The following is a 57,671-nucleotide window of genomic DNA, read 5'->3' as shown; positions in this document are numbered from 1 at the left end:
CGTGTTATTGGATTAATGCAGCTCCGACGAGGACCTAACGTTGTCGGTCCGTTTGGATTACTTCAGCCTATTGCCGATGCGGTTAAGCTCTTATTCAAAGAACCGATAATTCCTACCAATTCCGATAAAATATTATTTATTTTAGCACCGATGATAACTTTTATATTAAGTTTAATCGGCTGGGCAGTTATACCTTTTGCAAAAGGCGTAGTGCTTGCAGACATTAATGTCGGTGTTTTATATATCCTTGCTATATCCTCTTTAAGTATTTACGGCATTATTATTGCCGGTTGGGCTAGTAACTCAAAATATGCATTCCTTGGTGCTATACGCTCATCTGCTCAAATGATTTCTTATGAAGTATCGATGGGGCTGGTTATTATTACCGTGCTACTTACTACCGGTACTCTCAATTTAAGTGGGATCATTGAAGCACAAAGAACAATGCCGTGGTGGATTGATTTGATGCTACTACCTATGGGCGTCGTGTTTTTTATCTCGTTGCTTGCCGAAACAAATAGATTACCTTTTGATTTACCTGAAGCAGAATCAGAACTAGTTGCCGGCTATAATGTTGAATATTCCTCTATGGGATTTGCTTTATTTTTTCTAGGTGAATATGCTAATATGATATTAGTTAGTGCAATGACTACTACTTTCTTTTTAGGAGGTTATTTACCGCCGTTTAATATATCGTGGTTAGATTGTATTCCAGGGTTCTTTTGGTTTGTATTTAAGGTCGGATTCTTATTATTCTGCTTTTTATGGATTAGAGCAACCTTACCAAGATATCGTTATGATCAATTAATGCGACTTGGGTGGAAAGTATTTTTGCCTCTAACTTTATTTTGGGTGGTGTTAGTGTCAAGCGTACTTATATATACCGATAATTTGCCGAGTATTTAGGTATCACCCTAGCTAACTTGATCGGCTTTATTGCATGGATCGGTTTCGCCTCTGTCATCTCCCCCGCGACTTGATCACGGGATCCAGCTTAAACTACTAATATTATTAGTAGTTTAAATTGTTTTTCTGGATACCGTGGTCAAGCTGTGGTATGACACCGAACGTGTTTTTTAATCCGTGTAACAACATCTTTCCGAAGGAATGACATTGATCTTTAATATATAAATTTTATGATAAATTATTTAAAATCGTTTTTTCTATATGAGATAGTAAGGGGGATGGCTTTGACTTTGAGATATTTTTTCAAAGCTAAAGTTACAATCAATTATCCTTATGAAAAAAGTCCTGTTAGTCCACGATTTAAGGGTGAGCATGCACTGCGTCGCTATGAAAACGGTGAAGAACGCTGTATTGCTTGTAAACTCTGTGAAGCGATTTGTCCGGCACAAGCGATAGTGATTGAAGCTGACGAACAAGATGACAGCAGTAGACATACCACACGTTATGATATAGATATGACAAAATGCATTTATTGTGGATTGTGTCAGGAAGCTTGCCCTGTAGACGCAATAGTTGAAGGTCCTAATTTTGAGTTTGCAAGCCTAACTCATACTGCACTTATTTACGATAAAGAAAGATTACTGCAAAATGGCGATAGATGGGAGCAGGCACTTGCTAGTAAACTACACAAAGATTACGAGTATAGGTAATATACTCGTTTAATTACTCTTCATTTATTCGGAATATATACGTATTATGCTATTGTGATTCTGTTAACAGGTTCATTTCAAAAAAGTTAAATTAAAAAAACATACCATGAAATTTCGAATACAAAGTTCGAGATTTCATAAACCTTTGTAATTTAATTATTGCTTTTCTTTTTTTTGACTTCTATTCTCTTAATTGTAAATAATTATAAAAACTAAAAAATTATGTTTATAAAGCAAATTTATAGTATGGTAGTTTGTTTTGTTACTACTATAGTTTTATTGATAACGCTCTCTATTACATTTAATGCATTCATTACATTATATTCCTACCGGAATGTACTAATAAAAAGAGGAACTCATAAAATTATAGTACTAATGAGCAATATTTAAAGCTAAAATCATATGATAAGGATTTATATGAACAATTAAAAAAGGGTTGCCTCCAAAAAGAGCTAGAAGAAAAGAGAATTAGTTATAAGAATGAATATATGGAAGTTACTAAAGTACGTGCTGTAAGTACAATAATTAATTGTTCAATTTGGATTATAGTTAGCCTTGTATTTTTTATTGTACATTGGAAGATCTATAAAAATACGCAAAACAATAATAATTAATCCAGTTGTAATGTCTGTGCAGATTTTATAGAACTTTCTAGATGAGAGGATAGAAGAACAATACCACCGCTATTTGCTTTCATGACAATTAAATTATTTAGTAAATCCCTATTTTCTTTGCTTAAATTAGTTTCAACTTCATCAAGTAACCATAAGTCAGATTGACACGCAATAAGCCTTGATACGGCTACGATTTTCTGCATTCCGCTAGACAAGCTATAGCATTTTTCATCTAATAAGTCATATAATTTGAAGTAATAAATAGCAGCATATAGGGTTTCGGCGGAATTATAAATTTCCGACCAAAATTTTAGATTCTCAAAAACAGTCATTTCGAGTTTTAGCCCTAAATTATGACCGATATAATTGCAGTAAGGTTTAGCGATATTGTTAATATTACTATTTTTATAGTAAATATTACCGCTGCTTGGTTGCATAATTCCTGCTATCATTCGTAGCAGCGAGCTTTTACCGCAACCGTTAGCTCCTTTTATATAGGTGATAGAAGAAGGAAGAAAAGTAATATTTAGATCAAATAAATTTCTTTGTTCTATAGAGACCTTTCCAAATTCTACTTCTAGAGGCAATTTGTACGTCAATCCGGTACTCGCATCCTCACGTACTTTTTTGTATGCTGCAGTGCTGCGTTCCGTGTTTTCTTCAAATTCCTCTCTATAAGCGAATTTGGAAAGGTCTCTAATATTAAATTGTAATTGATGAAGTGATAGCATGTCCTTGTTACTATATCATTCCTGCCTGGATACCTAAGTCGTCATTGCGAAGCCATGAAGTGGCTGCAGCAATCTAGGAAAAATAATAAAAATGCTAAAGATTAGCATTTTTAACTGGATTGCTTCGTCAATTTACTATTATAAATTTCCTCGCAATGACGCTAATTTTTCAAAATCTAACTAGCAAATTCTCTATCGATAAACGAAATACATTTAAAATAGAATTCGGCATTAGACCAAAGTAAATAATTAGTAGTATTAAAGGAGCTATTGAGATTATTTCATATTTATATAAATCTCTGAAATGCATGATTTCTTTATTGGTAATTTCGCCTAGCATAACCTCTTTGTATAATTTCAGCATGTAAACCGCCCCAAGAATTATACCGAGAGCTGCTATAAAGGTTGCTATTACATTTACCTTATAAATCCCAAGCAGGCTTGAAAACTCTCCGATGAATCCGCTAGTACCAGGTAGCCCGACAGAGCCGAGCATTGCAATCATAAAAAATGTGGCAAGCACAGGCATTTTACTTGCTACACCACCATATTTAGCTATTTCTTTTGTATGCAATCTTTCGTACAAAGTACCAACTATTAAGAATAGACATGAAGAAATCACGCCATGGCTAAGCATTTGAAATATTGCTCCACTAACTCCGGCTTCAGTAAAGCTAAAAATGCCTATCGTAACATATCCCATATGTGCAATAGATGAATATGCTATCATCTTCTTCATATCTTTTTGAGCAAGAGCAACGAGTGATGCGTATATTATAGCAATAACGCTAAGGTAAATTATGTAAATTGCAAATTCTTGTGATGCATTAGGGAATAGCAGTAGTAATACTCTTAAAAAACCGTAACCGCCGAGTTTTAATAAAATACCGGCAAGAATAACCGAGCCGCTGGTTGGAGCTTGTACGTGTGCATCGGGTAGCCAAGTATGAAACGGAATCATAGGGATTTTAACGGCAAAAGCAATAAAGATAGCCCACCATAAAATGTGCTGAGCAAATAATGGAATATTATCGGTAAGCTGAAAGATATAGGTTAAATCAAAACTATGAATTTTGCTATAAATATAAATTAATGAAAGTAGGAAAAATACTGAGCCGAAGAAAGTATATAAGAAGAATTTAAGAGCAGCATATATTCTATTTTCGCCTCCCCATACGCCGATAATAATATACATAGGTACTAATATTGCTTCAAAAAAGAGATAGAATAATAATAAATTTACTGAGGTAAATGCTCCTATACAAAAAGATTCCATTAATAAAAAACATACTAAATATTCTTTGATATATTTTTTAACAGTAAATAAGCTTCCGATTATACAAATAAGAGTAAGAAAAGAAGTTAGAGCCACAAAAAATATTGATATACCGTCAACACCTACATGAAATTCAAGCCCGATTTTATCAAGCCAAGCGTAGCGTTCGACAAATTGATAAGCGGGGTTTGAGGAGTCAAACTCTATTAAAATATAAATAGTTGAGATGAATGTTAAAATAGAACTAAGCACCGTAACATACATTACATATATCGGTTTATCTGCTTTTTTACTTTGACTAATAAACAGCAAAATATATAGCACGCTTATTAGCGGCAGAAAAATACTGATAGATATAATAGGTAATTCTAACATTCTTTTAAGATTTTATGAGTTTTTTTCCGTCATTGCGAGGAAAATTACGAAGTAATTGACGAAGCAATCTCAGGAGTTTGTTATTACTTCATGAGATTGTCACGCAGCCTACGGCTCGCAATGACAGTTTTAGTTTTTAACGCAAATAACATCAGTACATTAGCCTTTCCAAACAAAATAACTAATTGTTACAACAATAAACGATACTATATACAAAGCATAATTAAAAACATATCCTGTTTGTGTTTTGCCAGTAAGAACGCTAAAGCAATTAACGACTTGTGAACAACCGTTTGGTCCAAAACGATCGATTATTTTCTGATCACCAAGATAAAATAAATGGGCTAGGCAGTTAATAGGCTTCACAATTAAGCAATTATATATCTCGTCGAAGTAATATTTATTGCGTAATATGTTGGATATGAATGTAATACCGCGAGCTTGTAGCGGTATCCAGTCTTTTTTAATATTTTTACTGGATTCCCGCTTTTGCGGGAATGACATAGAAGAAGGCAGGAATGACATAAAAGTACTTGACTTATATAAGTAAATTCCCGTAATAATCCCTACTATGCCAACTGCCATAGGTAGTAATTTTATATATAAAGGCGGATGGCTAATTAGTAGTTTATAAATATGTAAATTAAATAGGCTTTCATGGAAATAGCCGTTCGGTTTATCCATAGAAAGTAAATAATAACCGATCATACCGCTAAAAAAGCTCCCTGCTACCAGTAATATAAGGGGATTATTCATTACTTTAGCCGGTTCATGGGCATGTTCAAAAACATCTTTTTCTAGCTTAGTTTTGCCATGAAATACCAACATAATAATTTTCATTGAATAAATAGCAGTAAGTATTGCAGCAGCTATTCCAAAAATAAACATAAATGATCCGCTACTATAAGCTGCTTCTAAAATCGAGTCTTTAGAATAAAACCCTGCCAAAGGGTAAATCCCTATTAGTGCAAGTGAGCCGATTAAGAAGTTTCCATAAGTTATCGGCATCTTATTTCTTAAAGCCCCCATTTTAAATATATCCTGCTCGTGAACGGCATGTATTACGCTACCTGCAGATAAGAATAATAATGCTTTGAAAAAAGCATGAGTTACTAAGTGAAATATTCCGCTATTATAGGCAGATACCCCGCAAGCCATAAACATATAACCAAGCTGGCTACAGGTAGAGTAAGCAATAATCTTCTTGATATCGCTTTGCATAATAGCAATGCTTGCTGCAAAAATACAAGTAACACCGCCGATAATCGTAATAAATTGTAGAACTAAAAGGCTATATTCAAACAAATACGAGCAGCGTGCTACTAAGAATACTCCTGCCGTTACCATGGTTGCCGCATGAATAAGTGCGGATACCGGAGTCGGTCCTTCCATCGCATCAGGAAGCCATACATGTAAACCGATCTGTGCAGATTTACCCATGCAACCGATAAATAATAATAAACAAATAATATCTAGAATAGAAAACTGTAATAATATTTTTGTATTAGATAATAATTCTGCAGATGAAAATACATCTTTGTAATTTGCCGAACCACAATAAACAATGATCGTTATTACGCCTAAGATAAAAGCAAAATCGCTGGCTCTATTTGTTATAAAAGCTTTAATCGCTGCTTTATTGGCTGATTCTTTTGAATACCAAAATCCGATTAATAAATATGAGCAAACGCCGACGCCCTCCCAACCGAAAAATAACTGTAAGAAATTATCGCTAGACACTAGCATTAACATAAAGAAAGTAAATAAAGAAAGAAAAGACAAGAAGCGTACAACCCCCTTATCTTCGGCCATATAGCCAAGCGAGTAGATATGCACGACGCTTGACACCCATGTTACGGCTATAAACATTATGCTAGTGAGCTGATCTACATAAATAGACCAATTTACTTTAAAATTTCCAACCTCAATCCACGGGAATAATTTTATATGGATAATATTCCCGTCTAAGCCCGCATCGCAAAATATTATTAATGAGAATAAGGCAGATAAAGATAAAAAACCGGTTGCAATTATTTGAGCTAATTTTTTATCTATTATCCTTACGAATAAGCCGTTGATTATTGCAGAGGCAAGCGGTAACATGATGATCATTATGGCAAGACTTTGATACATCATTACCCCCTCATCTGATTAATGTCGGTAATTTCAATTGAGCCTTTATTACGGAAATATATTAGTAATATCGCAAGCCCGATTGAAGTTTCGGCAGCTGCTACGGTTAAGATTATAATACTAAAAATTTGTCCCGATAATTCTTGCATATATACGGAAAATGCAACAAAATTTATATTGACTGCAAGTAGCATTAGCTCAATGGACATTAATATATTGATAATATTTTTGCGATGCATAAATAATCCAAACATCCCGATAGTAAAAACTAAGCTGCTTAAGATTAAATAATGATTAAGCGAAATATATTCATTCATATTTAATATTCTCAACACCTTTATTTAGAATAGGCTTTGTCATTAATACGGTATTTTCTTTATTGTGCCGCAGTTGTTTTACAATCTCTTGACGTTTTACTCCTTCACGTTTCTTTAGCGTTAAAGTAATACATGCAATCATAGCGACAAATAGGATAAGTCCCGCCATTTGAAACGGTAGCATAAATTCAGTGTAAAGCACGTTACCTATTGCTTTAGTATTTGAGATATTATTTGTTATGACAAACGATACATCCGAACTGAAATTAATATTTTTAGTGCCAAGTAAAATAATTGTTACTAAATCAGCAAACATTATTAGAGCTATAAAAATACTTAAAGCAAGATTTTCTTTTAACTGTGTTATTGTCTTATTAAAATGCATATCTAGCATCATTATCACAAATAGAAATAATACTGCTACAGCTCCAACATAAATCACTATCAGCATCATAGCTAAAAATTCTGCTCCAAGCAAAATCATAAGCCCTGCACCGTTGATAAATGCAAAAATTAACCATAATACCGAATATATGGAATTTTTGCTTAAAACAACGCATAAGCTACTGATAGTTATTAATGTTGCAAATAAATAAAAAAATATGAACATGATATACTCGTTGAACTTGCAAAATTGGCTGCGTCGTCTTTGTAAGTCCTCGGATGCTCACGTATTTAGTATACGCTCTACTCCTCGGCTTACAGACTCCTTGCTCTTTTGCAAGTTGAACTTCATATATCAACTCTTCATTTCAAGGAGTATTATTATATGATACAGCTTTAACTCTATTCTATCCGCGTAAAACTCGTTTTACAACATTAGGTTCTTTCTCAATAATCTTAAGAAGTAATTTTGCGGCTCCGGTAGGTAATCTTCTGCCTTGTTCCCAGTTTCTTAAAGTTGCAACACTAACTCCAAATGTTGTAGCAAATTGTTGTTGTGTTAATTTTAACTTATCTCTTACTTCATGCACGTCTATATTAGATAATTTTATATCATGTTTATTTGCTTTTAATTTTCCTTTAGCGTATAAAACAGCCTCTTGCATTCCAATTAATATACTTTTTTCGGTTTGATTAGTATTTGTATTATTCATTTTTGCCTCTTCCGACATATAATTTTACCAATTCTTCAGTTAGTGTTTTTAATTCATTACAACTATCATGATTAATATTTTCCATCTTACTTTTTATAAAACCGGTTATTAAAAATACCGGCATATTTTCATTGTAGTAAAAATAAATTATTCTTATACCGCCACTTTTACCTTACTTAAAGCAAATCGTAATTTATCTTATACCTCCGGTGCCTTTTATTATATCACCTTAGTCAGGATTAGCAGCAATATAATGTATTATTTCAAAGCATTCTTTTTCGTTTAAATTATTCTTAGCAAATTTTTGAAACTCTGGAAGCTCAACAACTGAAATCAGTTTTTTACTCATAATAATTATACGCTATTGGCGTAGGAGAATCAATAAATAATTTTTGTTTAGTATCATGGATACCGTGGCAAGACCACGGTATGACAGAGTATAAATTGGCTAAACCAACATAGCATTAGAAGAAAATTTCTCGATCATCGGAGTAAATAAGCTTTCTAGTGCTTTGCGTATTTCTTCCTTGTTTTCTACTTTTTGACCTTCTTTACTTAAAGTTAGCTCGCCTTTTTCTACATGACTAAGTACAGCCTCAATGATTGCTTTTTTATCATGTTTACCATCCATATATCTAAGTGCAAACTTCTCAAAGAAATTAACGCCGATCGGTTCATGTTTTAAATTTGTAACCCACATAGAAGGTGTATGGGTTGCTTGATGTATCACCATTTTTGTTGTTTTAGGCTTATCAAGCTCAGGGTTATTTCGATGCTTCTGATTTGTAATACTAATATAACCTTGTAGTACTAGCTTCATTGCATTATTTAAAAGCTCAGCTTTGATTTCGTTTAATTTAGTATTATATAGCTTTTTATTAGCTTCAACAGTTATTTTCTCAAAGCTTAACGGATTATTTAGATTTTCGCTGAAAGTGTATAAAATAGCTTTCATATAAGGCGAACTAGTTGTTAAGTTAGAGTCTTTATTACCGTTTAAGAAGAATTTTAAATTTTCGGAAGCATTATTAAGATCTACTTCTTTGAGTGGTTTTTCAGGCACTATATTAAAGATTATATTAAATTTCGTTATATCATCATTGTTAATATTTCTATTAATTTTCACATCACTATGACATAGTAAAGTAGTTCTAAAACGACGATTCGTAATGAAATCCATATATTGTTCAGTTCTAACTATATCGTTCACCGCTTTTAACTGCTCTACTACTTTTGGTGGCATATTACCGAGGTACATAGTCGAAAGATTACAATCGGCTAAATATTGTAAATTGTGTTTTCTTGCCTCATTCATAAATTCATGGAAGTAGAATTGAGCATTTTCTTCTTCTAAATGATCATGACGTAAATAATGATCGGTTTGTTTAGCGAGTAGCCCTGCTTCGGTTTTTAATACTTCTGCATAAGGAGTTTTAGAGTTTTCTAAGCTATCCTTAACAAATTCTAGTAATAATCTAGATTGCGCTATTTTATCCCGTACATTTGCAAATGAGCTAGAATGATACATCATCATATCTCTAATAGTACGGACCATATTCCATCCGGGTAATGTATTATAGCTAATATATGCTATTCCGTTTGGGCTAAGATTTTTATTACAAACTTCAAAAATTTTATCTCTAACGGTTTTTGGCACCCAAGAAATTACGCCATGGCAAATTATATAATCAAACTTACCGAAAGAATCATCAATATCGGTTATCGAACAATGATGGAACTCTATATTTTTTAATCCTAGTTCTTTAACATTTTTATTTGCTTCGTCAATTTGTACCTTAGACAAATCAACCCCAACAAAATGAGCTTTTGGATAAAGAACTGCGTGTGGTATTAAATTACCGCCTGCTGCACAACCAAGCTCTAATATTTTTGCATTCTCGACTTCAGGAGCATTTACACCGAAAAGAGTTGCAAGTGTACTTAAGTGATAAGGATTTGTAAGAGCATATGGGTAGCTTTCATATGGCACTTCATCATAAGTGTTATGATCTGAAACCGCATCGTTAACAACGGATTGTACGGAATGTGTTTTTTTTGCCATCTTATCATGACCGTTAGGGGTAGAAGAAGAGTTAGTAGCTTTTAGGGACATATTTTTTCCTTATATAGTTGGATTATTCGTGTCATCCTGCGGCTTGACCGTGGGATCTTGTATCATAGGCTGTGTCCTGAGATCCCACGGTCAAGCCGCAGGATGACATTGCAGCTTTCATATAAATATTTCACAGAATTATTAAAATGGCAATCTATAAGTAAATCCTACACCAAATTCTCCAACGGCTATAGTTTTTTTGATAGGATTTGCCGGCACGAATTGCCCCGTTTTCATATCAAGCATATCATAATTAATTCTTACTCTATATGCCATTTGTAATTTTACAGTTGCATCAATACTTAAATTTGAAGTTACATCTTGTGAAATCCCAAGACCTGCTTGCCAAGCAACACAATTTTTATGAGTTCTTCTTACTTTAAAATAATTGCTATTTATAACACTCCACCTAGAAGAGGTAGGCTTAACTTTTACTTGTGCTATTCCACCTCCAAGTATTACAAAAGGTGTGAAAGTTTTTATTTTTTCTAAATCATAAATAAGATTTAGCATATATATATTTGATAATACGGTAGTATTACCTGGAATTTTAGGAATAGTGAGACCATTACTTAAATTTTGCTGAGGTAATACTTAATGCAGACGATATTTAGGTTGATAAGTTGCTGAGAATTCAATAGCTACCTGTGGATATATTATATAGCCTATTTTCCCGCTATACATACTTGATTTTTTTAAAATCATTTCGGTATTTGAGTGTTTATATCGGAATTTACTAACGACTGGTTCAACTATTCCGCCTTCTGCGCCTATATGAAACCCTGTTTCTTTTGCAAAAGCAATGTTATTAAAAATGATGATAGTAATAAAAAATAATTTTAGTAATTTAGTCATTACAATTGCTTAAAAAATAAAAAAATATTATATACTTCCTTTATTAATGGTCAATCATATTTTTTCTAATTATGGAAGCAATTATACCAAATAGTAATAAAGTAATAGTTACAGTGAGCGAAACATATGCCGGAATCGCTATATAATGATGAATAAATATTTTAAAGCCGATAAATATTAAAATTAAAGCCAAAGAATATTTTATATAACTGAAACGTTCTACAATTCCTGCTAAACAAAAGAATAACGCTCTAAGCCCTAAAATAGCGAAAATATTTGAAGTATAAATTATATAAACATCATTAGTAATTGCGAATATTGCCGGTATACTATCTATAGCAAAGACTAAATCTATTGCTTCTATCAGTACTAGAGATATAAAAAGGGGGGTAGAATATAGTTTGTTATTATGTTTAACAACAAATTTATCCCCTTCAAGATTAGAGGTAATATTTAGATTTTTTATTATTGACTTGTAAATATAAGAATTCTGTATATCAAAAGTTTTATGTGATACATAGAAAGTTTTTATACCGGTAGCAATAAGTATTACGGCAAAAATATATAATAACCAGGCAAATTTATTTATAAGAATAATACTGCCGTAAATCATTATGGCTCTGAATATTATTACGCCTATTATACCGAAAAATAAAATACGATGTTGATATTTCCCGGGAATTTTAAAAAATTGGAAGATAATAGAGATCACAAAAATATTATCAAGTGACATAGCTTTCTCAATGAGAAAACAAGTATAATATTCACGAGCATGATCTGCCCCCGTATTATAATAAACATAGATACCGAATAAACAAGCTATTATAAAATAGAAAAGACTAAAAAGTATGCTTTCTTTAAAGCTTATTACGGTATTTTTTTTATGTACGACTCCTAAATCAAGAATTAGTAAAGCAAAAATTACCGTATAAAAAATAATCCAACTCATTTATTTATCTCTTCATTTTATATCGCATGTGGAAATATAGTCCTCCACCAAACATAACTCTTAGCTGGAATCTTATAGTATTTTCTCCTTGTTTTAAATAAGGTTTGATATCAATCGGTAAAGTCCTAGCTTGTAATGCTTGACCTTGATCATTTCCATTGTTGCATTGATTTTTATTATCTAGAGAATCAATGTTAGTAGGGAGGCTAAGTAGCTTTGTGCTATTGACATATATTAATGTGCAATCATCATACCATAAATCTAATACTTTAAAATACTCAATATCGTCTATTATTGCATCTAAAGTTACTTTGAATTCTACAGTATGCAATATTGTATTGCCCGGTTCATTTGTTGCATCTATAAATGCTCCATCCTTTGGAAATGCCATAATGCTCCCCTGTGGTACCGGTTTTTTGTTTAAGATATAGTCACCTATTTTAGTTACCGGATCATAAGGGGTATCAGGTAATTGGCTTGATGGAAAGTCGTTATAATCAACTTTTATAGGCAATCCTGTAGATTCTCTACAGCCGACATTTTGACCTAAAGGTTCAAACTCGACAACCTTTCTATCCAAATATGACAAACAATGGCGTTCTAAAGGTTTATTAGGATCAATAACTATCCAATTCGTTGGGCATTTTCCTTTTGCAAGTTCTCCTATATCGCTTTCAGGCCATTCTGCATTACCGTGATTGTTACCGGAAGGAGCTTTCTCTGTGCTAGGAATTTTAGCACAAGTAGGTACTAATATAGGAGCACAAAGATTTAGCTCTTGCCAAGTTTTATCTCTTACTTCCTCAGTCTCAGCTTTATATGTCGGCTCAGGAGGAGTGTTTTCATCTCCTTTTGTATATGTCACTGTATAATATTTTGAAGGATCTACTGGTACTAATATTGGTCCTATGTTAGGTTCCGGCTTAATTCTATCTGTATAATCCCTACTTAAAACACATATTGGAGTATTAGCCTTATCGTTATTGGTATAGCATTTACTCGGAATATTATTTATATTGCAAGTATAAATTGTAATACCTCTTCTTGGACCTGACACTGTTTCTTCTAGAGTACAGTTCGTTAGATCTGTATCTTTTTTACATAAGCCAAGATTTGGATATTTAACGTTATATTTATTTTTAAAATCCTTACAATTTATAGTATCGTTGTTGTTTAGTTTAGCAAGTACACAATTTATCGAGTCATTATTGTAACCGGGAATAGGTGATCCATCAGGTAAAATAGGACGCGGCATAGGATTACAATGTTGGAAATTTTTCGGCATCAAGCAGGCATGCGTTCCACCTTGGATATATTTACCGTTTATATATTCTAAATATTTTAAATATACCGCACTTAGGTCAGGATTTCCCTTACTATCATAAGGTTCTTTATCGTCTTTATATTTACCGTGAATAGTCAATTGATTTAGAGCATTCTCTCCTGAAAACGGCATAGCAATATATTTATCCTCCGTCGGATCTTTTGGTGGATCTTTAGGTATAAACGCAACGGAAGAACTATACTTATAACCGGCAAGCATTACTATGCTTTCTGTGTCAGTGGGGTTGGGAGGTGGAGGTCCGGCGTATGATAACGGTGTTACAAGAGTGCTTGTTTCATCTATGATATTGTTGCCTTCTCTTACTTGTACTGAAGCAATGAACTGCGGTTTATAATAAGCATCGTTGGAATTGTTATTAGTACAGGTAATTCCGGCATATTGTTTTGCACATTCATAAGCAGCTAAGCTGTAAGAATGATTTACTCTCGGTACGCAATCTATTAAATTACCAGACTCAAATAAGCAAATATTATTAGGATTTTGTTTATCGTCTTCAGTATTACTAATAGAGATATAAAGTTTTCTATCTTTACCGTTATTGTCTTTTAAGGTGACATCTGTCTTTATAGGTATTAAGCTACTTGCATCTTGTCCTTGTACCTCAGGAAATTTTACGCTTACATCCTTAAATTCGCCTATATTAACTCCCCATACTTTTTGGCAGGTAGTTGAATTAGAACTTGGACAGTCCGGTATATCGTCTATGTAATAATCGCTGGGTGTTTCTACATTTCCAATTTTCTGCGAATATACTATTCTAAATCCATCATTACAACCGTTAGCCGTAACACTACATGGCGTAAGGATATCTGTATTAATACATGGGGTGCTGCCTGAAGTGTTCTTACACGATTTAATTAAATCTTTAAAAGCTGTATTAGTATGAGTAATTTTTGCTGAAGAAAAATCTGTATTACGTGGTTCTACACAAGTTTTGAGGTCAGGGGGGGAGCCTGTGCAAAGTGGAACAAGATTGCTAAAGCTAACACGTATGGTATTATTAACTATATTGTTTCTAACATTCGACACCACGCAAGGCGGTAAAGTTGAAGATTGTTTAAATTCGGGTTTTCCTTTATCAATATCCTCTTTAGTGTTTTTTATACTACATACATTATTAGCATTAGCATTAATACTAATATAATCTAAATTTGGACAATATGGTGGTGGAAAAGGTCCTAAAGGTAATTGTACGCAACCAAAAGAATAGCTATCTACAGAACCATTTAATGATCCAAGTGCTTCAATAACTTTTATTATTAAACTAGGGAAAAAATTAAAAACCTCTCCTATCGCATCAAGTATTGATCGAAGCACTTTTATAAATTCTGAATCTTGATCTATCATACCAAGAAGCTGCCCTAATAAACTTGGTAAACTTGCTCCTTTTACCATTTCAACTAAAAATTTTAATACTTTTGCAATAGGGCTAAGTGCATTAGTTTGATGAAGAGGTTGACGATTAGGATTCCAGTCCATCGGATCAAGATGTGCCCCGGAATCTGAAACAAGGTTAACAAGTCCAGGATCGCTATAAGCACAAAGTTTAGGAGATTTTAAAGTAACTATTTTTCCGTCTACACCGATTATCTTATTATCACTTTCCGTGTAACCGACTTTATTGAGATGTACTCCATCGGTATAACCTGGATCTGCAGGGGAAGGTGTAGCATTTATTCCAGGAGGCAGAGGCATATCCGGTACGGCAATTCTAGCACAAACTCTAGTTAGAGGTAGACCGTAACCTGTAGGCCATAATACACATTCTCCATCCCAATTTAAAGTAGAGTTTTGGTGCCAACAAGCTGCGGCATTACAGCTTTGAACTCTAATACGAATTTTTGGAGTAAAGTAACTACTATCAGGGGCTTCTTCCGCACATCTATTGAGTAAAAAACCGATAAATGTACCTGGGTAATCAAATTTTAGTAAACAAGTATCATTATCGCGACCGTCACTTTTATTCCAAGGAGGACACAATGTGCCTGGTTTAAAAGGTCCTCTTTTTACTTCATTGTTGCCGCCCTTATTCCAAATTTCCGTTCTCTCATTTTGACCGCAATTACATGGATCACTAAGACAATCGGCTATACCACCCCAAATAGATGAATATACATTAAATGAGAAAAATGAAAATAAGAAACATAGTAAATATTTTTTTAACACTTTAATATGGTTTTTTTATGTTAATTTTTTGCTGTCGTCCCGTGGCTTTACCCTATGGTTGTGGGAACGTTCAAAATGTCATTCCTGCGAAAGCAGGAATCTAGTTAAATGTCATACCGCGACTTGATCGCGGTATCTCAGAACACAGCCTATGATATGAGATCCCGTGGTCAAGCCACAGGATGACAAAATAAATTCTAGATTCCTGCTTTCGCAGGAATGATATATGAAAACATATTATCTACAAATTTAACTCATTATATAGGTAATTAATCCAATTATCCGGAGGACCTTGGTGTTGTTCAAGTATTTTTTTATAAATATCCATTTCCTCTTGTCTGCTTGATAAAATACGGACAATTCCTATTAAAGCGGCAATACTTAATTCAGAAGCTATAGATTCATTATCCTTACTAATTAAGAACATTCTTGCAGAAAGTATTAGCTGTGATAATTTTCGTATTTCCAGCTCGCTTAAACCTAAAATTTTGTCTAAATCTTCTATTTTAACGTCAGACGGTAGAATAATTTTAGTATTAATTAAATCAAGCCAAGGTTTTATAGTATATTTTGGATATGACTTAAGATAAATAAAATTGAAATTACTGACGAAAATACCGTTATTTTGAGATAAATTATTAAAAATTAAATTTATATTATCGTAATAAACTTCAGGTTTGTAAAGTTTATCAAAATTATCGGCAGCAAATATTTTAGGTTTTATGCCAACTAGGCTTAAATGATAAGTAAAAGCATAAATTACTGCTGCACTAATACTTTGGTGTTTCTTTAAATTATTATTAAATTGTTCTAAAAATTTTCTCTCCATCGGGTAAAATTGTTTAGAAAACGGCTCATCAGAAAGTTTATATAAATTAAACCCTATAATTTCCCCTTCTTGAATGTTAAGAGACGGTCCGTCAAATAATCCATAATATAATTGTCCTTCGGTAAAAACTTTAAGTTTATCAAGTATTTGTATTCCTCCTTCCTCCTTAAAATCTTCTAATTTTAAAATATCGGAAAAAATACGTTTTTCTTTTTCAATTGATAAAATTTTATTTTTTAATTTCTCTAGAAAGGATATCTCTATTTTGCTGAGAGGTGAAGCATAATGACCGCTGATTAATTTTAAAAATTCTAAAATGAAGGCTTGTGATTTTTCTGTATCATCTACTAAAAATGGATTGATAATTTGTTTGTCCGGTTCTAACCATTTGCCTTCTATTGCCTCGATAAAAATTTTAGAATCATTATTATTAGAGATATAAATTATTGTTGGGTCGTATTTAGTCGATTCTGATATTAGAAAGTTCAATAATACGGTTTTGCCAGTTTTTTCTGTACCAAAGATGCAAGTATTACCTTTATTCGTTTTATCATGAAAATTCATGAAATATGGAGTACCTTTCTCGGTTCGCAGTAAAGTTATAGCCTTACCCCAAGGATTATATTGATTACCGAGTGTAGTATTATGAAGAGCGGTAAGAGAAGCAATATGTTCTACGGATAATGGTGACATTCTACGGATAAAAGCAAAGTTAGCAGGTAATTGCGACCAAAATATTTGCTCAATATTAAGATCTTCTTTTACATGAATAATACCAAGTTTAAAAAGTTCGGTTGATACTTTAGCTACGGCTGCATCTAATTTATTTTCATCTTCTTCTATAACGGCAATTGAAATTTGCTGATTACAAAATTGAAAATCTAAATTAGTTGCATCAAGCTTATTAATCCCTTTGTGATTAAGTAAAGTTGAGTCGTTAGTAATTTTTAGAATATAATCTTGACCACGCAATTTGGATGTTACTTGTTTTTTGCTAACAAAGTAAAATATTTCAGTTATTATTAATTCAATCGGTAACTGTAAAAATTTATCAAGTGCATTAGAAGGAGTTTCATGATATTCTTTTATAGATAGTAAAGAAGCGAATTTGTTATTTTTCTCATGATCCGTAACTACCATTTTATCGCCGCTAATTGTATAAATACTTCTATCTAGTGCATCGGATAAATCTATTATAGGCACCAAACAATCATTATTATTAAGGTTAGCTATTCGATTATATAAAAATAAAGGATTAGAAAAAACATTATCATTTTCAAATATTATACCGAGTTTTTCAGCACCGAATTCATTTAAATCGTTTAAAATATTATTAGTGATATTTTCTAGTTTTTGAAAAGCTGAATCTAAGTAGTTATTTTCAAAATCAGTGATTAATTTATTAGATAAAGAATTTATTAAAGAGTTAAAATTTTTGATGTTAACTCTAGCAGAATCATGTACTATAGATATATATAAAGTATTAACGAATTTATCATTCCAATGGTTTTTTCTTTGCCATAGTGCATGAATATTTGCCGGTAATAATTTTTTGTAAGGAGTAGAATCGTCTAAATTTTGTTTTTCTCGTATTGTATGTAGCCAAAAAGCAAAATCATAATCGGTTATATTCTTTTTTATAGAAACTCTAACCATTTCACGTAAATTTTGTATGTTATCGCTTATTTTCTCTGAGTTAATGCCATGTATTTTGATAATTTGTAGTAATTTACCATCTTTGGTAAGTAAAGTATTATCATTATAATGACATGCTATAGGTATAAAATTAGGAGCATTATAATTATATATATCTTTGTCAAATTTTCGTAAATCACTAAACACAAACAACCTGAATTTAAATTATCGTTTTGTATACTATGTAACATTCAGGGGTCATCCCGCGACTTGATCGCGGGATCCAGAGATAACTAATAATACTAATAATTTTATTATTAGTAACTGGATACCGTGGTCAAGCCACGGTATGACACAGAGCTATGCAATAATGCCTTCTACACTACATAGCTAATTTTTCAAATTAAACGAGTATACTACAAAACTTTACCTTATTATTTATATTTAATAAACAATTATTCACTATATGTAGTGATTTTTTGTAACCCTCCCATATAATTTATCAAGACATCAGGTATAGTTATTGATCCATCTTCATTCTGATAATTTTCAAGTATTGCAACCACAGTTCTTCCGATAGGTAATCCTGAAGCATTTAAAGTATGAACTAAGGTAGTTTCGTTACTGCCGAATTCTTTATATCTTGCTTTCATTCTACGTGCTTGAAAATCTCCACAATTAGAACAGCTAGCAATTTCGCGATATTGCTTTTGTCCCGGAAGCCATACTTCTATATCATAGGTTTTTTTTGCCGCAAACCCCATATCTCCGGTGCAAAGTAACATAACACGATAAGGAAGACTCAGTTTTTGTAGAATAGTCTCTGATGCATTAGTTATATATTCATGCTCATTTTTTGATTCTTCAGGGGTAGTAATGGATACTAGCTCAACTTTACCGAACTGATGTAATCTAATCATACCTCTTGTATCTCTACCGCTACTACCTGCTTCTGATCTAAAGCACGGGGTGTAAGCAACATAACGCATCGGTAATTTTTCTCTTGGTATAATAGTATCAGCGACTATATTTACTAAAGATACTTCTGCGGTTGGAATTAGTCTGTAACCATTTATTGTTGCAAAAGACTCTTTGGCAAATTTAGGTAGTTGTCCTGCATTATACATAGCATTATCTCGAACTAATACCGGAGGTGATATCTCAAAGAAGTCAAACTCTTTAGTATGAACATCAATCATAAAGTTAATTAAAGCACGTTCTAGCTTTGCTAAATCACCTTTTAACGTTACAAATCTAGCTCCAGAAATTTTAGCAGTTTGTTCAAAATCCATTAAATTTAATTTTGTACCTAGTTCAAAATGCTGCTTATTCAAAGCATTTGGATTTATCTCTCCGTAAGTACGAACTAATTTATTCATACTTTCATCAATTCCGTAAGGTACTTCTTCGTCCGGAATATTAGGAAGCATATTTAATAGCTCATTTAATTCGTTATTATTATTTAGATCCTGTTCAAGTTCTTCCAACTTCTCATTTATATGTTTGACATCTCTTTGTAACCCTTTAAACTCTTCACCGCTTTTAGAGGCCATATCACCTAAAATCTTTGATTTTACCCTACGTGCATGCTGAAATTCTTGAATTAAACTCGTAATTTTTCTTTTCTCTCCGTCGAGCATAGCAATTTTACTAGACATAGGTTCAATAAATCTTTGGCTAAGCTTTTCATCGAACAATTCTTGATTTTCTCTAATCCATTTGATATTTAACATTTAGTGTCCTCGGTTTTTCTATAAAATTACATATCATTATTGAAGTTTCATATAATAAAAGTAGCGGTATTGCAAGAGCAAACTGGCTTAAAATGTCAGGAGGCGTTAATATTCCTGCAATAATAAAGTTAATTACCACGGCAATGCGTCTTTTTTGCTTAAGTGTTTGTACCTTAACTATTTTTAGTATATTTAATATTATTATCACAACCGGTAGTTGAAAAGCAACTCCAAAAGCAATAATTAAATGAATAACTAAATTTAGATACTCGCTAATCCTTGCTTCCAAAACTATCGGTACTATCATATCACGTTTTTCAAAACTAAGAAAAAAATTCCAAGCTTTCGGCATTACAAAGTAAAAAACAAAAATACTACCGCACCAAAATAAAATAGGCGACATAAAAAGAATAAAAGCGATAATTTTTTTTTCATGGCGGTGTAACCCGGGACTGATAAATAAATAACACTCCAAAGCAATTATAGGTATAATAATAGTAAAAGCAGTAAAAGCTGCAAGTTTAATATAGGTAAAAAATGCTTCTGTAAGCCCCGTATAAATTATATTTCGTACCGTATCACCGCTTAGCTTAGCAAGCGGTTTTAATAAAAAACTATAAATATTGTCGCTAAAATAATAGCAAATAGCAAATATAATTATAAAAGTAGTAAATATTCTAAGAAGCCTTATTTTTAATTCTAATAAATGTTCTTGAAAACTATATAATTTCATAATTATGTGATTAATATATGTAGTAAGTAGACGAAGTTTAATTTGGAAAAGAGCAAGGAGTCCATAAGACGAGGAGAGAAGCGTATATTAATACGTGAGTACCGCAGACTTATAGGATATTGTTGCCAATTTTTCAAATTAAACGAGTATATATCAATATTATAAACCTTTTTTAATAATTGTCATATCTTTTTAGAAATATTCACAAAGCCTAGTTTCTTTCTATATTTTTTATAAAATATCGGTATAAATAACATGCTAAACAGAGTATTACCTAAAAAGAATACAGGCCAAGTAAGATATTTTGCACAAATACCGCCAAGACTAGCTAGAATAATACGGCTAAGAGAGCTAAAAGATGCAATAATAGAATATTGCGTGGCAACAAATTCACTATTGCAAAGGTTAGCAAAATAGATAGAGATAATAGTTCCTGCAAAGCCTGCACAAAAATTTTGCACTGTAACGGTTATTATAAATGTCCTTATATCATAGCCGATAGTAGCAAGAATCATAAACATAAGAGGTGACAATAATTGAATAACTCCACCAATTAAGACACTATGAAATATACCCATTTTTGCAGTTAAAACGCCACCTAAAGCTCCTCCGACGATCATGATTAGTAACCCGTAAGCTTTGTAAATAACGGCAATTTCATGAGTAGTAAAACTTAAATCTAGAAATAAAGGCGAACTCATAGCCATAGGTATAGAATCCGCAGCTTTATATAAAAAGACAAACAATATAATTAGCAATAAATATTGCTGTTCATTTTTTAAGGATATAATACTTTTTTTAATAACTTCAAAATATTGTTGTAATCCTATTAAATTAGTAGTTGTATGGCGTATTTCTTTTGATTGTGGTTCTTTGATACATAAAATTACTATAGGTCCAATTATAGTAATGAATAGAGCAAATTTATATACTGTATTCCAGCCGAAAATAATTGATGAATATAAAGCACCGATGCTGCCAAGTAACATACCTAAACGAAACCCTATGCTACTAAAGGTAAAAGCCATTGAAAGCTCTTCTTTCGATGTAGGTCTCTCAATTCTATATGCATCAAGTACAATATCTTGAGTAGAACTACAGAATGAAATAATAAATAAGATAACGGCGGTAATATATAAGTTATTACAAGGGCTTATGTTTAAGAACCCCGTCATTGCTAGGATTAAACATATTTGTGCTACTAATGCCCAGCCACGCCTGTGACCGAATTTAGAACATAAAAAAGGTATAGGGTATTTATCTATAAAAGGTGACCATATGACCTTTAAGCAATATGGAAAAGCAGCTAGTGATATCGAACCTATTATATCAGTGGTGTATTTTGCTTCGGATAATTGATATGGAACTGTGAAAAAAATTAAATTGAACGTAAGACCGGAAATTAAGCCTAAAAGTAAAATACCGATTAAATATAATTTTTTCTGCACAAAATATATACTCGTTTAATTTGAAAAATTGGCAACAATGCCTTATAAGTCCTCCAGTCCTCACATACTAATGTACGCTGTGATCCTCAGCTTACAGCCTCCTTACTCTTTTCCACATTAAACTTCGTCTACCTATGTTTTATTTATTTGGAGTTAGCTATTTATAGTTCATTTTTAGGGAGTAAGGGGCTACTTTGGAAAATATTTTACCGACTACCGGTATTTTAGTTACAATAGTGCTGATTAAGAAAAAGGAAGGAATAACATTTCCTTTAACCATAATTAATTGCTGCTTGGTATCAATATTACCTTTCATAGTAAAATCAAAGAACGGTCCATGTGCTTCCGTATCAAAAATTGTAATTATATTTCCTCTATAATTAAATTTACCGCTCATATCTTCAAATAAAATATTTTTATTATTAGTTATTGAACTAAGAAAACCTGGCAATGAAACAAAGGAAACAAGCCGTGTTAAAAAAGGAGTATCGACTACCGTAAAATGTTTTATAGAAAATTTGCCGTCTAATATCGGCACTATTTCACCTTTTTTTACTTCATATCTTTTTGTATTTAAGTTGATGTTAATCTGACCGTTTTGCATAGTGGTATACATTCCGAGTCCCCTAAGCAATGCTCCGGCATTATCGGATTCAATTAGCCATTGTTCAAAAGTTTCCTTAGCGGTAAGCGACATCTTAACTTTTTTATTATCGATATTAGCATTTAGAAAACCGGAGAAACACCGCACTTTATCACATTTAATTGCTAAATCAAGATTACCTAGAATTATATTATTCTTTAAAAGTATTTTTGATATATTAGTTTTTAAATTAATATTACGTGTAGAATCTCCCTCTTTTTCTAAAAACTGCATCATATTAGCATTTGATAAATCTAATCCGCTTCCATAAAGTTCCGTATTAAGATTATGATTATCTATGATTATTTTTCCTTTTAAATTCGTATGATTATGTTTAACAGAGGCTAGATTAATATTATAAATATTTTTCTTAATTAAGGCATTACCGTTAATTTTTAGATTATCCTGCCCTGAAAGGTTAAATTCAATATTTCCATCGAAATTTTTATCATTTAATTTAGTATATAAATATAAATTGGCTTTTTTATATAATTTTTTATGAATAGATACTTTATCTATATAAAATTCTAAATTATCAAGATTAGAATTAACGGTAATAAAACTCTCATTATTATGCTGTTTTTTATACTCAAAATTTAAAACAGTGCTGCCTGAAATTAATTTAAATACTCCAAATCTTTGATTATTTGCCGCAATATTGCTTTTTATTTTAAGTAAACACTCATTATTTTTATTCGATATATCATGATCATAAGTAAAGCTGCTTGCATAATTATTAATTTTACCTTTACCGCTAATATTTAGTTTATTATCTTTAAAGCTACCTTTAGCTTCTCCGTTTTGTAATAGGATATTATTGTCTAAACTATTAAAAGAAATATTTGTTAATGTCGACAAAATATTATAGCTATTAGGGATATTTGGGCTAATAGGGATTATTAACTCTATTATTGAATTTGCCGACCCTTTTATTTTTTTTAGATCAATATTTTGAGCTTTAATATTTTGATATGCATCATTTGGAACAAAAGCAATTAAGTCGTTAATTTCACCTTTAGCAGTAGCATTAAAAACAAATTGCGATTTATCCGGTCCTTCCCATTTGAAAGTCATAATACCATCTGAAACGACACTTTTACCGCTATATGCTTCATTAATTAGAAGTTTTATTTCCGGTCCTGAAATGATTATATTAGTATCAACTTTAGTTAAAGGCGGTAAATCTTTATGATATTTATATTCAAAATTCGAGATATGTAAATTTGCTTTTAAATTATCTTCTACTAAAAAATTTTTTTTTAAAAATTTTTTATCTAATTTAATATTTAATTCTCCGTTTTGGATGTAACCTTGTTTTATATGTTCTCGCAAATATGAGATTATAGGATTATCTGGAATGATTTTTTCGACTGTTTGATAAATTATTAAAGGCATATTTGCTGCAGTTGCACTTGCGTCGATATTTTTATCAGTTATTATACCGTTTAGTGATAAAAAAGCTTTGTCCCCAAAGGTAAGTTTGCAATTAACGGTCTTTGGATTATCTTTAGAATAGGCGGTTTTATATGAGCATAAAGCATTTCCTAGAGGTAAGCCTGCTCCTTGCTCATCGGTTAAGATATCACTTTTTATTGAAGTTAACCGTATGTCGGTTAGGGAATCTTTTTTAATTATATTTAACGAATAATCACCGGTCGTTGAAGTATTTATAATCTCTTCATCGTTATTTGAGATTACGGAAATTTTATCAATATTAAAATTAGCCTCTATTAACGAATTAGAGAAGAAATTTTTGAAATTAAAGAAAAGATTAAAATCGTTAATTTCTCCTCTAGCATTATCTATAAGACTTAAGGAAATTTTATCTATGGATAATCGGTTTTCTTTAAATTCTAAATTATGTAGTACAGCCTTTATATCATTTTTACTTAAATAAAATTCAATTATTTTTTTCAAAGGTTCATTTAAGTATCCTTTATTTGCACTATAAACAGTTAGAGTTATAGCCAAAGATAATGAAATCAGAATTATAAAAATACTAATAAAGGTTTTTTTAATAAAATTCATTTGAGCTTGTAAATCTATTGAAATATGATAAAAGCTTTATACTTTGTTGTAGTAGCTTTATAAGCTAGTTAAATATAACGTATAATCTAAAAATTTAATATAAAAATCACAAAAAATTATGAATATTACATTTATCGGTAGCGGATATGTGGGATTAGTCTCAGGTATTATTATGGGCTATTTAGGTCATAATGTTACTTGTCTTGATAATGATGAGGTTAAAATATCCAAATTAAATAAGCAAATATTACCGATTTATGAAGCTAAACTTGATGAGTATCTTAAGCAAGCTTTAGAATCTGATAGGTTAAAATTTACAAATATTTATAATAATGAACTTCAAAATGCCGAGGCAATATTTATTACGGTCGGCACGCCTTCAAAAGAGTCTGGAGAAGCAGATTTAAAATATGTCTATGATGCTATTGATAAAGTTTCTATGCATATAAATAAAGATTGTTTAATAGTCATAAAATCTACTGTTCCGCCTGATAGTTGCAGTAATATTATAGCGTATTTAAAATCAAAAGGCTTTTCATTTAATGTTGCTTCTAATCCTGAGTTTTTAAGAGAAAGCAGTGCGGTAGAAGATTTTTTATATCCTGATCGTATAGTTGTCGGTGTAAATAATAAAGAATCAGAGGAAATATTGCGAAAAATTTATGCACCTTTAATAAAACAAGGTGCAAAGTTTGTGGTTACCGATTTAGTGACGAGCGAACTTATTAAATATGCTTCAAATAGTTTTCTAGCTACCAAAATTGCTTTTATTAATGAGATGGCTGATTTATGTGAAAAAATCGGCGGTAATATTAAAGATTTATCTAAAGGTGTAGGACTGGATCAAAGAATCGGTCAAAATTTTTTAAATGCAGGACCAGGTTTTGGCGGTTCGTGTTTTCCAAAAGATATTCTAGCATTAAATAATCTTGTAGAAAACCATCATATCGATTGTAAGATTCTTAAGGCAGTAATTAAAAGTAATAAGCAGCGTCCAGGTAATATGGTAGATAAGATAGCTACTTTGTTAGACGGAGATTTAAAAGGTAAAAATATAGCAATTTTAGGCTTAACATATAAAGCAGGAACAGATGATGTTAGAGCAAGCCCTGCCATCGAAATTGTAAAGATCTTATTAAATAAAGATGTATATGTTAAAGCATTTGATCCTGTCGGTCTTGAAAATGCTAAAAAGAATTTGGAACATAAAAATTTGCTATATTTAGATTCGGCAGTTGAAGCCTGTAAATCAGTAAATATTATAGTTATTGCAACTGAATGGTCAGAATTTAAAGAGCTTAATTGGCAAGAAATTTATGATTTAGTAAAATCTCCGATAATCATTGATCTTAGAAATATACTAGATAATGAAGCAATGAAAAAAATCGGTTTTAGATATTATACAGTTGGAAGTAAAATTTAACCTAAGCAATGTCATTGCGAGGAGATTCGTAGAATCGACGTGGCAATCTCAGGAATTTTATACTGTTTTATGAGACTGCCACGCTCTCTACATTCGCTAGCAATGACGATTTATACACTTATAACATTAATTTAAAATGCGACCTGAATTTATTCATTTAAGAACTCAAAGCTCTTATTCTTTTCTAGAAAGTGCATTAACGATCGAGAAGGTAGTAGAGCTTGCTTTATCGCATAAAATGCCTGCTATTTGTTTGGCAGATAAGGGAAATTTATTCGGCTCATTAGAATTTGCATTATACGCAGTAAAAAAGGGGCTGCAGCCGATACATGGGGTTATTCTAAATATAAAATACGATATAGATATTTTTGCTCAAATTTTGCTTATAGCTAAAGATGAAGTCGGCTATAAAAATTTACTCAAACTATCAAGTCTTACTTTTACTAAAAATGATCGTAAGATCTGCGATCACATTGATTTTGAAGATTTAATCGAATATCAAGAAGGATTAATAGGATTATGCTGTTATACCGACGGTATTGTCGGAAAATGCTTGCTAGCTCGTAACGAGGAGCAAGCGATGCTGTTTGCACGTAAATTACAGGAAATTTTAGGAGACCGTTTTTACTTTGAGATTATGAGACATGATCTACCTGAAGAACAGTTTATTGAGGATAGTTATATTAGAATTGCTGCCGAGCTTGCTATTCCGCTTGTTGCTACTAATAAAGTTTTGTTTAGTGAGAAAAGCATGCATGATGCACATGATGTATTGTTATGCATATCAGCCGGTGTTACTAAAGAATATTCGGATCGAAAAACAGTTAGCGAAAATTGTTATTTTAGATCACCACGTGAGATGATAGAGCTTTTTTCCGACTTACCCGCTGCTACCCAAAATACTGTAAATTTAAGAGAGCGTTGTTATTTTGCAGCACATGCAAACCCGCCGATGCTGCCTAATTTTGCCACCAAAGATATTAGTGAAACGGATTTAATTAGAAAAGATGCAAAAGAAGGGTTGCTTGCAAGGCTTGCTATAAAGTTTAAATCTGAAAATATTTCGTTAGAGAATCAAGAAGAATTGAAAACCGAATATTTTGCTTGTCTTAATTATGAGCTGGATATTATCTGTAATATGAATTTTGCCGGTTATTTTTTGATTGTATCCGATTTTATTAAATGGAGTAAAAAAGAGGGTATTTTAGTCGGACCGGGTAGAGGATCGGGAGCAGGCTCGGTTGTTGCTTGGAGTTTGCTTATTACTGATCTCGATCCGATTAAATTCGGCTTATTATTTGAAAGATTTTTAAATCCTGAACGTATTTCAATGCCTGATTTCGATATTGATTTTTGTCAAGAAAGGCGTGAGGAAGTAATTAATTACGTACGCTCTAAATACGGTAATAATAGAGTAGGACAGATTATAACTTTCGGTAAGATGCAGGCAAAGGCTGTAATTAAGGATGTTGCTCGTGTGCTTAGCTTGCCTTATAAATTCGCTGATTATCTAACAGAGCTTGTACCTTTTAGTGCAGTTAATCCAGTTAGCCTAGAACAGGCAATACGTGAAGTTCCGGAGCTTGCAAATGCCGCTAAAGGTAATGGGCTGTATAATTTAGAGGGTGAAGCGGAGTTAATTAAGCTAGTACTTGATACTTCGTTAATTCTTGAAGGGCTACATAGGCATTCCTCAACTCATGCTGCAGGAATCGTAATAGCAGGTACTGATTTAGTCGATATAGTACCGGTATATAAAGATGTTAATTCCGATATGTTGGTAGTCGGTTATTCTATGAAATATTCTGAAATTGCCGGTTTAATTAAATTTGATTTTTTAGGGTTGCAAACCCTAACGGTTATTACCGATTGTAAGAAACTACTTAAAGAGCAAGGGATAGAAGTAGATTTTAACAATATGACGTTTGATGATAATAAGACTTATCAAATGTTGTGTAAAGGTAAGGGAGTCGGAGTTTTCCAATTTGAAAGTATTGGGATGAAAGATGCACTTAGACGTCTTAAACCTGATTCTATACATGATTTGATAGCTCTTGGTGCGTTATACCGTCCCGGTCCTATGGAAAATATCCCTACCTATATAGCTTGTAAGCATAAATTACAGCAGCCTGATTATTTACACGAACTATTAAAGCCGATCTTGGAAGAAACTTACGGAGTGGTGATATATCAGGAGCAGGTACAAAGAATTGCTCAGATTCTTGCAGGCTATACGCTAGGAGCTGCTGATTTGCTCCGTAGAGCAATGGGTAAGAAGATAAAAAAAGAAATGGAGGAGCAGGAAGAAATTTTTGTTAAAGGGGCAATTGCTAATAATATTTCGGAATCTCAAGCTAAATCCATTTTTGCAACCGTGGCTAAATTTGCCGGATACGGGTTTAATAAGGCACATGCTGCGGCTTACGGTGTTATTTCATACCAAACTGCATATCTTAAAGCTAATTATCCTGCTGAATTTTTAGTTGCTTGCTTAAATCTTGAATTGAATAATCACGATAAAATTAATTTATTTCTGCAAGAAGCAAAAGATAACGGCATAAAAATTACTGCACCTAATATTAATATTTCTGAAGGGTATTTTAGCGTAAAGTCTTCGGACACTGTCATCCCGCGACTTGATCGCAGGATCCAGGAAATTTCAAAAGATACCGCGGTCAAGCCGCGGTATGACAAAGAAGAAGGATATGATACCGGTAGTGCAATAATCTTCGCCTTAGGTGCTATTAAGGGAGTTACGCCAAATTTCGGTAAGTTAGTAACAGACGAGCGAAAAGCAAGAGGGCCATTTAAATCAATTACCGATTTTATTGAAAGATTACCCCCAAAATCTATTAACAGTAAATTATTGGAAAATTTAATTAAATCAGGCTGTTTTGATGAGTTACATGATAATAGATTGCAATTATTTTCAAGCATTCCAAAATTACTTTCTTATTCAACTTCATATCACGAAGAGCAGGAATCTAATCAATTGAGCTTAATTAAAGTTTCTAGTTTAAGTCCAACTATTTTAGTATCAAGTGATTATGCCGATAAAAATACTTTAGCTTTTTATGAATTTGAGGCTATGGGTTTATTTATCTCTAATCATCCTCTTACGCAGTACCAAGAAATATTTAGTCGTTTAAATATTTTAAATACTGCGGATTTATATAATAACTTACCTGAAGGCACTAACCGAGTAAATCTTGCCGGTGTAATACAAAAAAAGGATTCTCGTATGTCGGCAAGAGGTAGGTTCGTTACACTCGTGCTTTCCGATCCTGAGAATATCTTTGAACTTAGTATTTTTAGTGAGGAAGTTTTAAAAGATTATGTACATTTACTTGATGTTAAAAGTTTGGTAGTAGTTAATTGTGACATAGTTAAAGATGAGGGAGGAATAAAACTAACGGCAAAAAGTTTTTCATCAATTGAGGATGCAGTTAATAATAAACAATTCGAGCTACAGCTTTACCCACAAAATCATGAAGAATTACGGCAGATAGTAACCTTGCTTGCAGCTCGCACTAATAATAATGAAAGTAATGCTAAAGCTACGATCTATTTACAAAGCGAAGATGTAAAGAATTTTGTAGCAAAAATTACATTACCTGAAAAATTCTTTCTCCAAGCACAAGATTTTGAGATTTTAAAAGAATATAGTAAATAGCGGTGTTGTTGCGTGGATCGGTTTCATCGTCATTGCGAGGAAATTGCATAGCAATTGACGAAGCAATCCAGTAAAAAATTCTGATTTACAAAATTTTTTATTATTTTTTCTGGATTGCCGTGCTCCTTACAGTTGCTCGCAATGACGATGAAACCGATCCATGCAACAACACCTATGCAAGATCCTAAGGCAGTTGTCATAATTGAGTAATATTCTTTGATGTTTTTTTACCGCTAAATACTGCATTATTATTTTTATTATCGCTAAGTTCCATATATTTTGTTAGTCGATGTTTGTCTGCTATTAACTTTGCTTCTTTTTCTAAATTGATATTTTACTCAAGATTTGGAGCTTTAATTAATTCTTTAAAATAATTACTTATGGATTTTAAGCTCAATTTTTCCGTTAATTTACTTAAATACTTATAAAATTTATTTTTGATAGTTTGTTTTTTAGGCTCTGAATTTTTATGGAATATATGATCGGTTTTAACTTCTTGTTTTTTATCGTCTACTACTTTCGTACTATCAGGTAGATAAATTAAGTCCTTTATTTATTTTTTCTTGAAATGTATTTATAAATAAATCAGTTTTATTAGGTAAATGCTGGTCTTTAACTTCAGGCTCTTTTACTGAAGTTATATTTAGTGTATTTGCTAATTGTTTTTGTTCTTTTTTTAGGTTTGATATTATTTGCGATACTTGACTTTGTATAATGAAATCATATATTTCGCGAAATTCTGAATCCGGTACATTATCTCTTAAAGCTTCTCTTATTGACCTGCTACTACAATTGCTTAAAGTTTGTCCAGTAACTGTTCTTTCTGTGTTGACTGTGGGGTTAATAAAATCTTCTAAATTTGCTTTTTTTATTTTATCATTAAGAGCAGTAATATCATTTTTATTTTTACTAAATAATACAGAAAATATATTATTTTCTATTTCTCTAGATATTATATTTTTTACATCTTTATCTGATTGATTCTTAAATTCATATTTGATTATACTAAATAATGGAGTATATCTTACTTCATTTTCTTTACATATTGGCAATTGAGCTTTCGATTTTATCTCTAATTTTAAATTATCTGAAACCGCTCCCTCCGGTATTATAAAAAGTACGATAAATTTTTCCATCTTCTTTAGAATATTTTATTACATTTGCATGTAATCCTGTATTAGTAGGAGCATTAGTATATGATAAATATGCCTCTCCGGTTTTTTGCAGTTTATCATATATTTTATCCGTAGTTTCTTCTAAAAATTTTTTTAACTGTGCTGCAGGCGGTAATTTAGTTGAGTTAGTTAAATTACTTACTAAAACTGACTGCTTATAAATCTCATCTAAGCCATCCATAAAATGGTCTAATTTTTTATCTGTATTTTCCGTCAGGATTTAAAGCTTTATAAGCTCCAAGTAAGGCTTATAACCGCTAGTCGTTATAAAATGAGCTGAGCCTAAATTATAATCTTTTGTGGATTTATCATAGGTACGGGCATCGTCAAGCATTTCGCAGTACTGAGTTGCTTTCGCTTCATACTCATATTCCCGTATTATTTAAGGCTTGAGAGATATTTTCATAATGCTCTTTCAGCTTATTTTGGTTATTCTCTTTTAGAGCAGTATTTGTAAGTTCATTATCATAATTTTCTAAGTTACCGAACTTTCTATCATTATTTATATTCTCAGCCATATTTTCAACTAACTAGTTAAATAAAGATAAAAATAATCACGTATTACGAATAAATAAATGTCAATAATTACTCACCTCAATATATCTACTTTATCTAATTGTTCCCATGTAAAATTTTCGTCTTCACGGCCGAAATGACCGTAAGCAGCCGTTTTTTGATAACATGGAGTGTGAAGCTTAAGATGTTTAATAATTCTGCCTGGACGCATATCAAAATGCTGTGTTATTAGCTTAGTAATTTGTTCATTGCTTAATTGACTAGTACCGAAAGTTTCAGCGTAAATAGATACGGGAGCAGCAACGCCTATTGTGTAGGATATTTGTATTTCACATCGATCGGCAAGTCCTGCTCCTACTATATTCTTAGCAATATAGCGTGCCATGTAGGCAGCCGATCTATCTATTTTGGTTGGGTCTTTTCCAGAAAAGCAACCGCCACCGTGTCTTGCCATTCCTCCATAGCTGTCCACGATAATTTTCCTACCGGTTAAACCACAATCTGCAACAGGACCGCCTATAATAAATCTACCTGTCGGGTTAATTAGGTATTTAGTGTCTTTATGAAGTAGATTGCTTGGTAATGCCTGTTTAATAATTTCTTCCATTACTGCTTCAATAAGATCTTGTTGTTGTATTTCCGGATGATGCTGAGTTGATAAAACTACTGCATCAATGGCAACCGGCTTGTTATTTTCATATCGTAACGTGACTTGTGATTTTGCATCAGGTCTAAGCCAAGGAAGTATATTTTGTTTACGTGAATATGCTTGTCTTTTCATTAAGAGATGAGCATAGTAAATCGGTGCAGGCTTAAACTATCCGTCTCATTACAAGCATACCCAAAAACCATACCTTGATCTCCTGCTCCTATTTCATAGTCATTTGCATTGTCAACACCCATAGCTATATCGGGTGATTGTTTAATGATAGACGAAATTACAGCACAACAGCTGCCGTCAAATCCATAATTTGGGTTATTATAGCCGATTTCTTGTACTTTACTCCGTACTATTTGCTCAATATCTACATAAGTACTAGTAGTAATTTCACCGCCCACTAGAACTAGACCGGTTGTTATAAAAGTTTCGCAGGCGACACGACTTGCTAGGGTCTTGTTTTAGAATTTCATCAAGTACCGCATCTGAAATTTGATCGGCAATTTTGTCCGGATGCCCTTCAGAAACCGACTCAGACGTGAATATAAAATTTTTCATACATTACGCTCCTTTTTTAAAACTTTCCAAACTTATATTTTTATAAATTCGTTTAAAGCTTTTTTAACTATACCATTTAAAGTATCGCCGTGCTGCATCGCATATAAGCTTACTTCTTTATGTAGTTTAGGCTCAATTCTTACATTAAAACTACCCTTAAATGGTTTATCAGGTGTTTTACCTACTATATTACAATCTTCTAAATAACTATCTATAGCTTCTTGAAATGATTTTATTAAAGTTTTAGCATCAGATGCTTCATAGCTTATCACATCCCTTATAAATTCTACTTTTCCAAAAAACAACTCTTCCGAAGCGTTAAAATGTACTGATCCTAAATAGCCCTTATAACTTATCAAATTATTTTTTATCATATTAATTCCTTCTCTTCTAATTTTTTAATTATTTGTTCAATTAAATAAGATTTTATAATTGGCTGAGGATGAGATTTGTGTAAATTAATAATTAATCCCGTTTTTTTATTATAAAAATTTCTTCTAGAATCACCGGTTTTACCGCTTGTAATTTCCTCAAAATTTAAGCTACTTAGTAACCTAACTAGCTCATCCTATGTAAAATCTTTAGGTTTTGATTTTAATCTTTTTATAAGTTTATCTATTGAACTCAAGTTGGTATTCTTTACTACTTATAACCTTACTATAAACATATTTGTTGATTTATGCAACTAAAATTAGTCACTTAAATTAAAGCTGTATTCCAAGTAAATCAAACGAGTATAACTCAATGAATTTCCATCCAGTTATTACCTGTTCTAATTTCGGTTATAATCGGTACATCCATATTAGTAGAGTATTCCATGATTTTTTTAATAATGGGTATTATGATTTCTACTTCATCAATCGGTGCTTCAAATAGTAATTCATCATGAATTTGCAGTACTAATCTTGTTTTAAGTTTACGTTTTTCTATTTCTTGATCTAGATTGATCATGGCAATTTTAATTATATCGGCATTAGTTCCTTGAATCGGAGCATTAATAGCCGCACGTTCTGCAAATTGTTTAAGCTTTTTATCATGAATTAGAGGTACAAAACATTTTCTGCCAAAGAAATTTGTGACATAGCCGTTGCTACTTGCAAAAGCTTTTGTTTGCTCCATATATTCTTGCACTCCTTTATATTCGGCAAAATATTTCTTGATATATTCGGATGCTTCGCCGTTAGTAACGTTTAATTGCTTAGCAAGCCCAAAAGCACTTATACCGTAAATGATACCAAAATTTATAGCTTTTGCTTTACGCCTATGTTCGTTAGTTAATTCGTGTTTTTGTAAGTTAAAGATCTGACAAGCGGTTTGAGTATGGATATCGTCTTTATTGATAAATGCTTGTTTTAGTGCATCTATATTTGCGATATGGCTTAATATTCTAAGCTCAATTTGAGAATAATCTGCAGATATTAATTTATAACCTTCTTCAGCAATAAAAGCTTGTCTGATTTTATTCCCCTCACTAGAGCGAATAGGTACATTTTGCAGATTAGGTTCTTGTGAGCTAAGTCTTCCTGTAGTGGTAGAAGTTTGTAAAAATGTCGTATGTACTCTATGTGTTATATTATCTATCTGTTTCGGCAAACTATCGGTGTAGGTATTCTTTAATTTTGTAAGTTGCCGCCATCTTAATAATAAATCTGCAATATTATATCCATGCTCACTAAGTTTTTCTAGTATTTCCGCTCCTGTTGAGTAAGAGCTTGCTTTAGCTGAAGCTTTACCAAAAGGTAATTGCATTTTTTCAAATAAAATCTCACCTAGTTGTTTTAGTGAACCAATATTAAATTTAGTTCCGCTAAGAGCAAAAATTTCTTCTTCAAGCTTTAGAATTTCTGCTCCAAATTCAGTAGATAATTGTTTTAGGTAATTAGCATCTACTTTAATACCTACTTTCTCCATTTTATCTAAAATAAAACAAATAGGTAAATCAATGTCGCTATAAAGTCTAAAGGCTTTATTATCTTTAAGCTCCAATATATTTTGCTTATAAAGTGAGATAAAATTTGCTACTATTCTTGCCGATTCATTGATTACAATAGGCCTCTTCCCAAACTCTACTTCTAGAGGTAATTTAGACGTCGATCCGGTACTCGCATCCTCACGTACGCTTTTGTACGCTGCGGTGCTGCGTTCCGTGTCTCCTTTAAATTCCTCTCTATAAGCGAGTTTTGAAAGAGGCCTATTGTCCTCTTTCAAAGCTTCTTCAAATAAATTTTTCTGTGATAAACCGGCAGATAACGCATATTGCATTAGTTCTAAATCCTCTATAGCCGTAATTTCATGAGATTGGTTTGCATAAAATTTCAGTAAAGGTTTAAGAGAGTAAGTAATTTTTTTTATGGATTTATCGGCTAGTAAATTGAAGATTATATCCGAAAACCAGTCGTTATTATTTTTAGCATTATAAGAAAATAGATCATGAGAAGTGTTAGAAATTTTAATAATATAGCTTTGGTTTTGCAGTGATAAAATAAAAGCAAGATTATCTCCTTTATGCTGCAGTAAGTATATTCCAAATATTCCTATTTTCTCAGCATCTTTAGCAAAATTTTCAAGTTCAAGTTTATTACTAATTTCTTTTATTTCTGTTACTTTATTATCTACTATATCTTTGTGGTCATTAATTTTAATATCGAATAAATTTTCTGCTCTTTTATATAAAGATCTAAAACCGTATTCCTGTAAAAATCCTGTTAATTTATCGCTATTTGGAGGTGACCATTCTAAATTATTCAGCTGAAAATCTAAATCAACATTAGAATCAAGACCTATTAACTGCCATGAAATTAACGCTGCTTCTCTTGAATTTTGTAAAGTTTCACGTTGTTTTACGCTTGAGACTTGGTCTAAAGAGTTAAATATATTTTCTACAGAACCAAATTGCGTTATAAGACTACTTGCCGTTTTTGGTCCAATAGATGGCACACCCGGAATATTATCCGATCTATCGCCGATTAAAGCCATCACTTCACGTAATTTATCAGAAGTAGTGCCAAATTTTTTAACAACATCATCTTCTGTAATATATTTCCCTCTTAACGGATCATATATTTTGATGTTTTCACTCATTAACTGCAATAGATCTTTATCTGAAGAGATAATGACTACATTTTCGCCAAGTGCAGCAGTTTTAGTAGCAAAGGTTGCGATAATGTCATCGGCTTCATAACCGTTTTTCTCTAGAATAGGAAAATTTAAGTTACTTGCCACATCACGAACTAAAGGTAATTGTACAATTAAATCTTCAGGGGGAGGCGGACGGTTAGCTTTGTATTCAGGATAAATATAATGGCGAAAATTTTTCCCGCCGCTGTCAAATACTACAGCGACATGTTTAGGCTTAAAGTCACTCAGTAATTTTAGCAGCATTGAAGTAAAACCGTAAAGAGCACCGACAGGCTCGCCTTTTGGTGAAGTTAAAGGCTGTTGTGCATAATAGGCTCTAAAAACAAATCCGTATCCGTCTATGAGCAATAAGGTATTTTTTTGAGTCATTTTATGATTTGTTTTTTTATTTTCTTTGTCATCCCATGGCTTGACCACGGGATCCAGTTAAAAATACTAAAATTATTAGTGCTACAAGTTGTATTTCTAGATCCCATGGTCAAGCCATGGGATGACAAAGAAACTTACAACCCGACCAAACTTTTAGCAAAATCATGTCGGTTGAATATTTTTAAGTCCTCTATCTTCTCGCCTATACTGATAAAGTATACGGGTAAATTAAATTTTTGTACTACTCCGACAATTACGCCCGCTTTAGCACTGCCGTCTAGTTTAGTCACGATAAGCCCCGTCAAATTAGTAGCATCATTAAAATGTTCTACTTGGTTATAAGTATTTTGTCCTGTAATAGCATCAATTATTAAAACGCTATGAGTAGGAGCATTCTCGTCTAGTTTTTTTATAACTTTTACGATCTTAGCGAGTTCATCCATCAAGTTTTTCTTATTGTGAAGCCTGCCTGCCGTATCGATAAAAAGTATATCGATATTTTGTTTTATCGATTCTTCCATAGCGCGGTAAGCAACACTCGCAGGGTCAGCCGATTCTTCACCGGTAATAAGTAGTGCATTTGCTCTATCTACCCAAGTACTTAGCTGATTTACGGCAGCTGCTCTAAAAGTATCGCAGGCCGCAACTGCTACTTTTTTCCCTTGTGCTGAGTACATTGCAGCAAGCTTACCTATAGTTGTGGTTTTACCTGCTCCATTAACACCGCAAACTAAAATTACGTTTAATTTATTTTTGTTTAAAGTAAAAGGAATTTCTGATTTTGATAGCTGCTGCTCTATTAATTTAGCAAGGGCTTCTTTTACTGTATCGCTATCTATTTCTTTGTCAAATTTTACCTTTTTAAACTCTTTAATAATATTAGTTACTACCGAAACGCTCATATCGCTTGAGATAAGTAGCTCTTCTAGAGTTTCTGCATCTAATTTTTTCTTGTAAAATATTTTGTCGATACCTTCCGATATTTTATTAGAAGTTTTAGATAAACTTTGTTTTAATTTACTAAATATTGAAATCATATTAGATAGTTTTTGTTTTATGGATGTTGGGGTCATTCCTGCGTGGCTACCAAATCGTCATTGCGAGCGACTGTAAGGAGCATGGCAATCTCATGAAATTAAAACTAGATTGCCGTGCCGCTACGCTCCTCACAATGACGATTTGGTAGCCACGCAGGTAAGCCTCCTCGTAATGATGACTAAGGTACCTTATCTCTTCTTCTTATTCTTGCTTTTATTTTTATTTCCGTCAGTGGTTTTATTGAATCTACCTAAATTTTTAACAAATTTTTGTAGTCCGTTAAGTTCCGTTCCATATGTCCTAGTATATTCACGGACTATTTCTATATCTTGTCTATGAGAATCATCTATTACTACTACTTCCTGCATAAAATTATTAGCATCAAACGTAATTTTTACTATTTTTTGTTTTTCAATTTTTGGATTAAGCCAAGCTCTTTGAGACATAACTCTCTCAACATAATACCAGGTATTTTGGGAATATTCTGGTACCATAGTAGGCGTACCTATTAACTCTACGACTTCCGCTTTATTTAGTGTTTTAGACTCTAATTTTATAAGTGCCGAATCATCGATGGATTGACCTCTATTTTCGATAGTTTTGCAGCCGCTTAAGGAAAAAAAGGCTAATATACTAAAAATGTATGTTATAACAATTTTCATAAGTTTAATTTTATCTAGATTTTATTACAAGATTATAATATACTGCTTCACTAATTTGACAAATACTTTTTAATTTATATTTAGAGAGGCTAATAATGGCAGTTCCAAAGAAGAAAACATCAAAATCAAAACGTAATATGAGACGTTCGCACTTAGCACTCGGTAAAGTTAACGTAATAGTTGACTCGCAAACCGGTGAATATAAGCTTCCGCATCACGTTTCTTTAGTTGACGGGACTTATAATAATCGTCAAGTAGTAACAAAAAAAATTGAAACTGAAGAAGAATGAGCCTAAAGATTTATGACCTGTAAAATTATTGGTTGCGGCGGGTATCTTCCTTCAAAAATAGTTAGTAATGAAGAACTTGCAAAATTTGTTGATACTAATGATGAATGGATTAGAACAAGAACAGGTATTACACAGCGTCATATAGCAGGTGATAATGAATATACTTCTCATCTCGCTTTAAAATCAGCTGAAAAAGCTATAGTAGATGCAGGGATATCAGCAAATGATATTGATTTAATTATTACATGTACTACTACTCCCGATAATAGTTTTCCTTCAGTTGCTACTAAACTACAGGGCTATCTTGGTTTGGTTAATATACCATCTTTTGATTTACAAGCAGCATGTGCCGGTTTTGTTTATGGTTTACAAGTAGCAAATTTTCTTATCTCATCAGGTAAATATAAAACTATTTTGCTTATAGGAGCTGAGAAAATGACGTCATCATTAGATTGGAATGATAGGACTACTTGCGTTTTATTCGGTGATGGGGCTGGTAGCGTAATATTACAGCGAAGCAGCGATGATTCCGATTTAATAGATAGTAATATCTTCTCAAGCGGGGCTGATTATGAAATATTATACACAAACGGTGGTGTAAGTATGAACGGTACTAGTGGCAAAATAGTTATGCAGGGTCAAAAATTATTCCGTCATGCAATAGAAAAAATGCAACAATCTATAGAAGATTTACTGCATGCTAATCAATTCAGTGTAAGCGATATTGATTATTTTATACCTCATCAAGCAAATATCCGTATTATAAATAAACTCGCTAAACTATTAAATATAGAAGAGCATAAAGTAGTGAAAACCGTAGAAAAACATGCTAACTGTTCTGCTGCTTCAATTCCTCTCGCTTTAAGTACTCTCAAAGCATCAGGCAAAATAAAAAAAGGTGATATTCTACTATTTTCAGCTATCGGTGCAGGTTTAACGTGGGGCAGTGCATTAATAAGATGGTGAATATACTCGTTTAATTTGAAAATTGGTAGCGTTACTTTTTGCTTGTAATATCTATATATACGCTGCGGTTATAAGCTTCAAAATCGATTCCTCTTTTCCACATTAAACTTCATCTATCTAATTTATCCATAAGTATCTATATCATGTTATAAAAATGATATTTTTACCACATTTATACATGAGTAATTGCATTTTATAATATTTTAGCCTTTAAACTAATAAAATAATGATATATACTAACTCACATAGCTTTTGGTTAGTTTAGTTTTACAACTAGCTAAAATGAATTCAATATTAATAAATTATAATCTCAAGGAGTTTAATTATGAAAACAAAAATTACATTAGCTTTTCTTACATTATTTGTGCTTGCAGGGTGTAATACTACAAAAAGAGCACCACAATTTGACTGTAACATGAACCAAGGAGAAGAAACCTCATTAATGAAAGATTTCGAGAAGCATGCAGGAAATGCAGTATGGTTTGCTTTTGATAGCTCTGCTTTATCACCAAAGGCTAAAGAAGAACTAGAGAGACAAGCTTGCTGGTTATCAAAGCATCCTGAGGTAAAGGCTACTGTTGAAGGACATTGCGATGAAAGAGGTACCAGAGAATATAACTTAGGTCTAGGTGAAAGAAGAGCAGCAGCAGCGAAAAAATTCTTAGCTCATAAAGGAATCGATCATAACAGATTAAATACAATCTCTTACGGTAAAGATAGACCTGCTATGATGGGTAATACTGAAGAAGCTTTTGCTTATAATCGTAGAGCTGTAACAGTTGTACATCACTAAAATTATTTACTAATTGTAGTATCCTAAAAGGTCGAGTTTACTACTCAGCTTTTTTTATTTATGACTTGATGTTATTATTGCGAAAGCGTTGATAGGTTGTCCTATTGTCATTCCGTGGCTTGATCGGCTTTGTTGTATGGATCGGTTTTTCCATTGTCATCCCGCGACTTGATCGCGGGATCCAGTTAAAATACTAAAATTATTAATACTTTAAGTTACTTTTTTGGATACCGTGATCAAGTCACAATATGACACCGATTAGGCGATACCTCAAAAATATAAAAATTTTACTAGACTTAACTGCATAATAATATATAAATTTCAAATGAAAAGGGGCTGTAGCTCAGTTGGTTAGAGCACGCCGCTCATAACGGTGTGGTCGTAGGTTCAAGTCCTACCAGCCCCACCACACAAATTCTTATTTAAATTCGCATTAGAACTGAATTTATAATGATTAATCTAAAAACACTTTCTTGGTATCTTACTAAATTATATTCTAAGTGTTTCTTTATTATATTATTTCTTTTAATCGGGCTATTAATTATCTCAAATATTTTTGATCTTTTGCAAAAATTCAAAAATATTTATGTTCCTTTTAGTTTTTTTTGGAGACTTATCTTATATAAGATTCCTTATTTACTAGGTCAAGTATCTTCATTAATTAGTTTTACCGCTATGTTATTTTTTCTTAGAAATCTAACAAAAAATAATGAATTAACGGCTATGTTATCTAGCGGTATTCATATTTGGCAAGTGCTTGTTATTCCATGTATTGTAACTTTAATTTTAGGTATATTTTTTACGACTATATTAAACCCTATCGGTACTATAGGCTTACAAAAATATGAGTTATTAGAAGCAAAACTAACTAAAAAAGCCTTGAGTGAGGGTATAATATCTAAATCAGGTTTATTATTTTTTGAATCTTTAAATGATGAAAATCAAATTATTCAAACACAATTTATTAATGTTGCCGAGAAAAAATTAAATAATATTACAATTTTATTTGTTGATAGTAATAATTCTTTTTTAAAGAGAATTGATGCATTATACGGTATTATTGAAAATAAAATGTTACATTTAAATAGAGTTAAGGTTTTCACAAAAGAGGAAACTAAGGCTTACAACAATTTAACTATACAGACAAATTTATCAATTAATAGTTTAGTAAATAAATTTATTCGTCCTGAAATGGTTTCTATTTGGAATTTACCAAAATTAATTAATGAATTATTAAATTCAGGTTTACCGGCTATTAATTATCAAATTTATTATTACAAGCAATTATTTAAGCCTATAATGATGATAGCAACCGTAATTTTAGCAAGTTGTTTTATTAGTCTTAAACAGCGTGATAATTCCCAAGAAAAAATACTGATATTAGGTTTATTTTCAGGTTTTATAGCATATTCGTTATCAGAAATATTATTAAAAATACTTACTTATAATAATTTGTCTTTAATTGCTGCTATTTTATTACCTATTATGCTAATATTTTTTATTAGTAACTTTATTATTTTACATTATAAAGAAATTTAATATATACTCGTTTAATTTGAAAAATTGGCATCGTCGCTTCTCATTTTTGATCCTCACATAGTATTCTACGCTGTGGTCAAAAATTCCGAGGCTTTTCTCGCTCTTTTCCAAATTAAACTTCGTCTATATTAAATTTTTATTTACTATGGGACTGTTTATTTTGTTAACAGTTCCATAGAAGTGTTTTTAGAATTTAGAGAGAAAAAATAAAATGATAATGAAATTTTTGGAAGGGTTTTCTTCCGGTATGGCCATAGATCTTGGTACGGCAAATACTATTGTCTATCAAAAAAGTCGTGGAATTGTTCTAAGGGAACCTTCTGTTATTGCATTAATAAAAAAAGACGGGGCTTTTGTGCCTTATGCTTATGGTCATGAAGCAAAAATGATGCTTGGGCGTACTCCTACGGATATTGAAGCAAAAAGACCTTTAAAAGACGGTGTTATTGCTGATTTTAAGGGTGCAGAGGAAATGATAAAGTATTTTATTAGAATGGTGCATAATCGTCGCTCTTTTTTTGGTCCGACAATTGTTATTTGTGTGCCTTCCGGTTCTACGCCGGTTGAGCGTCGTGCTATCCAAGAAGCAGCAGAAAGTGCAGGGGGTAGGGATGTCTATTTAATTGAAGAACCTATGGCGGCAGCGATCGGAGCAGGGCTGCCCGTAACGGAAGCGACCGGTTCGATGATTGTCGATATTGGAGGAGGCACTACGGAAGTTGCAGTTTTATCACTAGGGGGCATAGTGTATGCAAGGTCGGTAAGAGTCGGCGGTGATAAAATGGATGAAGCTATTATCTCATATATAAGAAGGCACTATAACCTATTGATAGGTGAGGCTACTGCCGAAAAGATAAAGCAAGCAATAGGTACAGCTTATGTAGATGAAAATGCTGAGCCGAGAAAGATGGAAATTAAAGGACGTGATTTAATTTACGGTATTCCTAAAGAAATGATATTGAACGAAAGACAAATTGCTGATAGTCTAATTGAACCGGTAAGTCAAATTGTTGAAGCGGTAAAAGTAGCACTAGAAGCAACACCTCCTGAGTTATCTTCAGATATAGTTGATAAGGGAATTGTTTTAACAGGCGGCGGCTCATTATTACGAAATCTTGATTTTGTTCTTAGTAAAGCTACTAAATTGCCGGTGATAGTTGCAGATGATGCCCTCTCTTGTGTAGCACTTGGAACAGGAAAAGTACTTGAAGATTTTACAAAGCTAAAACATGTACTATTTAAACAGGATTAAAAATGGCAATACTTGCAAATAGAGTAAAAAATTCTTCAAATTCATTAGAATTAATAAGAATAATATCAAATACTCTTAAGCGTTTTTTTGTTATATTTGGGCTTGGATTGTCTGTATATTTATTTTTTACTACGCCTAAAAAAATATCTAGTATATCACTTGAAGTAGCCGGTAGTATAGTATCAACTGGTTTAGCAGTTTATGAAGATATATTTGAATATATAAATTCAATAACACAAAAATTTGTTTATTTTCAAGATTTAGAACGAAAAAATATAGAACTTAAACTTGAGATAGCAAGATTACAACATTTGCAAAGTGAAGTAGAATCGGTAAGAGCTGAAAACATTGCATTAAAAGATTTGTTAACGATTGCTGAAGAAGAAGAATTTGAATATATTACTACTAAATTACTAAGTGTTTCTTTTAATCCCTTTTCTAGAACTGCTTTGATTTCTGCAGGTAAAAAGCAAGGCATTGAACCTGATCAAATCGTTGTTAATTCAGGAAAATTAGTAGGAAAAGTAATAGAAGTGAGTAATAATTATGCTAAAGTAATGTTAATTAGCGATGTTAATTCTAGAATACCTATTAAAGCTAATTCTTCAAGAGAACAAGGTATTTTAGCAGGTAATAATAATAATAGTAAAATTTTATACTTGCCTAACAATCATTTAGTACAGAAAGATGAGGAGATAGTAACCTCTGGACACGGTAATATTTATCCTGCAGGTATTTTAGTGGGCTATGTGTCTAAAGTTACGGAACATGATGTTATGGTAAACATAGCAGCTGATCTATCTAAAACAGAATTTGTACAAGTACTATTGCCTAAAGAGTAATATATACTCAGATAGAACTTCAAAAATTGGCTACGTCGTCCTATAAGTACTGTGGTGTTTACGTATTTAGTATACGCTCCTCGTCTTATGGACTCCTTGCTCTTTTTGAAGTTGATCTTCGTATATCGATTCTTCATTTTATTTGGTATATTGTGAAAAAGGATATTATTTCGGCATTATTGCCGAATATATTTATATAATAATCTATAAATTAAAATTTTATCAAATACTGCATCATAGAAAACGTTATTATGTCGGTGAAATAGATATTATTGCGTTACGTAATAAAGAAATTATTTTTATTGAAGTCAAAGCAAGAAGCTCTAAAATTGATGATAGATTTGTATCTTTCAATCAGCAAAGAAGAATTACTAGGGCTGCTGAAATGTTTTTAAGTAGCAATTCTAAATATAGAAATTATAATATCAGGTTTGATTTGGTAATTATAAGGTCTTATAAATTACCTATAATTATAAAAAACGCATGGTATACTCGTTCAACTTGAAAAATTGGCTACGTCATCCTACAAGAGCTGTAGTACTCACGTATTAAGTAAATACGCTCCGTTCCTTGCCTTGTGGATTCCTTGCTCTTTTTGAAGTTGATCTTCGTATACATCTATTTATTTATTCAGAGGTTATTAATATGGCACTTGCTACTAAGGTAAAAGAATTTTTAGAAGAAAAATTAAAACAAGAAAAGATAGATCGTAAATATCTTGCTCAAGTTACTGATATCCCTTACACGACCGTTAGCAGAATTATGAGAGCAGAAGTTAATCGTGAATTTAATCCTGAAATAGATACTATTTTAAAAATAGCAAAATATTTTAATTGTACTATGGATGAGGTAATAAAAAGAAAAGTACAGCATAATTCATAAAGCTTGATACAAGCGAATTTTGCATGACTCGCCTGTGTTCACATAGTTTACCTACTGCTTTCGCAGGCTCACATTTAAATTCATCTTGTCTGAATTTTTCTGAAATATGCTGTACCTACGAAATAAAACATAAAATATGACAACAAAAAATAAAAGAGTTCTTCAGAAATTCGCTTATAGAGAGGAATTTAAAGGAGACACGGAACATAGCACCGCAGCGTATATAGACATACGTGAGGATGCGAGTACCGGTTCGACGTCTAAATTACCTCTAGAAGTAGAATTTCCGAAGAACTCTAAAGGACTGATTATAATTTTATCTTCCCCTTCAGGTACAGGTAAGTCAAGTTTAGCTAAAGCATTATTGAAAATAGATAATAATTTGCGTTTATCTATTTCAACAACTACAAGAAAACCACGTTTAGGAGAAGTAGAGGGCATAAACTATTACTTTAAGACCGGTCTAGAGTTTGAAGAATTAGTTAAGCAGAATAAATTCCTTGAATATGCTAAAATATACGATAATTATTACGGTACGCCTAAAGAATATGTCGAAATGTTATTAAATCAAGGCTTGGATGTTTTGTTTGATATTGATTGGCAAGGAGCAAGGAGTATTAAGAAAAATGCTGCTGATGTTGTTGCTATATTTGTATTACCTCCTAGTATTGAAATACTGGAACAGCGCTTAAGAAATAGAGCGACTGATAATGAGGAAGCAATAAAATTACGTATGCAGTCAGCACAAAATGAAATATCACATGCTAATGAGTACGATTATGTAATTACTAACGATGACTTTGACCGGACACTTAAAAAAATACATGCGATTATAGTTGCAGAACGAGAAAAAGTGTTTTGACTTTATCGTTTTTTCTTTCTATACTGAAAATTAGAAGTTATATTTCTAATTTTCAGTACTAGTTTAAATGCTTAGAAAACAATTCCTTTCATCAATCATAAAACATTTTAAAACTCATAAAGTTTGTGCCGTGTTAGGACCAAGGCAGTGCGGAAAAACTACCCTTTCTAAACAATTCGCAGAAGCTTATAATATTCCTAAAATCAATATTTTTGATCTTGAAAATCCCTTAGATTTAGCAAGATTAAATGAACCGATGCTTGCTTTGTCTGATCTAAAAGGATTTGTTATTATTGATGAAATTCAGTATAAACCGAATCTATTCCCTATTTTAAGAGTTCTTGTTGATACAACTGATATTAAATTTTTAGTACTAGGCAGTGCATCAAGAGACTTAATTAAACAAGGTTCTGAAACACTAGCAGGTAGAATAGGTTATATTGAAATGACACCGTTTACCTTATCTGAAGTGTCAGGTACTCAGCAATTATGGATACGCGGCGGATTTCCTTTATCATATCTTGCAGATGATGAAGAGTTAAGTGCTTTATGGCGTCAGAATTACATTAAAACATTTTTAGAAAGAGATATACCAAATTTAGGTTTTACAATTCCGTCTATGCAGTTACGTAGGTTTTGGTTAATGCTTTGCCATTATCACGCTAATATATTTAATGCCTCAGAACTTGGAAATTCTTTATCTATCTCATATCATACCGCAAAGCATTATTTAGATATTTTAGAGGGAACTTTTATGATCCGTATTTTGCAGCCTTGGTATGAAAACCTTAAAAAAAGACAAGTTAAAACCCCAAAAATCTTTTTTAGAGATAGTGGAATATATCACGCTTTATTAGGCTTAAATAATTATGAAGCTTTAAGCACTCATCCTAAAATAGGTGCATCATGGGAAGGATTCGTCTTAGAACAAATTATTAGATATTATAAAGCAGAACCCGAAGAATGTTATTTTTGGTCATCTCATAATGGAGCAGAAACAGATCTTTTAATTTTTAAAAATGGAAAACGTTTGGGGGTTGAAATTAAATATACAAATACACCGAGTATTACAAAATCAATGCACATATCTTTAGATGATTTAAAACTTGATCAAATTAATGTAATATTCCCAGGTGATATTAGCTTTAAATTGTCAGAAAAAATACAGGCAATAGGTTTCTCTGTCTTAATTCAAAATGATACAAAAGCTGCAACTATATAGAGTCACAGCTCTTAGAATGTTATATTATTTCACATACGCCTTTTTTAGCACCTTTGCCGGCAAGTTTTATTTGCTGAGCTGCATAATCATTATGCATTTTATCAAAAGTTTGATCAGCTGTTAAATATGTTGTTCCGGTACTATTAGGTGAGCTTACCATATTGTTCATAGGTTGAGATTTTATCTCGTTTGATAAAGTTGTTGCTTTAGTTTTAATTCTTTGTAATGCTGCTAATGTATCCATATCATCACTTTGTTTACTCATATTTGCTCCTATATTTTTATTTGTTAAATTTTATCTTATCCACACGTTATTTTGTTTTTTTTGTTGAACTTGATTACTTTGCTCAACTTGGTGATTCTTCGGGGTAGCTATTGGGCTATTTAAAGAATCTTTTATTTTATCAGCTTCACGTTGAGTATTAATTTTACTACATATATTTTTACGTACATCTTGATCTTCATTGCTTAAATTTTTATTATTGACTATTGCTTCTTGTTGGTTATTGAGTAAAGAATGCTTCTGTTTAAATTCTTGATGTTTGTTAGGATCTAGAGTATTTTTTGATTTTTCTATAACATCTCTAAGCTGATTTATTTTTTCTTGATTTTCTTGGTGAAATACCTTAACACTTTCTATTTCTTCTTGAATGTGTTTTTGAACTTTTTTAGCTTCTTTGACTACAGTGTTTTTAACTGCTAGATTTTCTTTCTTGACTTTTAAATTCTCTTCTAATTCCTTAATTTGTTCAGGTAATAAATTTTTATCTTTTAATTTCTCAGTTAAATCATTAATCTCTTTTTCTATAATCTCTTTTTCTTCATTAGCTTTTTTAACTATTATATTTACTTTTTCTTGTTCCTCCTTAAGTTCTGCAAATTTTTGTCTACGTTCTTCTATTTCTTCTTTAGTTAAAATATTTTTATTAATTGCCTGTTCATCGATTATCTCTTTTCCATTTTCATTTATTCTAACCATTGTTGCTATAGGAGAAGATAATTTTTTATATTCTTCTGATTTTCTCTTAAATCCATCATGGATAGCATTAAGTTCTTGAATTTGCCTTGCAGCTTCCATTTTATATTTTATTATTGCTTCTTCCCGTTCTCTTTGTTCTTCTAACTGTTCTAGCTCTTTTTGAGTAATTTCAGAATTAAGCTGGCTTTCTGCTAGTTCTTGCTTTTTTAATGCTATAGCCTCTACTTTTTCTGCTATAGCATTAATAAAAGAACTATCGGATTTAATATTTCGAGCTGCACTTACTAATCTACTTAACTCTGCAGGATTATTAGTAGCGGTAATTTGAGTAAGAATAGCTTTGATATCATTAAGTGCTTGAGGATCAACTATTGTTTCTTTTTGTGGATATTCTTTATTTGTAATTTTACTCACAATAACCTTTTATGTTTTATGTGTGTTTCCATCATCCATAAAACGTTAACAAAAGTTAACAATTAAGTCAAGAACATTTTAACAAAAATTAATTTTGTATTTCTAGCCATTGATTTAATAGCTCATCTAGCTTCTTTTTATCATGAGTTAATTGATTTGTGATCTGAGTGTATTTTTTAGGATTATCTAGATATAGATTAACATCTTCTAGTGCTTGTTCTAGATTTTGGATTGATATTTCTAGCTTCTCAATATCATTTGGCAATGTTTCAAGCAAACGCTGATATTTATAAGATAGCTTTTTATTTAGAGGTTCTTTTTGAGAAGTTAATGGTAGTGGTTTTGAAGCTTTTTTGGCTATAGGAGAGGTAATAAAATACTGCTTATAATCTTCATAACCTCCTGTCAGGTCATGAATTTTACCTTGAGCGAAAACTAAAGTTCTAGTAACTAACCTATCTAAGAAGTCACGATCATGGCTCACGACTATTAAAGTGCCTGAATAATCTGCAAGTATATCTAGTAAAATTTCCAGACTATCCATATCTAGGTCATTAGTTGGTTCATCTAAAATTAACAGATTTCCAGGGTTAATTAGAATTTTTGCAAGTAATAATCTATTAGCTTCGCCGCCTGATAAAATAGCGGTTTTTGCATTAAGTAGTTTAGGATTAAACATGAATTGTTTTAAATAACCGGCAACATGCATGGTTTTACCGTTTGGCAAAAATACTTGATCACCGCCTGTAGGACATAAAGTTTGTTGTAATGTATGATTAGGCTCTAGTTTTTCTCTATGTTGATCAAAATATGAAATATCTAAATTACCGCCATATATAATTTTACCGATTTCAGGAGTAAGCTGTTTTGTTAGTAGTTTGATAAAGGTAGATTTACCTGAGCCGTTTGCACCGATTATACCGATTTTCTCGCCTTTTTTTACACGAAAGCTAAAATTATCAATAATTTTAGTATTTTTATAACTAAAAGTAATATTATCTGCTTCAATAATGGATTTACTTTTAGTTATATTTTCAGCAAGCTCTGCCCTAACTCTTTGTTTTGAACTAGCTAGTTTTTCAGTCTGTTCTTGTGTTATTGCTCTTAAAGCTTTCAACTCCGCAAGTCTCTTTTGATTCCGCTTACGTCTAGCAGTAACACCGGCATTTAACCATTCATTTTCTTGTAATAGTTTTTTATTTAATTTCCGAAGAGCGGCTTCTTCTTGTTCTATGATAATTGTTTGCCATTCATCAAAAAATTTAAATCCTTTATCGGATTTACGTAAAATCCCTCGATCAAGCCACCAAATTTTATTAGTGACGTTTGAGAGGAATGTCCTATCATGACTAACGCAAATAATAGCACCATTATAAGATTTAACAAACTCTTCTAACCATTCGATTGTTTCAATATCTAGATGGTTAGTCGGTTCATCAAGTAGTAATATTTCCGGCTCTAATATTAAAGCTTTAGCAAGGCTTGCTCTTCTCAGTTGACCGCCTGAATAGATTGATAAGTTATCTGCTCCGTTGATTTGTAATTTTTCTAGAATTATATCGATTTGGTATTTATCTATTTCTTTTGTACTATCTGTTTGTTGTAAGACAAAATCATAAACAGTTAGATTAGTTTTTATAGAAATATCTTGTCTTAAATAACCGGTTGTAACTAAAGGATCTTGAAATAACTCACCGTTATCTAGCTCATAATCACCTGATATTACTTTCATTAAGCTTGATTTCCCGCAGCCGTTACGTCCTATAAGACAAATCTTATCGCCTTTGTACAAATAAAGCTCTAAATCAGATAAAATTACTTTATCCGCAAAGCTTAAGTTACCGTCTTTAATGTAATAAATAGGGATCATAGTTTACTATTGACTAGTTTTTATGTCATTCCCGCGTGGCATTGTTGCGTGGGCCGGTAAAATCCATTGTGTCACCCCGTGGCTTGACCACGGGGTCCATAAAAACAATTTAAAATACTAATATTATTAGTATTTTAAGCTGGATCCCACGATCAAGTCGTGGGGGATTGACAACGGAAAATCGATCCACGCAACAATACCTTACCGTGGAAGCGGGAATCCAGAAAAGATAACCTTAATATTGATACAAAATTACATATTTGATAGAATAAACATATAAAAACTTGTTTTTATATGTTTTACTGGATTCCTGCCTACGTGGGAATGACCTTAGTTAAAGGTCGGTAGACGAAATTTAATTTGAAAAAGAGTAAGGAGTCCATAAGACGAGGAGCGGAGCGTATAACTTAATACGTGAGCACCACAGTACTTAATAGGACGACGTAGCCAATTTTCAAATTAAATGAGTATACTCTTAATCACTAAACTAGCATTAGTACCGCCGAATCCGAACGAGTTGGAAAGCACGTAATCTATCTTAGTTTTCTTAGCTTTAAGTGCAACTAAATCTATCTTAACCTCATCCATAGGGTTATCTAAGTTTAAGGTTGGCGGTGCAATCTGATCTCTAATTGCAAGAGCTGAAAAGATAAACTCAACGCTTCCTGCCGCACCAAGCAAATGTCCTATTGATGATTTAGTAGAAGACATTAGAACTTTGGGATTTGCTTCTAAAAATAATTTTTGTACGGCTGCTAATTCTATTCCATCACCAAGTGTAGTAGAAGTACCGTGTGCATTAATATAATCAATCATATCGGGAGTGATAGCTGCATCTAGCATTGCATCTCTCATCGCTCTATAAGCCCCTCTACCTTCAGGATGTGGGGCTGTCATATGATATGCGTCACCTGTAGTGCCGTATCCTATAACTTCACCGTAAATTTTAGCCCCTCGATTTACGGCATGCTCATATTCTTCTAAGACTACAACGCCTGCTCCTTCACCCATAACAAAGCCGCTGCGGTCTTTATCCCAAGGTCTTGAGGCTTTTTCAGGATTATCGTTATATTTAGTACATAATGCTCTAGCAGCAACGAAACCTGCAACTCCAACAGGTGTAACTGGAGCTTCTGCACCGCCTGCGACCATAACGTCTGCATAGTTGTGCTTTATCATACGCATAGCATCGCCTATAGCATGTGCCCCTGTAGAGCAAGCTGTTACTGCCGCTTGGTTCGGACCGCTAAAACCGTATTTTATAGAAACAAGACCGGATAAAAGGTTAATTAATGAGGCTGGAATAAAGAAAGGACTAACTTTGCCGTTATTTTCTTGATAAAGTTTGATAGAGGTATCTTCGATCATTTTAAGCCCGCCGATTCCTGAACCTAATATCAAGCCAGTTCTATCACGAGATTCTTCATCTTCAGGTAACCAGCTGCTATCTTCAACTGCTTCGGTTGCAGCTGCTACTCCGTAATGGATAAATTTATCCATTTTACTTAGTCTATTAACGTCATCTGCTTGTGTGAAATTTTCAAGTTTAAATCCATCTTTCTCAGAGTTATCTATAAGTCCAGCAATTTTACACGCAAGTTTAGAAGTGTCAAATTCCGTAATAGTTTTTATACCACTTACTCCATTTACAATATTTTTCCAAGATGAGCTAACATTAAGCCCAACAGGAGTAACAAGTCCAAGTCCGGTAATAACTACTCTTTTATTTACTCTTTGATTCGACATTTTTAATTATCTATTAGGGATTTAATTTATGCAGATTAAGATTGGCGTTCTTTGATATATTTTATAACATCGGATACGGTTTTAATTTTAGTGGCTTCATCATCAGGGATATCAATACCGTATTCAACTTCTATTGCCATCATTAACTCTACGGTATCAAGGCTATCAGCTTTCAAATCTTCTATAAATCTTGAATCCGTAGTTATTATCGATTTATCTTTATTTAGCTTTTCAGCAACCATTTCAATAACTTTCTGTTCGATCTTGTCCGTTGTACTCATAATTTTGAACTCCATGAAATCATTTAATTTTATATGCCATATAATAGCGGTTATTCAGCTATTAGACTTTATTTTAACTGTATGAATATTTATTTAAAATATTCATAGCATTTTATCTTTAAAAGAACTTCTAGCACAAAAAATTATTTTATGCTAGCATAAAATAATCTTATTAATTTTTATACCATTAACATACCGCCGTTTACATGTATAGTTTGGCCGGTAATGTATGATGCCTGATCGCTTGCTAAAAATGCGACTGCGTTTGCCACATCTTCCGGCATACCGTAAGTGCCTAGCGGAATTTTTTGTACTATGGCTTCTCTTTGTTTTTCGTTTAGTTTATCGGTCATATCTGATTTAATAAATCCTGGAGCTACTGCGTTAACCGTAATTCCTCTGGTTGCAACTTCGTAAGAGAGCGATTTGGTCATACCTATTAAACCTGCTTTAGAAGCACAATAATTAGCTTGCCCAGGGTTACCTGAAATTCCTACTATTGAAGATATGTTAATAATGCGTCCATACCTGTCTTGCATCATTTTTTTTATTGCTTCACGATTTAAAATAAAATTTGCTTTTAAATTAATATCAATAACTTTGTCAAAATCTTCATCTTTCATTCTAATTGCTAGCGTATCGCTAGTAATACCGGCATTACATACTAAAATATCTAGCTTTGATGCTTTAGATATTAAATTGCTGCATTCTTCCTTATTTGCAAGGTTGCATATTTCTATCGTATAATTATCTTTTAAAGCATGTCCAAGGGATTTTAATTTTTCCTCATTACTACCGCTAATAATTACATGGCTTTTGAGTTTGTGCAGTAACCTCGCTATAGCTCCGCCTATGCCTCCTGAAGCTCCCGTAATTAAGGAAGTTTTACCTGTTAAATCAATCATTTTCTTCCTCCCTTTGATCAAGATTTATATTAGTAATTTTTGACGATTTTTCACGTATTATTTTCTCAATTTCGTTGGAAATTTGTGGATGTTCTTTTAAATATTGTTTGACGTTTTCACGCCCTTGACCTATGCGTACGTTATTGTAGGAAAACCAAGAGCCGGATTTCTCAACAATATCAAACTTAACTCCAAGGTCGATTATCTCGCCTTCTTTTGAAATACCTGAACCGTACATTATATCAAAATCTGCAGTTTTAAACGGAGGAGATACTTTGTTTTTGACTACTTTTACTTTGGTTTGGCTGCCTATTACTTCTTCTTTATCTTTAATGGAGCCGATTCTTCTTATATCGATCCTAACAGAAGCATAGAATTTCAAAGCATTACCGCCAGTCGTAGTTTCAGGACTACCGAACATCACACCTATTTTCATTCTGATTTGGTTGATGAAAACAGTAATACAATTGGTACGATTAATTGATGCGGTAAGTTTACGCAAAGCCTGGCTCATTAATCTTGCTTGAGAAGCCATTTGGGCATCACCCATCTCGCCCTCAATCTCTGATTTTGGTACTAAAGCCGCGACACTATCTATTATTATCATATCAATACCGCCAGAGCGAATTAACGTATCGGCAATTTCTAGGGCTTGTTCACCTGTATCGGGCTGTGAAATAATAAGCTCATCAATATTTACGCCTAATTTTTTAGCATAAGCAGGGTCTAATGCATGCTCGGCATCAATAAAAGCACATGTGCCTCCTTTTTTCTGTGCTTCGGCAATTAAATGTAATGTTAAAGTAGTTTTACCTGAGCTTTCAGGACCGAAAATCTCAATTATTCTACCTTTGGGAACACCACCGATTCCAAGAGCTATATCTAGCCCAAGTGAGCCGGTCGATACGGCTTCTATATCAACATTCGGACGCTGCCCTAGTTTCATTACCGAACCTTTACCGTAGCTTTTTTCGATTTGTGCGAGTGCTGCGGCAATGGCTCTTTCCTTATCTGTATTTGACATAAATTTCCATATTATAAACTTATCAATTAAAATATAAGCTTGAGAAAGAAAAATCAAATTTTATTTATGTTATTGTGCTTGTAAGATTAAATCTTGACTTCCATACTAGGTGATGCTTAGATGTTAAATTTGCTTGTGTTATGGTTAATTGATATGGACTTGCCTACTATGTTACTTGTCACTCTCCTATTAATTATAGGTCTTGACCCTTGTATGCAAATCCAACTGAATTGACCTAGGACTGTTAACAAAATAAATTTTAAAGCTAATTAAATTACTTGTTAACAGTCCCATAGTTCCCGAAAAAGATAGATTTAGTAAAACCCTTATTAAATAACTTATCACATATGGTATCACAATTCCCACAAACTGAATATATCGCTGAAGATAATTCATCATCTACATCTTATAAATTTAGATGGCGTATTTTAATTATTTTAAGCATTTGCTTACTTTTGGTATCGATGGATGCTACAATCTTGCATGCTGTTATGCCTACTATAATCCTTGATTTAAAACCATCTAATTTACAATAATTATGGATAATCAATGCATATGCATTAGTATTATCAGGTCTTCTAATTACCGCAGGTGCATTAGGAGATAGATTTGGTCGTAAAAGATTATTACTTTGGGGGCTTTTAGTTTTTTCCATCGCTTCAATGTTAGTTTATGTATTTGATAGCTCATGGGGATTAGTATTATGTCGTGCTTTACTTGGGTTAGGAGGATCAATGATTATGCCTTCCACTTTATCTATATTGCATAACATTTTTACTAATACACAATGATCGCAATATTCCGTGTGGGGAATAATGGCAACCATAGGAGCAGCTATAAGATCCGTACTAGGAGGAGTATTGGTTGAGCTTTTAAGTTGGCAATTTGCATTTTTTATAAACGCACCTATTGCATTAGTAATTATTGCTTTTGGCATAGTTTGGATTCCTGAATCATCTAATCCTAGTAATGAACCATGGGATTGGATAGGAGTATTTCAATCGTTTTTTGGGATGGCAGCTTTAGTTCAAGGCATTAAGATGTTGGCTAAATACGGTATTATGAATCTAGCATCCGGCGGAATGCTCTTAATTGGCATTGTGTTACTAATAATATTTACCTTACGCCAACTTAAAAGCGATGATCCGTTAGTGGATATGCGTTTATTCTTAATTAGCAATTTTAGTATAGGAGTAATAGTTTATTTGCTGATTACTTATGTCTTAGGAGCCATAATGTATCTTATGTCCTTATGGTTACAGTTTATCAAAAGGTTAAGTCCTTTATATGCAGGTCTTTATATGTTGCCTGCAGCAGTTTTTGCTTTAATTGCATCTTTAGTTATGCCATATTTACTCACACGATTTACCGCACGTGTAATAATGTTTAGTGGGCTTTACTAACTATATCATTGATTTTGCCTAGTATATTTAGACTATAGAGATTTATTATCGAATACTATATATCTTGGACTGCTTGGTATAGGAAGTAGTCTATGCCTCTCTACCACCGTAACAGTTATGATAAATGCAGTGCCGGCAGAGAGATACGGAGGTGCAGCAGCACTACAAGAAACAGCATATGAACTAGGTAATGTATTAGGTATAGCTGTTATTGTGAGTATTACGTCTTTTATATATAGTAACAATCTAGTAATCCCTCACGGTGTTTCTGTATCAATGGCAGAAATAGCTCGTGACTCAATTGGTGAAGGAATAATTATTGCTCAACAACTACCACCTTCATTTGCTCACGAATTAATTAAGGAGGTTAATATTGCTTTTATAAATGCATTTAATATAGTAGGTATTATTCTAGGAATAATCATGCTAATATTGGCGGGTGTGATTATGTATGTTCTTCCTCCTTTTAAAGCATCTACCTCTCTACATTAATAGCTTTATTACATATGATGAAACTGGTATAGAAACCTTACCGTCTTTTGCTATTTTTGCACTATTTATCATAATGGTTACTATAATTATTTTAGTGCGTATTTTTATAGTAGGTAGTTAGTAAAATGAGATGATGATATTTTCAAGGCTATAAATCATTACTAAATATTTTTTCTAATTCTGCTAAGCGTTGTTCTATTCTTTCGATATCGCTTTTTGTTATAGGTCTTTCTAGTAAATCTGCTATCTCGGCTCTTAGATTTTTTTTATTTTCATTTAAAGTAAATTCTATGACGAGTCTAGAGATGGTTTTAGTATTTTGGTCAGACATGTTTGCTCCCTATTGATTAAACTTAAATTGCTCAAGTTTCAACCACCGAAGAGAAATAAACTCTTGGTGGTCTATGTATTTAATAAGTGTTTAGAATAATGCATAATTCTAGATACTGTAAGGAGGTAACGATGGTGGTCAGGTTATTAATTTAATTATAATTAATGAACCGTGCCCCGGTGTGTTACTCCTTACTTCATTTGGTTCCAAACAAATCAATAGAGCAAGGGGTTATTCACGATCAACCATTAAGATCAAGTGAATAACCCCCTTGCTCGTACATGGGACAGGAGAGAAAAACATAACAAAGCATATCTTTATAGGTATCGATGTATCTGAAGATACTTTAGACGTCTGGTTACACCCATTGAATAAATATAAAGTTTTTAATAATGATCAAAAAGGCATTAATGAGCTAGCCGAATATATAGCAGGTTATAGTATTGCTAAAATTGTAATTGAAGCTACCGGTGGGCTTGAATATAAAGCGGCAAACACCTTATAAAAAGCAGGATATTTGGTGTCAGTAGTTAATCCTTATTTTACATCAGCATTTAGAACTATGAGAGGTAAGTTTACAAAAACTGATACCATCGATGCACAAATGTTAGCATTATTTGCAGAAAAAATTAACCCTGAATCTAGAAAAGTAGCGAATGAGATAGAAAAAGAATTAAAAGAACTTACAGCTAGACGTAACCAATTAATTACTATGATAGTATCTGAACGCAATCGCTTACGTAGAGTTACTAATCAAAAAATAATTAATAGTATAAATAATGTTATTGATTTACTTAATAGCCAAAAGGAATAAGTAGAAAAGCTTATATTACATCTTATTTTAAATCTAGAAAGTTACAAAGAAATATATAATTTACTCATTACTATCCCAGGTATTGGCTCGATTATAGCAATAACCTTAATTACAGAATTACCGGAGCTTGGTAATTTAAATTGTAAACAAATAGCTTCTTTAGTAGGAGTAGCACCTCACTGTAAGGAAAGTGGCAAAACAAGATTTAAAGCAAAAACTAAAGGTGGTAGAAAAACGGTACGGGCAGCATTATATATGGCAGCTGTTATGTCTGTAAGATGTAATTCTGCAGTTAAACCTTTTTATAAAAGACTTGTAGAAAAAGGAAAGGCCAAACAATTAGCTCTTACTGCTGTAATGCGAAAGATAATAATAATTATCAATAACATTGTTAAAAACAAACGACCTTGGCAGGAACAATATAAACAAATTATCTTGACTTCTTAAACATAAATCACCAGGGCGTTAGTAACACTGTATAGAACAACAGCTATGATAGGCTTTAAGCTTAAAGTTATACCCTAAGCCCTGAACATACCCTATCATCCCCCCCGATCAAAAGAGTCAAGGATTACATCAGTTTTGTGAGAAATGCTCTCACTTTTGGCAGAGGTTTCGACACCCTGAAACAGCACTTTGCTATTTCAAGTATCGTTTTATATATAACTTTCAAAAAGTCAATGATGGTTTGTTATGGTACTAACAATGTTCTATACTTGAAGATCCAGATGGTGATGATCCATCGGCTAATAATGGCATTTCATGATTCTGTAACTCTTCTTCTAGAATATAATGATATTCTCTGTTTGAGGTTTCATCAATTCCAAGTAGTGTCTCGAATATCTTCTCAAGACAGTTTTTGTGTTCTTCGGATTTAGTATCTGTTTTCCTTGACTCTTTTATTAAAGTTGCAAAGGA

The 57,671-nt window shown here is 32.4% G+C and carries 49 protein-coding genes, 1 tRNA gene and 8 pseudogenes (2 of these 58 running past the window's edge); 20 read left to right on the top strand and 38 right to left on the bottom strand.

The genetic code is table 11. The annotated features are described in order from the left end of the window. Both nuoH and nuoI read left to right on the top strand, forming a co-directional pair. Positions 1-906: the 3' portion of an NADH-quinone oxidoreductase subunit NuoH gene (nuoH, locus tag AB1146_RS01795; RefSeq protein ID WP_010421120.1), read on the top strand. 114 nt of this gene lie to the left of the window's left edge; the window shows 906 of its 1,020 coding nt (coding positions 115-1,020); its start codon lies off the left edge, out of view; the stop codon is at positions 904-906. Positions 907-1,136: 230 nt separating this feature from the next. Next, complete coding sequence (gene nuoI, locus AB1146_RS01790) at positions 1,137-1,616, top strand: NADH-quinone oxidoreductase subunit NuoI (RefSeq protein ID WP_010421122.1); 480 nt, start codon at positions 1,137-1,139, stop codon at positions 1,614-1,616. Between the two features lie 610 nt (positions 1,617-2,226). Here nuoI and ccmA read toward each other — a convergent pair. The 17 genes and pseudogenes from ccmA to AB1146_RS01695 all read right to left on the bottom strand — a co-directional run bounded on the left by ccmA (position 2,227) and on the right by AB1146_RS01695 (position 24,636). Continuing rightward, positions 2,227-2,817, bottom strand: coding sequence for a heme ABC exporter ATP-binding protein CcmA (ccmA, locus tag AB1146_RS01785; protein WP_029374740.1), 591 nt, complete (start codon positions 2,815-2,817; stop codon positions 2,227-2,229). Then, positions 2,800-2,928: pseudogene (locus AB1146_RS01780) on the bottom strand (palindromic element RPE1 domain-containing protein); the annotation flags it as partial. The gene ccmA and the pseudogene AB1146_RS01780, both read right to left, overlap by 18 nt. Positions 2,929-3,130: 202 nt before the next feature. After that, a complete protein-coding gene (locus AB1146_RS01775) occupies positions 3,131-4,612 on the bottom strand; it encodes an NADH-quinone oxidoreductase subunit M (protein WP_010421129.1) in 1,482 nt (493 codons plus the stop codon). A gap of 159 nt (positions 4,613-4,771) precedes the next feature. Next, positions 4,772-6,748: an NADH-quinone oxidoreductase subunit L gene (nuoL, locus tag AB1146_RS01770; protein ID WP_010421130.1), complete on the bottom strand. Its 1,977-nt coding sequence runs from the start codon at positions 6,746-6,748 to the stop codon at positions 4,772-4,774. Next, positions 6,748-7,062 carry an NADH-quinone oxidoreductase subunit NuoK gene (nuoK, locus tag AB1146_RS01765; protein WP_010421133.1) on the bottom strand — a complete coding sequence of 105 codons (315 nt, stop codon included), beginning with the start codon at positions 7,060-7,062 and terminating at the stop codon, positions 6,748-6,750. The genes nuoL and nuoK overlap by 1 nt, the downstream gene beginning before the upstream one ends. Beyond that, positions 7,055-7,672 (bottom strand): NADH-quinone oxidoreductase subunit J, encoded by a 618-nt coding sequence (locus tag AB1146_RS01760; protein ID WP_010421135.1) that lies wholly within the window; start codon positions 7,670-7,672, stop codon positions 7,055-7,057. Before AB1146_RS01760 ends, nuoK begins: the two co-directional genes overlap by 8 nt. A 181-nt stretch (positions 7,673-7,853) precedes the next feature. Beyond that, the gene (locus AB1146_RS01745) at positions 7,854-8,159 is read right to left on the bottom strand and encodes a helix-turn-helix domain-containing protein (protein ID WP_040611267.1); all 306 of its coding nucleotides are present in this window, start codon (positions 8,157-8,159) and stop codon (positions 7,854-7,856) included. Next, positions 8,152-8,283: a hypothetical protein gene (locus AB1146_RS01740; RefSeq protein WP_269572113.1), complete on the bottom strand. Its 132-nt coding sequence runs from the start codon at positions 8,281-8,283 to the stop codon at positions 8,152-8,154. Before AB1146_RS01740 ends, AB1146_RS01745 begins: the two co-directional genes overlap by 8 nt. 324 nt (positions 8,284-8,607) lie before the next feature. Next, positions 8,608-10,272: a methyltransferase regulatory domain-containing protein gene (locus AB1146_RS01735; RefSeq protein ID WP_010421140.1), complete on the bottom strand. Its 1,665-nt coding sequence runs from the start codon at positions 10,270-10,272 to the stop codon at positions 8,608-8,610. A 141-nt stretch (positions 10,273-10,413) separates the two neighbouring features. Continuing rightward, positions 10,414-11,127, bottom strand: a pseudogene (locus AB1146_RS01730) (outer membrane protein). 43 nt (positions 11,128-11,170) lie between these two features. Next, the gene (locus tag AB1146_RS01725; RefSeq protein ID WP_010421145.1) at positions 11,171-12,076 is read right to left on the bottom strand and encodes a TerC/Alx family metal homeostasis membrane protein; all 906 of its coding nucleotides are present in this window, start codon (positions 12,074-12,076) and stop codon (positions 11,171-11,173) included. A gap of 4 nt (positions 12,077-12,080) precedes the next feature. After that, entirely contained in the window at positions 12,081-15,587 is a 3,507-nt protein-coding gene (locus AB1146_RS01720; protein ID WP_010421147.1) for a hypothetical protein, read from the bottom strand. A gap of 241 nt (positions 15,588-15,828) precedes the next feature. Beyond that, positions 15,829-18,258 carry a VirB4 family type IV secretion/conjugal transfer ATPase gene (locus AB1146_RS01715; protein ID WP_010421150.1) on the bottom strand — a complete coding sequence of 810 codons (2,430 nt, stop codon included), beginning with the start codon at positions 18,256-18,258 and terminating at the stop codon, positions 15,829-15,831. Positions 18,259-18,506: 248 nt separating this feature from the next. Next, on the bottom strand, positions 18,507-19,784 hold the full coding sequence (gene serS / locus AB1146_RS01710; RefSeq protein WP_010421153.1) for a serine--tRNA ligase: 1,278 nt from the start codon (positions 19,782-19,784) through the stop codon (positions 18,507-18,509). Then, positions 19,762-20,517 (bottom strand): twin-arginine translocase subunit TatC, encoded by a 756-nt coding sequence (gene tatC, locus AB1146_RS01705; RefSeq protein ID WP_010421155.1) that lies wholly within the window; start codon positions 20,515-20,517, stop codon positions 19,762-19,764. The genes serS and tatC overlap by 23 nt, the downstream gene beginning before the upstream one ends. Positions 20,518-20,699: 182 nt before the next feature. Beyond that, a complete protein-coding gene (locus AB1146_RS01700) occupies positions 20,700-21,965 on the bottom strand; it encodes an MFS transporter (protein ID WP_010421158.1) in 1,266 nt (421 codons plus the stop codon). A 157-nt stretch (positions 21,966-22,122) separates the two neighbouring features. Continuing rightward, positions 22,123-24,636, bottom strand: coding sequence for an AsmA-like C-terminal region-containing protein (locus AB1146_RS01695; protein WP_010421160.1), 2,514 nt, complete (start codon positions 24,634-24,636; stop codon positions 22,123-22,125). A 118-nt stretch (positions 24,637-24,754) separates the two neighbouring features. Between AB1146_RS01695 and AB1146_RS01690 the strand changes: the two genes are divergently transcribed. After that, positions 24,755-26,059, top strand: a complete 1,305-nt coding sequence (locus AB1146_RS01690; RefSeq protein ID WP_010421163.1) for a UDP-glucose dehydrogenase family protein — start codon at positions 24,755-24,757, stop codon at positions 26,057-26,059. Positions 26,060-26,195: 136 nt separating this feature from the next. Continuing rightward, positions 26,196-29,732: a DNA polymerase III subunit alpha gene (gene dnaE / locus AB1146_RS01685; protein WP_010421166.1), complete on the top strand. Its 3,537-nt coding sequence runs from the start codon at positions 26,196-26,198 to the stop codon at positions 29,730-29,732. A 196-nt stretch (positions 29,733-29,928) separates the two neighbouring features. Here the strand turns inward: dnaE and AB1146_RS01675 are convergent. The 10 genes and pseudogenes from AB1146_RS01675 to AB1146_RS01630 all read right to left on the bottom strand — a co-directional run bounded on the left by AB1146_RS01675 (position 29,929) and on the right by AB1146_RS01630 (position 37,846). Next, positions 29,929-30,129, bottom strand: a pseudogene (locus AB1146_RS01675) (hypothetical protein). A 130-nt stretch (positions 30,130-30,259) separates the two neighbouring features. Continuing rightward, on the bottom strand, positions 30,260-30,868 hold the full coding sequence (locus tag AB1146_RS01670) for a hypothetical protein (protein WP_010421173.1): 609 nt from the start codon (positions 30,866-30,868) through the stop codon (positions 30,260-30,262). Continuing rightward, on the bottom strand, positions 30,816-31,088 hold the full coding sequence (locus AB1146_RS01665; RefSeq protein ID WP_010421175.1) for a hypothetical protein: 273 nt from the start codon (positions 31,086-31,088) through the stop codon (positions 30,816-30,818). The genes AB1146_RS01670 and AB1146_RS01665 overlap by 53 nt, the downstream gene beginning before the upstream one ends. Positions 31,089-31,127: 39 nt before the next feature. Continuing rightward, positions 31,128-31,425: pseudogene (locus AB1146_RS01660) on the bottom strand (hypothetical protein). A 71-nt stretch (positions 31,426-31,496) separates the two neighbouring features. Further along, positions 31,497-32,639, bottom strand: a pseudogene (gene metK, locus AB1146_RS01655) (methionine adenosyltransferase). Between the two features lie 32 nt (positions 32,640-32,671). Next, positions 32,672-33,013, bottom strand: coding sequence for a type II toxin-antitoxin system HicB family antitoxin (locus AB1146_RS01650; RefSeq protein ID WP_010421180.1), 342 nt, complete (start codon positions 33,011-33,013; stop codon positions 32,672-32,674). Then, positions 33,010-33,195: pseudogene (locus tag AB1146_RS01645) on the bottom strand (hypothetical protein); the annotation flags it as partial. The pseudogene AB1146_RS01645 and the gene AB1146_RS01650, both read right to left, overlap by 4 nt. A gap of 185 nt (positions 33,196-33,380) precedes the next feature. Continuing rightward, complete coding sequence (gene polA, locus AB1146_RS01640; protein ID WP_010421183.1) at positions 33,381-36,146, bottom strand: DNA polymerase I; 2,766 nt, start codon at positions 36,144-36,146, stop codon at positions 33,381-33,383. A gap of 134 nt (positions 36,147-36,280) precedes the next feature. After that, positions 36,281-37,183 (bottom strand): signal recognition particle-docking protein FtsY, encoded by a 903-nt coding sequence (ftsY, locus tag AB1146_RS01635; RefSeq protein WP_010421186.1) that lies wholly within the window; start codon positions 37,181-37,183, stop codon positions 36,281-36,283. Between the two features lie 189 nt (positions 37,184-37,372). Further along, the gene (locus tag AB1146_RS01630) at positions 37,373-37,846 is read right to left on the bottom strand and encodes an outer membrane protein assembly factor BamE (RefSeq protein ID WP_010421187.1); all 474 of its coding nucleotides are present in this window, start codon (positions 37,844-37,846) and stop codon (positions 37,373-37,375) included. 95 nt (positions 37,847-37,941) lie between these two features. Between AB1146_RS01630 and rpmF the strand changes: the two genes are divergently transcribed. From rpmF to AB1146_RS01585, 9 genes are all read left to right on the top strand, one after another. Beyond that, positions 37,942-38,136 carry a 50S ribosomal protein L32 gene (gene rpmF / locus AB1146_RS01625; protein ID WP_010421190.1) on the top strand — a complete coding sequence of 65 codons (195 nt, stop codon included), beginning with the start codon at positions 37,942-37,944 and terminating at the stop codon, positions 38,134-38,136. 12 nt (positions 38,137-38,148) lie between these two features. Further along, entirely contained in the window at positions 38,149-39,102 is a 954-nt protein-coding gene (locus tag AB1146_RS01620; RefSeq protein ID WP_010421192.1) for a beta-ketoacyl-ACP synthase III, read from the top strand. A 325-nt stretch (positions 39,103-39,427) separates the two neighbouring features. Further along, positions 39,428-39,895 carry a peptidoglycan-associated lipoprotein Pal gene (gene pal, locus AB1146_RS01615; protein WP_010421196.1) on the top strand — a complete coding sequence of 156 codons (468 nt, stop codon included), beginning with the start codon at positions 39,428-39,430 and terminating at the stop codon, positions 39,893-39,895. Positions 39,896-40,227: 332 nt separating this feature from the next. Then, positions 40,228-40,304, top strand: a tRNA-Ile gene (locus AB1146_RS01610). A 41-nt stretch (positions 40,305-40,345) separates the two neighbouring features. Continuing rightward, positions 40,346-41,434 carry an LptF/LptG family permease gene (locus AB1146_RS01605; RefSeq protein ID WP_010421198.1) on the top strand — a complete coding sequence of 363 codons (1,089 nt, stop codon included), beginning with the start codon at positions 40,346-40,348 and terminating at the stop codon, positions 41,432-41,434. Positions 41,435-41,645: 211 nt separating this feature from the next. Next, a complete protein-coding gene (locus tag AB1146_RS01600) occupies positions 41,646-42,686 on the top strand; it encodes a rod shape-determining protein (protein ID WP_010421200.1) in 1,041 nt (346 codons plus the stop codon). 2 nt (positions 42,687-42,688) lie between these two features. Next, positions 42,689-43,528: a rod shape-determining protein MreC gene (gene mreC, locus AB1146_RS01595; protein WP_010421201.1), complete on the top strand. Its 840-nt coding sequence runs from the start codon at positions 42,689-42,691 to the stop codon at positions 43,526-43,528. A 142-nt stretch (positions 43,529-43,670) separates the two neighbouring features. Further along, entirely contained in the window at positions 43,671-44,033 is a 363-nt protein-coding gene (locus tag AB1146_RS01590; protein WP_010421203.1) for a YraN family protein, read from the top strand. 140 nt (positions 44,034-44,173) lie between these two features. Continuing rightward, the gene (locus tag AB1146_RS01585; protein WP_010421206.1) at positions 44,174-44,410 is read left to right on the top strand and encodes a helix-turn-helix transcriptional regulator; all 237 of its coding nucleotides are present in this window, start codon (positions 44,174-44,176) and stop codon (positions 44,408-44,410) included. Here AB1146_RS01585 and AB1146_RS01580 read toward each other — a convergent pair. Beyond that, positions 44,394-44,516 (bottom strand): annotated as a pseudogene (locus AB1146_RS01580) (palindromic element RPE3 domain-containing protein); the annotation flags it as partial. The gene AB1146_RS01585 and the pseudogene AB1146_RS01580 sit on opposite strands and share 17 nt — an antisense overlap. 30 nt (positions 44,517-44,546) lie before the next feature. Here AB1146_RS01580 and gmk point away from each other — a divergent pair. Both gmk and AB1146_RS01570 read left to right on the top strand, forming a co-directional pair. Beyond that, positions 44,547-45,272: a guanylate kinase gene (gmk, locus tag AB1146_RS01575; RefSeq protein ID WP_010421208.1), complete on the top strand. Its 726-nt coding sequence runs from the start codon at positions 44,547-44,549 to the stop codon at positions 45,270-45,272. 67 nt (positions 45,273-45,339) lie between these two features. Beyond that, a complete protein-coding gene (locus AB1146_RS01570; protein WP_010421210.1) occupies positions 45,340-46,494 on the top strand; it encodes an ATP-binding protein in 1,155 nt (384 codons plus the stop codon). Between the two features lie 19 nt (positions 46,495-46,513). On the opposite strand, the gene AB1146_RS01565 is transcribed toward AB1146_RS01570, so the two are convergent. The 8 genes from AB1146_RS01565 to AB1146_RS01530 form a co-directional block, all read right to left on the bottom strand. Continuing rightward, the gene (locus tag AB1146_RS01565; RefSeq protein ID WP_010421211.1) at positions 46,514-46,759 is read right to left on the bottom strand and encodes a hypothetical protein; all 246 of its coding nucleotides are present in this window, start codon (positions 46,757-46,759) and stop codon (positions 46,514-46,516) included. A gap of 30 nt (positions 46,760-46,789) precedes the next feature. Next, positions 46,790-47,887 carry a hypothetical protein gene (locus AB1146_RS01560; protein WP_010421214.1) on the bottom strand — a complete coding sequence of 366 codons (1,098 nt, stop codon included), beginning with the start codon at positions 47,885-47,887 and terminating at the stop codon, positions 46,790-46,792. A gap of 88 nt (positions 47,888-47,975) precedes the next feature. After that, on the bottom strand, positions 47,976-49,757 hold the full coding sequence (locus AB1146_RS01555; protein ID WP_010421216.1) for an ABC-F family ATP-binding cassette domain-containing protein: 1,782 nt from the start codon (positions 49,755-49,757) through the stop codon (positions 47,976-47,978). Between the two features lie 459 nt (positions 49,758-50,216). Then, positions 50,217-51,503, bottom strand: coding sequence for a beta-ketoacyl-ACP synthase II (gene fabF, locus AB1146_RS01550; protein ID WP_010421218.1), 1,287 nt, complete (start codon positions 51,501-51,503; stop codon positions 50,217-50,219). 35 nt (positions 51,504-51,538) lie between these two features. Beyond that, positions 51,539-51,799: an acyl carrier protein gene (gene acpP / locus AB1146_RS01545; RefSeq protein WP_008579292.1), complete on the bottom strand. Its 261-nt coding sequence runs from the start codon at positions 51,797-51,799 to the stop codon at positions 51,539-51,541. A 164-nt stretch (positions 51,800-51,963) separates the two neighbouring features. Next, positions 51,964-52,689: a 3-oxoacyl-ACP reductase FabG gene (gene fabG, locus AB1146_RS01540; RefSeq protein WP_010421253.1), complete on the bottom strand. Its 726-nt coding sequence runs from the start codon at positions 52,687-52,689 to the stop codon at positions 51,964-51,966. Continuing rightward, complete coding sequence (recA, locus tag AB1146_RS01535) at positions 52,682-53,713, bottom strand: recombinase RecA (protein ID WP_010421255.1); 1,032 nt, start codon at positions 53,711-53,713, stop codon at positions 52,682-52,684. The genes fabG and recA overlap by 8 nt, the downstream gene beginning before the upstream one ends. A 406-nt stretch (positions 53,714-54,119) precedes the next feature. Continuing rightward, positions 54,120-54,368 (bottom strand): hypothetical protein, encoded by a 249-nt coding sequence (locus tag AB1146_RS01530; RefSeq protein WP_010421258.1) that lies wholly within the window; start codon positions 54,366-54,368, stop codon positions 54,120-54,122. On the opposite strand from AB1146_RS01530, the pseudogene AB1146_RS01525 reads away from it, so the two are divergent. Beyond that, positions 54,256-55,116 (top strand): annotated as a pseudogene (locus AB1146_RS01525) (MFS transporter). The gene AB1146_RS01530 and the pseudogene AB1146_RS01525 overlap by 113 nt on opposite strands. Positions 55,117-55,233: 117 nt before the next feature. Then, a complete protein-coding gene (locus tag AB1146_RS01520) occupies positions 55,234-55,608 on the top strand; it encodes a hypothetical protein (RefSeq protein ID WP_010421265.1) in 375 nt (124 codons plus the stop codon). A 148-nt stretch (positions 55,609-55,756) separates the two neighbouring features. On the opposite strand, the gene AB1146_RS01515 is transcribed toward AB1146_RS01520, so the two are convergent. Next, positions 55,757-55,939, bottom strand: coding sequence for a hypothetical protein (locus AB1146_RS01515; protein ID WP_010421267.1), 183 nt, complete (start codon positions 55,937-55,939; stop codon positions 55,757-55,759). A 271-nt stretch (positions 55,940-56,210) separates the two neighbouring features. Between AB1146_RS01515 and AB1146_RS01510 the strand changes: the two genes are divergently transcribed. From AB1146_RS01510 to AB1146_RS01500, 3 genes are read left to right on the top strand one after another with little or no spacing between them, the layout of a single operon-like run. Next, on the top strand, positions 56,211-56,444 hold the full coding sequence (locus AB1146_RS01510; protein ID WP_010420447.1) for an IS110 family transposase: 234 nt from the start codon (positions 56,211-56,213) through the stop codon (positions 56,442-56,444). Positions 56,445-56,459: 15 nt separating this feature from the next. Then, on the top strand, positions 56,460-56,753 hold the full coding sequence (locus tag AB1146_RS01505) for an IS110 family transposase (RefSeq protein ID WP_010420449.1): 294 nt from the start codon (positions 56,460-56,462) through the stop codon (positions 56,751-56,753). 12 nt (positions 56,754-56,765) lie between these two features. After that, a complete protein-coding gene (locus AB1146_RS01500) occupies positions 56,766-57,200 on the top strand; it encodes a transposase (RefSeq protein ID WP_083831759.1) in 435 nt (144 codons plus the stop codon). Between the two features lie 252 nt (positions 57,201-57,452). On the opposite strand, the gene AB1146_RS01495 is transcribed toward AB1146_RS01500, so the two are convergent. Next, positions 57,453-57,671: the 3' end of a DUF5460 family protein gene (locus AB1146_RS01495; RefSeq protein ID WP_010421274.1), read on the bottom strand. 1,158 nt of this gene lie beyond the right edge of the window; only the last 219 of its 1,377 coding nucleotides appear in the window; the start codon falls outside the window, past its right edge — the gene reads right to left on this strand; its stop codon occupies positions 57,453-57,455.

It is taken from the genome of Rickettsia helvetica, from assembly GCF_963970025.1.
In the GTDB taxonomy this organism is placed as follows: domain Bacteria; phylum Pseudomonadota; class Alphaproteobacteria; order Rickettsiales; family Rickettsiaceae; genus Rickettsia; species Rickettsia helvetica.
Note: the sequence above shows the minus strand (reverse complement) of the source record. Positions and strands in the feature narration are given on the sequence as shown.

Coding starts and splice junctions, on each gene's coding strand:
- nuoI (WP_010421122.1), top strand. CDS start 1,137: ATGATAAATTATTTAAAATCGTTTTTTCTATATGAGATAGTAAGGGGG.
- AB1146_RS01775 (WP_010421129.1), bottom strand. CDS start 4,612: ATGTTAGAATTACCTATTATATCTATCAGTATTTTTCTGCCGCTAATA.
- nuoL (WP_010421130.1), bottom strand. CDS start 6,748: ATGATGTATCAAAGTCTTGCCATAATGATCATCATGTTACCGCTTGCC.
- nuoK (WP_010421133.1), bottom strand. CDS start 7,062: ATGAATGAATATATTTCGCTTAATCATTATTTAATCTTAAGCAGCTTA.
- AB1146_RS01760 (WP_010421135.1), bottom strand. CDS start 7,672: ATGTTCATATTTTTTTATTTATTTGCAACATTAATAACTATCAGTAGC.
- AB1146_RS01745 (WP_040611267.1), bottom strand. CDS start 8,159: ATGAATAATACAAATACTAATCAAACCGAAAAAAGTATATTAATTGGA.
- AB1146_RS01740 (WP_269572113.1), bottom strand. CDS start 8,283: ATGCCGGTATTTTTAATAACCGGTTTTATAAAAAGTAAGATGGAAAAT.
- AB1146_RS01735 (WP_010421140.1), bottom strand. CDS start 10,272: ATGTCCCTAAAAGCTACTAACTCTTCTTCTACCCCTAACGGTCATGAT.
- AB1146_RS01725 (WP_010421145.1), bottom strand. CDS start 12,076: ATGAGTTGGATTATTTTTTATACGGTAATTTTTGCTTTACTAATTCTT.
- serS (WP_010421153.1), bottom strand. CDS start 19,784: ATGTTAAATATCAAATGGATTAGAGAAAATCAAGAATTGTTCGATGAA.
- tatC (WP_010421155.1), bottom strand. CDS start 20,517: ATGAAATTATATAGTTTTCAAGAACATTTATTAGAATTAAAAATAAGG.
- AB1146_RS01695 (WP_010421160.1), bottom strand. CDS start 24,636: ATGAATTTTATTAAAAAAACCTTTATTAGTATTTTTATAATTCTGATT.
- AB1146_RS01690 (WP_010421163.1), top strand. CDS start 24,755: ATGAATATTACATTTATCGGTAGCGGATATGTGGGATTAGTCTCAGGT.
- dnaE (WP_010421166.1), top strand. CDS start 26,196: ATGCGACCTGAATTTATTCATTTAAGAACTCAAAGCTCTTATTCTTTT.
- AB1146_RS01670 (WP_010421173.1), bottom strand. CDS start 30,868: ATGGAAAAATTTATCGTACTTTTTATAATACCGGAGGGAGCGGTTTCA.
- AB1146_RS01665 (WP_010421175.1), bottom strand. CDS start 31,088: ATGGATGGCTTAGATGAGATTTATAAGCAGTCAGTTTTAGTAAGTAAT.
- AB1146_RS01650 (WP_010421180.1), bottom strand. CDS start 33,013: ATGATAAAAAATAATTTGATAAGTTATAAGGGCTATTTAGGATCAGTA.
- polA (WP_010421183.1), bottom strand. CDS start 36,146: ATGACTCAAAAAAATACCTTATTGCTCATAGACGGATACGGATTTGTT.
- ftsY (WP_010421186.1), bottom strand. CDS start 37,183: ATGATTTCAATATTTAGTAAATTAAAACAAAGTTTATCTAAAACTTCT.
- AB1146_RS01630 (WP_010421187.1), bottom strand. CDS start 37,846: ATGAAAATTGTTATAACATACATTTTTAGTATATTAGCCTTTTTTTCC.
- rpmF (WP_010421190.1), top strand. CDS start 37,942: ATGGCAGTTCCAAAGAAGAAAACATCAAAATCAAAACGTAATATGAGA.
- AB1146_RS01620 (WP_010421192.1), top strand. CDS start 38,149: ATGACCTGTAAAATTATTGGTTGCGGCGGGTATCTTCCTTCAAAAATA.
- pal (WP_010421196.1), top strand. CDS start 39,428: ATGAAAACAAAAATTACATTAGCTTTTCTTACATTATTTGTGCTTGCA.
- AB1146_RS01605 (WP_010421198.1), top strand. CDS start 40,346: ATGATTAATCTAAAAACACTTTCTTGGTATCTTACTAAATTATATTCT.
- AB1146_RS01600 (WP_010421200.1), top strand. CDS start 41,646: ATGATAATGAAATTTTTGGAAGGGTTTTCTTCCGGTATGGCCATAGAT.
- mreC (WP_010421201.1), top strand. CDS start 42,689: ATGGCAATACTTGCAAATAGAGTAAAAAATTCTTCAAATTCATTAGAA.
- AB1146_RS01585 (WP_010421206.1), top strand. CDS start 44,174: ATGGCACTTGCTACTAAGGTAAAAGAATTTTTAGAAGAAAAATTAAAA.
- gmk (WP_010421208.1), top strand. CDS start 44,547: ATGACAACAAAAAATAAAAGAGTTCTTCAGAAATTCGCTTATAGAGAG.
- AB1146_RS01570 (WP_010421210.1), top strand. CDS start 45,340: ATGCTTAGAAAACAATTCCTTTCATCAATCATAAAACATTTTAAAACT.
- AB1146_RS01565 (WP_010421211.1), bottom strand. CDS start 46,759: ATGAGTAAACAAAGTGATGATATGGATACATTAGCAGCATTACAAAGA.
- AB1146_RS01555 (WP_010421216.1), bottom strand. CDS start 49,757: ATGATCCCTATTTATTACATTAAAGACGGTAACTTAAGCTTTGCGGAT.
- fabF (WP_010421218.1), bottom strand. CDS start 51,503: ATGTCGAATCAAAGAGTAAATAAAAGAGTAGTTATTACCGGACTTGGA.
- acpP (WP_008579292.1), bottom strand. CDS start 51,799: ATGGAGTTCAAAATTATGAGTACAACGGACAAGATCGAACAGAAAGTT.
- fabG (WP_010421253.1), bottom strand. CDS start 52,689: ATGATTGATTTAACAGGTAAAACTTCCTTAATTACGGGAGCTTCAGGA.
- recA (WP_010421255.1), bottom strand. CDS start 53,713: ATGTCAAATACAGATAAGGAAAGAGCCATTGCCGCAGCACTCGCACAA.
- AB1146_RS01530 (WP_010421258.1), bottom strand. CDS start 54,368: ATGGAAAAAACTAAAAGCCCCCAAAGTAATAATCTTTTACGACCAAAT.
- AB1146_RS01520 (WP_010421265.1), top strand. CDS start 55,234: ATGATAAATGCAGTGCCGGCAGAGAGATACGGAGGTGCAGCAGCACTA.
- AB1146_RS01515 (WP_010421267.1), bottom strand. CDS start 55,939: ATGTCTGACCAAAATACTAAAACCATCTCTAGACTCGTCATAGAATTT.